Origin of the sequence: Nonomuraea sp. NPDC049625, assembly GCF_040675285.1 — a bacterium.
GTDB lineage: Bacteria > Actinomycetota > Actinomycetes > Streptosporangiales > Streptosporangiaceae > Nonomuraea > Nonomuraea angiospora_A.
Genome location: NZ_JBFAOQ010000019.1, coordinates 56425 through 113693, shown reverse-complemented (window position 1 = coordinate 113693; position 57269 = coordinate 56425). Strand labels below are relative to the sequence as shown.

The window sequence follows — 57269 nt, the reverse complement described above, 5'->3', positions numbered from 1 at the left end:
TGAGCCGGGCGGTCGAGCACGGGATGGACATCCTCGCGCTGACCGACCGCGACGGGCTCTACGGCGCGATCAAGCACGCCCACGCGTGCGCGGAGGCCCGGATCTCCGCGGTCTTCGGCGTCAACCTGGCGCTCGACGCCCTGCCCCCGCTGCCGGGGTTCGGGGTGCCCGGACTGGACCTGCCCGGCCGCCGCCGCGCGCCCGGGCCGAAGACCGGGCCGGACGCCGAGGACCGCGTCACGGTGCTGGCCCGCGCCAAGGGCTGGTCACGCCTGTGCCGCCTGGTCACGTCCGCGCATTACGCGGGCGAGCGCGGCACGCCCAAGGTGACCCGCGAGCTGATCGGGGAGTGGGCCGGCGGGCGCGATGACGGACACGGCGGCGACCACGGGTTCGGCGCCGAGGACGGTCTCGTGGTGCTGCTCGGCCCCAGGTCCGACGTGGGCCGCGCGGTGGCCGAGCGGCGCGACGAGCACGCCAGGATGCTGCTGGGCCTCTGGCGGGCCGCGGTGCCGGGCGTGGTGATCGAACTGGTCGACCAGTACGGCTACCGCGACGCCACCACGGCCGTGCGCATGCTCGGGCTGGCCGAGTCCATGGGCGTGCCGGCCGTGCTGACCAACGCGGTGCGCTACCTCGACCCGGTCGACCACCAGGTCGGCGACGTGCTCGACGCGGCCCGCCAGCTCGTCCCGCTGCACCCCCGCCACCTCGACCGCACCACCTCCCACGCCTACCTCAAGGGCACCAAGGAGATGCGGCAGGTGGCCAACAAGGTCTGCGGGGCGGACCAGGAACGGGTGTCGCGGCTGCTGTCCACGACCAGGCGGCTGGCCGAGGCGTGCTCGATGGATCCGGAGGAGCTGCTCGCGCTGCGCAGCAACCCGCCCAACCTGCACCTGCCCGAGATCGGCCGCGACCCGGTGCCGCTGCTGCGCCACCGGGTGGAGGACGGGCTGATCTCGCGCGGCCTCGACCGCTCGGGTGACGCCAGGCGGCGCCTCCGGGACGAGATGGCCATCATCGAGCGCAAGCGCCTGTCCGGATATTTCATCGCCGTGGCCGGCATCACGGACATGATCCGCGGCATGGGCATCCGCTGCGCCATCCGCGGCTCGGGCGCGGGCAGCCTGGTCAACTACCTCATCGGCATCGGCGAGGTGAACCCCCTCGACCACGCCCTGCTCATGGAGCGCTTCCTGTCGGAGGGCCGCGTCGGGTTGCCCGACATCGACGTGGACGTGGAGTCGGCCCGCCGCCTCGACTGCTACAAGGCCATCTTCGAGCGGTACGGCGAGGCCCGCGTGGCCTGCGTGTCCATGATGGAGACCTACCGGGCGCGCAGCGCCATCCGCGACGTCGCCGGGGCGATGGGCCTGCCGCCGCACGAGATCGACGCCATCGCCAAGGCGTTCCCGCACATCAGGGCCAAGCAGATCACCGCGTCCCTGCACGACCTGCCCGAGCTGCGCGACAGCCGGCTCGGCGAGGCGGGGCTCGACCGGGTGTTCCGGCTGGCGGAGCGGCTCGACGGCCTGCCCAGGCACATCGCGATGCACCCGTGCGGCGTGCTGATCGGCAACGCGGGCCTGCACGACAGGACGCCGGTGGAGCGCAGCCTGCTGGACTTCCCGATGTCGCAGTTCGACAAGGACGACGTGGAGGAGGCCGGGCTGCTCAAGCTCGACGTGCTGGGCGTGCGGATGCAGTCCGCGATGGCGTACGCGCTGAGCGAGATCAAGCGGGTGGACGACGTCGTGGTCGCGCTGGACACCCAGCGCGGCGAGGACACCGGCATCCAGTACGTGCCGCACGACGACCAGGACACCTACGACATGATCTGCGCCAGCCGCACCCTCGGCTGCTTCCAGATCGAGTCGCCGGGGCAGCGCGAGCTGGTCGCCAAGCTGGAGCCGCGCACCCTCCACGACCTGATCGTGGACATCTCGCTGTTCAGGCCGGGCCCGGTCAACTCCGACATGGTCACCCCCTACCTGGAGGCCAGGCACGGGTGGCGGCGGCCGTACTACCCGCACGAGAGGCTGCGGGAGGCGCTGAAGGAGACGCACGGCGTCGTGGTGTTCCACGAGCAGGTGCTCAGGATCATCGAAGTGATGACGGGGCGGGACCTGTCGTTCGCCGAGAAGCTGCGGCGCACGCTGGACACGTCCGAAGGGCGGGAGCGGGTGCGCAAGACGTTCGTGCCCATGGCCAGGGCCAACGGGTTCGACGACACGGCCGTCGAGCGGGCCTGGCAGGTGCTGGACGCGTTCGGGGCCTTCGGGTTCTGCAAGGCGCACGCGGCGGCGTTCGCGCTGCCCACGTACCAGTCGGCCTGGCTCAAGCGGCACCACGCGGCGGCGTTCTTCGCCGGGGTGCTCACGCACGAGCCGGGCATGTACCCGCCGCGCGTCATCATCGACGAGGCCCGGCAGTGCGGGGTCAAGATCCTGCCGCTCGACATCAACAAGTCGGGCAAGGACTGGCGGGTGGAGCGGCTGGGGCTTCGGGTGCGGCCCGCCGCGCTGGAGGGCGCTTCTTCCCCGGTGCGCAGGGAGTTCAAGGCCGGGGAAATCGGCAAGGGGTACGCGTTGCGGGTGCCGTTCTCGGCGGTCAAGGGGGTGAGCGAGGCCGAGGTCGAACGTATGGTCGCCGGGCAGCCGTACACGTCGCTGGCCGACTTCTGGGACCGCGCCCGGCCCTCGCGGCCGACCATCGAGCGGATCGTCCAGGTCGGCGGGCTGGACGCGCTCCACGACCTGCACCCGGGCGGGCCCCGCTGGCGTCCGGGCGTGCTGACCCGGCGCGACCTGATCGCCCAGGTGGGGGCCCTCGAACGGGCCTCGTCGATCGGCGTGCGGTCGGGCCCGCGCGCCTCCCGGCGTTACACCGCGCGACCCGCCCGCGTGGAGGAACCGCCGTCGGTGCAGCTCCCGCTGGGCTTCACCGAGCACCTGCCGCCGGGGGAGCTGCCGGAGATGACGGAGACGGAGATGGTCGAGGCCGAGCTGGAGATCCTGGGCATCGACATCAGCCGCCACGTCATCAGCTTCCACGACGAGCTGCTCGACGCGCTCGGAGTGGTACGTTCCAGAGATCTCCTGAAGCAGCGCAACGGGGCGGAGGTGCTGGTCGCGGGGGTCAAAGTGGCGACCCAGACGCCGGCGGTGCGCTCGGGGCAGCGGGTCATCTTCACCACGCTCGACGACTCGACGGGGCCGATCGACCTGACGTTCTTCGAGTCGGTGCAGGGGCGGTGCGCGGCCACGGTGTTCGGCTCGTGGCTCATGCTGGCCAGGGGGGTGGTCAGGCGCACGGGGACGCGGGCGGTGTCGATGCGCGCGGTGGACTGCTGGAACCTCGTGGACCTCGAACGGCTCTGGCGCGCGGAGGGCATCGAGGCGGTCCGCGCCCTCCTCTCCCAGGCGCCGGAGCAGGTCGCGGGGGTCGGCGGTCGCAAGATTGAGTACGCCAACGGCTTCCGCCTCTCGCCCTACTCCGACCTCGGCCCGGCCGTCGCCAACCCGCCCCGGCAGCTCTGGCACGCCAGCCCGGGCAGCTCCGGCCCCACAGCGGCCTGACCCCCCCACTCACCGGCCGCGCCACCGGGGTACGGCGGCGCGGGTGGGTCAGTCCGGGCGGGGGGCCGGGTCGGCGGTGACCGAGCGGAGCAGGGGGCGGCTCAGGGCGCCCGCGGCGATCACGCCGCCGAAGCCGACGGCGACGCAGCCCGCCAGCGTGACCACGCCCACCACGTTCATCGCACCGATCATGAACGGCACCGCGCAGAACGCCCCCACCAGGATCGCCCCGCCGCCCATCACCGTCAGCGGGATGAGCGTCTCCGCGCGCCGCGCCCGGTCGAGGACCTCCAGCGGCGTCCCCGCCAGCCGCATCAGCCCGTACGTCTGCCGCCGGTCCAGCACCGACGACGCCGCCGTGATGCCCGAGCTGGCGATGGCGACCAGGAACGACACCGACAGCACCACGATCGTGCCCACCCGGACGTCGGCCAGGAGCTGCAGGCCGAACCGCCGGTCGTCGTCCCCCGTCGTGGGGGTGCGCCCGGGGACGAGCCCGGCGAGCGCGGTGCGGGCGCGGTCGATCGTGGCCGGGTCGGCGGAGCTGCCCAGGGCGGCGGCCACGACCCGATCGGAGGAGCGCCCCGTGACCTTCACCGTCGCGGTGATCCCGGCCGCCCGCAGCCGGTCGCGGGCCTGGCCGGCGACGGCCGTCGCCTGGGCGGCGGGCGCGGAGACCCGCAGCTGCGGGGGCTCCTGGTCGCCGGCGAACGCGCCCGGGCTGAGCAGCCCGAGGAAGCCCGCCACGAAGCCGGTCAGGGCGACGCCGCTCACCGTACGCCAGGCGGAGCGCGGATCGTCGACCAGCCGACGGCCCGCCAGCAGCCGGGCGGGCGCCCGGGCGCTCTTGGCGGTGACGCGGCCGATGACGCCGACCACCCACGGGCCGGCCAGGTTGATGCACAGGAACGCCAGCCCCAGCGCCACCGCCACGACCGCGACGCTGGTCCCCCTGGTCAGCAGCGGGAACACGGCCAGCACGGCCAGCAGGGCGACGACCCGCACGAACTTCATGCCGGGCGGCGTCTCGCGCTTGGCCACCCCGAGCGGGCTCACCACGACCCGCCGCAGCCCCGCGACCGCGGACAGGCCCACCAGCAGCGGCACCGCGACCAGCATCGCGGCCAGGATCAGCGGGGAGGGGAACAGATCGGAGACGAACCACGCACCGCCCCCGATCGGGATGCGGGCCAGCAGCGGTGCGGCGACCGCGTAGCCGACGGCGCCGAGCAGCGCGCCCGCCAGCGCGACGATCACGGCCTCGGCCACGGTCATCCGGATCACCTGGCCCGGCGTCGCGCCCACCAGCCTCAGCGCGGCCAGCCGCTGGTCGCGCCGGGCGACCGTGAGCCTGGCCGCCGCGCCGCCGAACACCAGCAGCGGCACCACCATGAGCACGCTCGCGACGAGCGTGAGCGCGCGGTAGGCCTCGGAGTCCTCCGACGGCGTGCCCGCGAGGTCGGCCACCCGGGCCGGGCCCTTGCCGATGATCCAGTCGTCGCTGCGCGCGGCCGTCATCGCGGGCGCGTCCGGCTCGTGGCCGACGACCGCGACCAGCTCGCCGGGGTGGACCAGCGCCTCGTCGCCCAGTACGCCCTTCGGATCGGGGTAACGCTTGGCGAGCTGATCGGCTGGCAGCGTCCTGGCCAACTCGGCCAGCGCCGGGGACAGCCACACCTCGCCCGGCGCGGGGAAGCGCGGCATTCCGGGCGGCGCGGGCGCCCCGGCCTTGAGCGCGGCCAGGTCGATGACGGTGATCGCCTGGTCGCCGACGAAGTCGAAGCGGGCCGCCTCGACGGCGACCGCGTTCTCCTTGGCGGGGACCGGGTTGCGCCAGGCGCCGCGGTCACTTCTGGCCTCGAAGGCGAAGTTCGCGGCCACGGCGAACAGCAGCAGCGCCGTGGACACGGCGACGGCGCCCAGCGTGAGCCAGGTGCCCAGCATCCCCTTGCGGCCACCGCCCTTGAGCAGCCGCCAGGTCAGGTCGAGGTTCACGCGCGTGCCCCGCTCGTCGTGAGGAGCTGCCCGTCGCGGACCTCGACCGTGCGGTCGCACCAGCCGGCCACGTTCGGGTCGTGGGTGACGACGATCAGCGAGGCGCCGTTGTGCCTGGTCGCCTCGACGAGCAGCCGCATCGTGTCCTGCCCGGTCTGCTGGTCGAGCGCCCCCGTGGGCTCGTCCGCGAACACCACGGCCGGCTTGGTGACCAGCGCCCTGGCGATGGCCACCCGCTGGGCCTGCCCGCCGGACAGCTCACCGGGCCGCCGGGCCTCCAGGGAGTGCAGGCCGAGGGGCGCGAACCACTCGCGCGCCTGGTGTACCGCCTGGGCCCTCGGCACCCCGCCCAGCATGAGCGGGAGGGCCACGTTCTCCTCGGCGGGCAGCTCGGGCAGGAGCTGGCCGAACTGGAAGACGAAGCCGAAGCGGGTGCGGCGCAGCGCGCTGCGCTCCCGCTCGCCCATCGCGTCGATGCGCTGTCCGAGCAGGTGCACCTCCCCGGCGTCCGGCTTCATGATGCCGGCCAGGCAGTGCAGCAGCGTCGACTTGCCGGAACCGCTCGGCCCCATGATCGCCACGGCTTCGCCCGCCCGTACCGTGATGTCCACGCCGCCCAGGGCGACCGTCTGCCCGAACCTCTTGGTCAGGGTTCGTCCAACAAGTACGTCGTTCATGCCGTAAAGAATCTCGGCGGGCGGGGGTGCGGCGGATCGGCCGTGCGACCATTTCCGCCTCGGCCGAACGGCCGATCCTTAGAGTTGGGGCCGTGACTATTCGGGTTCTCATCGCCGACGACCAACAACTGGTACGAACCGGCTTCCAGATGATTTTGGACGCTCAACCGGACATGGAGGTCGTCGCCGCCGTGGCCGACGGCGCGGAGGCGGTGTCGGAGGCCAGGCGGCTCAGGCCGGACGTGTGCCTGCTCGACATCCGGATGCCGAAGCTCGACGGGATCGAGGTGACCCGGGCGCTGGCCGGGCCGGGCGTGGAGAGCCCGCTGCGGGTGGTCATCGTCACCACGTTCGACCTGGACGAGTACGTGTACGGAGCCCTCCGCTCCGGCGCGACCGGCTTCCTGCTCAAGGACAGCGGGCCCACCCTGCTGATCGAGGCGGTCAGGGCGGCCGCGGCGGGCGACGCGCTGGTGTCGCCGTCGGTGACGGTACGGCTGCTGCAGCACCTGGCCCAGCCCAGGCGGACCGTGCCCCCCATGAACGACCCGCTGACCGATCGGGAGCTGGACGTCGTGCGCCTGATAGCCCGGGGCCGGACCAACCAGGAGGTGGCCGCGGAGCTGTTCGTGTCGCTCTCGACGGTCAAGACGCACCTGGGCAGCATCTTCGCCAAGCTCGGTGTCAGAAATCGAGTCGAAATCGCAGCTTGGGCGTGGGAATCCGGCGTGGTGAGCTGATTAACAGCGGGGCTCCCGGGATACAAGTGAATCAGAACCTCAGCGCATGGCCCGGGGGGAGAACAACGTGCGCTATGACCAGACAACACCGACGAGAGCCGCCTCTGCCGTATATGTGACGCTTGCCGCCCAGGTTCTCTCCCTCGGCGCCCTTGTGATCTTCGAACACTCCCGCGGGCGCCACCTCGCCGCCCAGCTCGCCGCGTTCGGCGGCCGCCCGCAGGGAGCCGACGCCGAGGCCGTGGTGGGTGCGGTGACGGCGTTCGCGGTGCTGATGATGCTGGTGGCGGGCACCTCGATCGCGGCGGCGGCCGCTTACGTGACGTGGTTGGTACGTGCCAGGCAGGCCAACGACCGCTCGGCCGTCTCCGGCCCCGTGGCGGCCGCCTGGCTGATCCCCGGCTACAACCTGGTGGCGCCCGTCGTGCTGGTGGACGAGGTGTGGCGTGGCACCAGGCCGCCCGCGGGCCACCGGGTGAGGTGGCTGGCGCTGCTGACCGGGTGGTGGCTGAGCTGGCTGGCCATGCTCGCGCTGGTCACGATCCGGCTTCCCCTCGACTCCTCCGCCGGCGACCTGACGGGCGTGGGCCTGCCGGAGCTGGCCTGCTCGGCGCTGGCGGCCCTGCTGTGCGCGGGGACCGTACGCGAGCTGACGCGCCTCCAGCGGGCCGCCCGCGTGCCCCGTGCCGCCGAGCCCGGCATGGTTCACGCGTTCTCGTCCCAGCCGCCCCAACCGGCGCCGGGTTCGACTCCGATCGGCCGTACGGGTTAGCCCGGGCGCGGGCTCAGCCGAGCACCAGGTCGCGGATGAGCTTCAGCGAGGGCTCGTCGCGCGGGCCCATGACCAGGAGGCTCGTGACCGGGCTCTTGTGCCAGAGCTCCAGGCGTTCCTTGATCCGTCCGGGTGGCCCGACGAGCGAGATGCCGTCGGCCAGCTCGTCCGGGATCGCCCGGAACGCCTCGTCCTTGCGGCCCGCCAGGTAGAGCGCCTGGATGTGCTCGGCGGCCTCGGCGTACCCCATGCGGCCGATGATGTCGGCGTGGAAGTTGCGCTGCCGGGCGCCCATGCCGCCGATGTACAGCGTGAGCATCATCTTCACGCCGTCCAGCGCGGCCCGCACGTCGTCCGAGATGACCACCATCACCATCGCGGCCACGTCGAAGCCCGGGGGAGCGCCGGCGAGCGACTCGCCGTACATCTCCTCGATCTTGGAGGGGAACGCGAACAGCGGCAGCCAGCCCTGGGCCACCTCGGCGGCCAGGGCGACGTTCTTGGGGCCCTCCGCACCGAGATAGACGGGGATGTCCGCGCGGAGCGGATGCGTGATGAGCTTGAGGGGTTTGCCCAGTCCGTCCGCCAGGGGGAGCGGGTAGTGCGGGCCGTCGCTGGTGACCGGCTCCTCGCGGCGCCACACCTTGCGCATGATCTCGACGTACTCGCGCGTCCTGGCCAGGGGCCTGGCGAACGGCTGGCCGTACCAGCCCTCGACGACCTGCGGGCCCGAGGCGCCCACGCCGAGCAGCAGCCGGCCGCCGGTGAGGTGGTCGAGGGTCATGGCGGTCATGGCCGTCGTGACGGGCGGTCTGGCGGAGATCTGGGCGATCGAGGTGCCCAGCTTGATGCGGCTCGTACGCGCTCCGTACCAGGCCAGGGGCGTGAAGACGTCGCTGCCGTACGCCTCGGCGGTCCACACCGAGTCGTAGCCGAGCCGCTCGGCCGCCAGCACGGATTCGGTCGCGTCGTCGGCGTTGCGCTGCCAGTAGCCCAGGTTCAGGCCGAGCTTCATATGACACCTCCGGAATTAAGTTCTATTACGGCTGTGACAGCCGTGAGTGTCAATGGCGGATATTCCGGGGTATTCAGACCCTGTGGTCAACGCTCTGTGTCGACTCGTGTGCTTGCTGCTACTACTGCTGGCGGCAGGGCCCGCGATGGCCGAGGTCGAGTCCCGGCCGAACATCGTGTTCGTGATGGCCGACGACCTCGAATCCGGGACGTTGCCGTACTTTCCCAATATCACCCGGCAACTCGTGCAGCAGGGCACCTCGTTCGACCGGTACTTCGTGACGAACTCCTGGTGCTGCCCGTCGAGATCGTCGATCTTGCGCTCCCAGTACGTCCACAGTCATGGTGTGTGGACGAACACGCCGCCGGAGGGCGGGTTCGACCGCTTTCATACCAGTGATCTGGAACGTTCCACGGTAGGAACCTGGATGAAGCAGGCCGGATACCGTACGGCGCTGATGGGCAAATACCTCAACCACTACCCGGGCGGGTCGGCCGAGGAGACGTTCGTGCCGCCCGGCTGGGACGAGTGGGACGTGCCGACCCGGCGCCTCTACGAGGAGTACGACTACCGGCTCAACGAGAACGGCTCCCTGAACGACTACGGCCTCTCCGAGCAGGCCTACCTGTCGGACGTGCTGGCCGGCAAGGCCCGCGAGTTCATCGCCGGCTCCAAGGGCGAGCCGTTTTTCCTGTACCTGACGCCGATCGGCCCGCACAACCCGGCCAACCCCGCCGTCCGGCACGCGAACGCGTTCCCGGGCGCGATCGCGCCGCGTACGCCGTCGTTCAACCAGGAGGACGTGAGCGCGGAGCCGGAGTGGCTGCGTGAGCGGCCCGGCCTCGACCAGGCGACCATCGACCAGGTGGACGAGCGCTACCGCGCCAGGATGCGGTCCATGCTCGGTGTGGACGACCTCGTCGGGGCCGTGGTGGACGAGCTCCGGCGGACCGGTCAGCTGGACAACACCTACATCTTCTTCACGTCGGACAACGGCTTCCACCTGGGCACGCACCGGCTCAAGCAGGGCAAGACCACTCCGTTCGAGGAGGCCATCAAGGTCCCGCTCGTCGTGCGCGGCCCCGGCATCAAGGCGGGCGCCACGGTCAGCCAGATGAGCTCGTCGGTCGACCTGGCGCCGACGTTCGCCGAACTGGGCGGGGCCGCGGTGCCGCCGTTCGCGGAGGGGCGGTCGCTGGTGCCGCTGCTGAAGGGCAAGCCGCCGGCGGTGTGGCGGCGGAACGTGCTGGTCGAGTTCGCCAGGCCGCTGGACCCGTCGTCGGCCGCGCAGACGCCGGTGCCCCCGTATCGCGCGTTGCGTACGGATCAGTACAAGTACGTCCGGTACGCGACGGGGGAGAGCCAGCTCTACGACCTGCGCGCGGACCCGTACGAGCTGCGCAACCTGGCCGCGACCGCCGATCCCGCGCTGCTCGAAGGATTGCGGCAACGGCTGGACGCGATGGCGGTCTGCTCGGGCGCCACGTGCCGGCAGGCCGACCTCCGTCAGTGATCGAACAGCGAGGGGTAGGCGTGCGCGAGGTGATCGGAGACGGCCAGGGTGGCCTCGTCCGCGTCGCCCCGGTCGATGGCGTCGAGGATGCGTACGTGGTCGGCGCGCAGGATCGAGGTGTCGCCCAGGCGCTGCACCGCTTCGACCGAGTATCTCCGCATCGAGTCGCGTAGCGAGCGCATGATGGCGGCGATGAGCCGGTTGCCCGACGCGTCCGCGATCGCCCAGTGGAAGGCGGTGTCGTGCTCCACGAACTCCTCGGCGCTCTTCGCCCGGTCCATCCCGGAAAGGGCGGCGGCGAGCGCGGAGGTGTCGGCCCGCGCGGCGGCGGCGTGGGCGGCGGCCCACTGCTCGATCATGTGCCGGGTGTCGATGACCTCGCGCATCTCCAGGCTGGCCAGGCCGAGGTGCAGCCTGAGCAGGTCGGTCAGCGCGGTGTCGGGACGTGAGGTGAGCACGGCCCCCGCGTCCGGCCCCCGGCCCGCCTGCGAGGAGACCACGCCGAGGGTCTCCAGCACGCGCATGGCCTCCCGTACCGACGAGCGGCTGACGCCGAGCTGCTCGGCCAGGTGGCGCTCGGCGGGCAGCCGGTCGCCCACGGTGAGGCCGTCCTCGGCGATGCGCCGCTCGATCTGTGCGAGAACGTCCTCGAACGTCCGCGTTCGCTTGACGGGACGCCAGCCGCTGTCGTCCACGGGACCCCCTCATGGTGGCCGGAAAGGATGTGGTTAGGTATGGTCTGACCATACTGTGGTCTGACCATACCTGGAAGGAGAGCCGTGCGAGTCGCCCTGTTCATCACGTGCGTGAACGACACGCTCTTCCCCGGCACCGGCAAGGCCGTCGTGTCGCTCCTGCGCAGGCTCGGGTGCGACGTGGACTTCCCCGCCGCCCAGACGTGCTGCGGCCAGATGCACGTCAACACCGGCTACCGCGAGGAGGGCGTGCGGCTGGCCCGCCACTTCACCGAGGTGTTCGCCGGGTACGACGCCGTGGTGGCGCCGTCGGGGTCGTGCGCGGCCATGGTGCGCGAGCAGTACCCGAAGCTGGCCAGGCCGGGCAGCAAGGGGGCGGCGGCCATCGCGGAGGTGGCGCCGAAGGTGTACGAGCTGTCCGAGTTCCTGCTGGACGTCCTGAAGGTCGACGACGTAGGCGCATATTTCCCGCACCGGGTGACATATCACCCGACATGCCACTCGCTCCGCGGCCTCCACCTGGGCGACCGGCCCACCAGGCTGCTGCGGAACGTCCGCGGCCTGGAGCTGGTCCCGCTGCCGGGAGCCGAGGAGTGCTGCGGCTTCGGCGGCACGTTCGCGGTCAAGAACCCGGCCGTCTCCGCGGCCATGGGCGCCGACAAGACCCGCAGCATCCTGGACACGGGCGCCGAGGTGCTCTGCGCGGCGGACAACTCGTGCCTGATGCACATCGGCGGCACGCTGAGCCGCCAGAAGACCGGCGTCAGGACGATGCACCTGGCCGAGATCCTCGCATCGACGGAGGAGCACCAGTGAGCGCGACTTTCCTCGGAATGCCCGGCAATTTCCCGAAAAATGCGGCTAAAGCCGTACAGGACTCGCAGCTCCGCTACAACCTTCGCAAAGCCACGCACACGATCCGCGGCAAGCGTGCGAACGTCGTCGGCGAGCTCCCGGACTGGCAGGAGCTCCGCGCGGCCGGCAAGGCGATCAAGGACCACACCCTGCGCAACCTCGACCGCTACCTGGTCCAGCTGGAGGCGGCCGTGACCCGGGCGGGCGGCACCGTCCACTGGGCCAGGGACGCCGCCGAGGCCAACGCCATCGTCGCGGGCCTGGTCAAGGCCACCGGCGAGACCGAGGTGGTCAAGGTCAAGTCGATGGCCACCCAGGAGATCGAGCTCAACCAGGCACTGGCCGCGCAGGGCATCACCGCGTACGAGACGGACCTGGCCGAGCTGATCGTCCAGCTCGGCGACGACTTCCCCAGCCACATCCTGGTCCCGGCCATCCACCGCAACCGGTCGGAGATCCGCGAGATCTTCCTGGAGAAGATGCCCAAGGTCCCGCCGAACCTGACCGACGACCCGCCCGCGCTGGCCGAGGCGGCCCGGCTCCACCTGCGCGAACGCTTCCTCAAGAGCAAGGTCGCGATCTCCGGCGCCAACTTCATGATCGCCGAGACCGGCACGCTCGTGGTGCTGGAGTCGGAGGGCAACGGCCGGATGTGCCTGACGCTCCCGGAGACGCTCATCAGCGTCGTCGGGATCGAGAAGCTCCTGCCCTCCTGGCGGGATCTGGAGGTGTTCCTCCAGCTCCTGCCGAGAAGCTCCACAGGCGAGCGGATGAATCCCTACACGAGCATGTGGACGGGCGCCGTCGAGGGCCAGGACTTCCACCTGGTGCTGCTGGACAACGGCCGCACGGACGTGCTCGCCGACGAGGTGGGCCGCCAGGCGCTGCGCTGCATCCGCTGCTCGGCCTGCCTGAACGTGTGCCCGGTGTACGAGCGCGCGGGCGGCCACGCGTACGGCTCGGTCTACCCGGGCCCGATCGGCGCGATCCTCACTCCGCAACTGCGCGGCATGTCCTCGGACCTGGACGCCTCCCTGCCGTACGCCTCCAGCCTGTGCGGCGCCTGCTACGAGGTCTGCCCGGTCGCCATCGACATCCCCGAGGTCCTGGTCGACCTGCGCGCCAAGGCTCCGCACGCGGCGGCCGAGCGGGCCGGGATGAAGGTCGCGGGCTGGATCCTCAACGACCACGAACGCCTGGCCAAGGCGCAAAGGGCGGCGTCCCGCCTGCGCGGGCTCGTACCGAAGCGCCTGCCGGGGCCGATGGCGGCCTGGACGGACACCAGGGACATCCCCGAAATTCCGGAAGAATCCTTCAGAGACTGGTGGGAGCGGAATGAGCGCGCGTGAGGAGATCCTCGCCAGGATCGGCAAGGCCGTGGCCGGGGCGGCGGACGTCGAGATCCCCCGCCACTACCGCACGGCTCAGCAGGTCGAGGACCCGCAGGTCGAGGACATCGTGGGGCTGTTCGCCGAGCGGGTGGACGACTACCGGGCCATCGTGCACGTGCTCCCCGCCGCAGAGGTGCCCGCCAAGATCGACGAAGCCGTCGCGGGACGCCGCATGATCGTCCCCGACGGCTTCGACCGGGAAGGCGGCTGGGCCGACCTCGACACGGCCGACGGCGTGATCACGTCCTGCGCCGTGGCCATCGCCGAGACCGGCACGATCGTGCTCGACCACGGCCCCGGCCAGGGCACGCGCGCCCAGACGCTGGTCCCCGACTACCACCTGTGCGTGGTGCGGGCCGACCAGATCGTGGCCGGGGTGCCCGAGGCGATCGCCAGGCTCGACCCGGCGCGCCCGCTGACCTGGATCAGCGGCCCCTCGGCCACCAGCGACATCGAGCTCAACCGGGTCGAGGGCGTGCACGGACCCAGGACCCTCGAGGTGATCATCAGTACCTGAGCACGGCCGCCACGTCGGAGACGCCGTCGCAGAACCACAGCTCCGCGTCCGTCATCGCGGCGGCCCTGGCCAGGGCGGAGTCCGCGCGCTCCTTGACGGGCTCGGCGACGCCCCAGTGCCGCAGCTCCTGCGGATCGGTGGCCAGCTGGGTGCCGCCCTCGCCGATCCAGATCTCCCGCGGCAGCTCGCCGGGCAGGAGGATCGCCTGTACACGGCCCTCACGCAGCGCGTGCGCCACGCGGGCCACGCCGGTGGGCCCGGACGTCTCCTGGTGCCGCTCCAGCAGCTCGGCGCGCTTGCGGTCGAGCCACTGGTCGAGCGCCCGCTCCACGTCCTCCTCGAACTGCCCGTGGTCGGCGCGGCTGCCGTGCTCGACCATCATCACCCGGTCCGCGGACTTGGTGTTGAGGTGGTGCAGCAGGTACGAGCGCGACTTCGGCTCGCCGGCGACCAGGATGAGCTCCGGGCCGATGCGGCGTACCTGCTCGTCGATCTCGTGCGCGACGGCCACGGCGTTCTTCTCCCAGGTTTCGTCGACCGCCCGCTCGTACCGTTTCTGCGACCAGCCGCCCTGCGCGGTCTTCTGCAGCGGCCAGTCCTCCGCCTCCACGACGGCCCTGCGGGGCGACCCGCCGCCGAACACCGTCAGCTCGGCCCCCGCGTGGTCCACGATGACCCGGATGTGCGGGACGTTCTCGCCGCGGTACATGAGCATGGGCGTGACGTGCGGCAGCGGGGACCACCGGCCCAGTTCTCCCGGTGGCTTCGGGAGCGAGTCGGCCAGCACCACCTCGCCGCGGGCGGCGAACATCGCCCGCCCGGCCACCGGCCGCTGGGCCTCCTCGTCGAGGGCCTCCAGGGTGGCCTTGTCGGCCCCGTCCTTCTCGAGCGAGTCCCGCACGCCGCGCCAGCGGGCCTCACGTTCCTGCCCGGTGTACGCGCCCAGGTAGACGGACGCGTACGGGCCCTGCCGCTCGTACAGCGGGCGGATGAAGTCGAGCCGCACCGTTCACCACCTCCGCTTCTCCACGCCGAGTCCGAGCGCCTTGGCCACGTCGGCCACGTTGCGATATCGGCGGTCGGGGAGGGATCGCACCATGTCCACCACCGGGTCCGGCGCGCCCGCGCTGTCGGCGTGTCGCACCAGATCGTCGGGGTTCGCGGGCCAGTGCGCGTCGCTCAACCATTTCGCGAGGTCGCTGCGGATGTCGGCGCCCCGCTGCGTGATGCCGGACGGGGTTCCGGGCTCGTGTCCCGGCGGGTACGGCTTCGCCGACTCCTCGCCGGGCGCCGGCATGGGCTCGGGCTCCTTCCACTCCTCGGCGTGCGTCGATCCGCCGCCGCGTACCATGCCCTCGGTCTCGTGCTTCTGCTGGTCGTCCAGCCGAGGACCGTGCTTGTCGCTCCCACGTTGCTCCATAGCCACCGCACTCCTCTCAATTGCGCCCCTACCCCCGCTTTCAGGGGCAAACATCGCGAGTGTGTACCCTGCCGACGTGTTCGACGCTGACGTGAGCATCGCCACGGAACGGCTGACACTGCGGCCGTTCAGCCTCAAGGACTCCGCCAGGATCCGCTCCATCGTGCGGTCCGGCGCCCGGTTCCTTCCGCCCGGAGCCCCCGAGAAGACCTCCGGCATCCCCCGGTGGCTGTCGATCGGGGTCCACGAGCTGCGCCGCTCGGGGCAGGGCCTGCATCTGGCCATGGTCGACGCCGAGGGCGTCATCGTGGGCGCGATCAGCCTGTTCAAGACCTCGTGGACGGCGGGGACGACCGAGGTCGGGTACGGCGTCCACCCCCTCTACCGGGGCCGCGGCTTCGCCACCGAGGCCGTGCGCGGGCTGGTGACCTGGGCGTTCGGGACCGTCGGGCTGCGCCGGGTCGACCTGACCGCCAAGCTGGACAACCTCGCCTCGCTCCGCGTGGCACTGAAATCCGGCTTCACCTGGGAGGGTCTGCTGCGCGACGCGGTGCTGGACGAGGACGGGCCGCACGACCTGGTCATCTTCGGCCTGCTGGCCTACGACCGCCGCCGGCAGGCCGACGCCCTGCCCAGGACGGAGCTGCGTACTCAGCGGCTGCTGCTGCGCCAGCCGGCCGCCGAGGACGCCCCCGACCTGGCGGCCACCGTCGCCGACCCGGTCACCCAGGCCATGACGGGCTATCCGCGCGACTACACGCAGGAGCACGCGCGGGCGTCCGTCGGCACGGCCGAACGAATACGGATGAGGGGCGCGGGCATCACCTGGACGGTCGTGGAGCGGGACACCGAGCGGTTCGCCGTGAACGTGGACCTGAGGGACGTCGACTGGGCCCACAGGTCGGCCGAGATCGGCTACATGACCGCGCCGTGGGCCCGCGGCAACGGGTACGCGGGCGAGGCCGTGGTGGCGATCGCGCGCTGGCTGTTCGAGCGCCAGGGCTTCAGAAGGCTGCAGCTGCGCGCCCTCGTGACGAACACGGCCTCCCAGCGGGTGGCGGAGAAGGCGGGCTTCGTCCGCGAGGGTGTCGCCAGGTCCTCGCTGGGCGGCCAGGACGTGATCGTCTACAGCCTCATCCCGTCCGACCTGGCCTGAGGGCACACCGGACTGACCTTCGTACCCTTTGTGAAACCCGATCGCAGCCGTCACCCTTGAGGTGAGGACGGTGAGGCGTGATGATCACGGTGGTCGGGTGGGACGGGCACGAGTTCTCGGCCAAGGCGGTGGACAAGCTGCGCGAGGCGAAGCTCGTCGTGGGCCCCGACGCCGTGCTCGGGCAGCTCAGGCTCTCCGCGCCGACCGCGGCCGACGACGCGCTGCTCGACGTTCTGGACGATCACCTCGAACACGGAGAAGGTCCCGCGGTCGTGGTCGCCGAGGGCGATCCCGGATTCTTCGGTGTCGTCCGCACGTTGCGGGCCCATGGCCTCAAACCGGAGGTGGTGCCGGCGATCTCGCTGGTCACCCGCGCCTTCGCCCGTGCCGGGCTCAACTGGGAGGACGCGCTGGTCGTGGCCCCGTCCGGCCCGGGCCAGATCGACCGGGTCGTGAACGCCTGCCGGGCCCATCCCAAGGTGGCGCTGCTGGTCGCGCCCGGCGTCGGCCCCGGCGAGATCGCCAGGGAGCTGGCGCCGACCACGCCCCGCGCGCTGATCGTCTGCGAGGATCTCGGCGGTCCGGACGAGCGGGTCACGCACAGCCGCATGGGCGAGGCCACCACCAGGCCGTGGAAGGACCCCGACGTGGTCCTCGTCATCGACCCGCTGCACCAGCCCAAGGAGCCGGGCTGGCTGGCGGGCGCGCAGCCGGGCCCGGCCGAGTGGGCGCTGCCGTTCGAGGGGGCGCTGCCGCCGGAGGTGCGGGCGTTCATCCTGGCCAAGCTGGGCCCGCGGCTCGGCGACCTGGTCTGGGACGTGGGCGCGGGCGAGGGCGAGATCGCCGTCGAGTGCGCGCGGATGGGCGCCGCCGTCGTCGCCGTGGAGCGCGCGGAGGAGTCCTGCGCCCGGCTGCGCGCCAACGTGCTCAAGCACGGCGTCAAAGTGGCTCTGACCAGGGGCCAGGCGCCGCCGGCGCTGGAGCCGCTGCCTGACCCCGACGCCGTCTACGTGGGCGGCGGCGGCCCCGACGTCGTGGTGGCCTGCGCCGCCCGCGGCCCGCGGACGCTGGTGTGCTCGCTCAGGAAGGTCGAGCAGGTCACGGCCGTGCTCCAACGGCTGCGCGAGCACGGCTACCGTGGCGAGGGCACCCAGATCCTGGCATCTAGACTGACGCTCGACCCCGACGGCTCCCACCGTCTGACCGCCTCCGACCCCGTGTTCGTCGTGCATGCGACCCCCGCGCACACAGCGTGACCTGTTCCCTACCGGGGCGCATCGGTTATCCTCGCCTGTCTTTGTCTAACGCACCGGAGATTCCCTCATAATGAAGCCGCCGCTCCTGCTGATAGGGCAGGGCTCACAAGATGACGCCTACGCCGCGGAGTTCGGCAGGTTCGTACACCGGCTGCGTTGCCGGCTGGACCAGACGGGCGCCGACGTGTCCGGTGGCTACCTGGAACGTGCCTCTCCGCGGCTGAGCGACTCCGTCGCCTCCCTCGTCGCCAAGGGCCACCACCGGCTCGTGGCGCTGCCGATGAGCCTCAGCAGGATGAGCGAGGAGTTCCCGGCCGCGATGGAGCTGGAGCAGAAGCGGCATCCGACGCTCATGTACGACTACGGCCGTCCCCTCGGCCCCGACCCGCGCGTGCTGGGGCTGCTGGCCGAGCGGCTGAACGAGGCCGCCGCCGAGATCTCCAAGCCGCGTGCCCTGGAGCTCGTGGGAGCCAGGCCCCGGCTCCGCGCGGTCGACTCCCTGCCCGTCGAGGACCACCCCGTGCACATCGAGCCCGGCGAGACGGCGGTCGTGCTGGTCGGCGAGGGCTCGACGGACGCGACCGCCAACGCCGAGATCCACCGGGTCTCCCGGCTGTTCTGGGAGACGTACGCCTACGACTTCATGACCGTCGAGACCGCGTTCGTGTCGGTCACCCCGCCCGGGGTGCCCGGCGGGCTCGAGCGCTGCCGCCGTCTCGGGGCCAAGCGCGTGATCGTGGTGCCGTACCTGCTGTTCGCGGGCGGCATGCTGGAGCGCGTGTGGGCCCAGGCGCTGGCGTACGGCGCGGGACACCCCGATCTCGACATCCGGTGCGCCGAGGTGATCGGCGACTGTGAGACCCTGGCCGACGTCGTGATCGACCGATATGAGGAAGCGCTCCAACTCGTCCCGTAAGTGGAGGTTTGCCGTGCTCGCTGAGACGCTCGCCGCGATCCGTCCCGCGGATCCTCGAGCCATCGCCGAGGCCCGCGCGTACCAGGACCGCCTCACCAAGCCCCGCGGCTCGCTGGGCGCGCTCGAGGAGATCGCGGTACGCCTCGCGGGCGCCGCGGGCGCCACCCCGCCGCCCATGCCCGAGCCCGCGGCGCTGGCCATCTTCGCCGCCGACCACGGCGTGCACGCGCGTGGCGTCACCCCGTGGCCGCAGGAGGTCACGGTGCAGATGGTGGCCAACTTCCTGTCCGGCGGCGCGGTCGCCAACGCCTTCGCCGCCCAGGCAGGCGTGTCCGTGACGGTCGTGGACGTGGGCGTCGCCGCCGACCTGCCCGGCGCGCCCAACCTGGTCAACCACAAGATCGCGTACGGCACCGCCGACCTGTCCGAGGGCCCCGCGATGAGCGTCGACCAGGCGGTGAGGGCGCTGGAGGCGGGGATCGGCGTGGCCCGCGACCTGGTGGCGTCGGGAGCCCGGTGCCTGATCACCGGCGACATGGGCATCGCGAACACCACCGCCTCCGCCGCCCTGATCGCCGTCTTCGCCGGCCGTGACCCGGCCGAGGTGACCGGCAGGGGCACCGGGATCGACGACGAGACGTTCGACCGCAAGGTGGGCATCGTCCGCGAGGCCCTGCGCACGAACGGCCTGTCGGGGGCCCTGGCCACGCCCAGCGACGCCCTGCGTGCCCTGGCGGCGGTCGGCGGGTTCGAGCACGCGGCCATCGTGGGCTTCATCCTGGGCGGCGCCGCCGCCCGCGTGCCGGTGATCCTCGACGGCGTGATCGCCGGTGCCGCCGCCCTCGTGGCCGCCGTGCTGGACCCGGCCGCGCTCGACCACTGCATCGCCGGCCACCGCTCGGCCGAGCCCGGCCACGCCGCCGCGCTCGCCCACCTCGGGCTCCGCCCGCTGGTGGACTTGGAGCTGCGGCTGGGGGAGGGCACGGGCGGCCTGCTGGCGTATCCGGTGGTCTGCGCGGCCGTACGGGTGATGCACGACGTGGCGACGTTCGATTCGGCGGGAGTGACCGAAAAGACCGTGTGATGATGGAGGGACTGGAGGTGAGCGGTGTCCCGTTACGGCCCCATGTACGGCCCTGACATCACGTTCCTGGGCGTGGACCGGTGCGACGTCAACGATCCGGCCTCCTACGAGGACGCCGACGTGGTGATCGTCGGCGCCCCCTTCGACGGGGGCACCAGCAACCGCCCCGGCGCCAGGTTCGGCCCGATGGCGCTGCGCCAGGCCTGCTACCTGCCGCACGACGGCTCCAGGCCCAGCCTGGCGCTGCGCGTGGACGCCCTGCGCGACCTGCGGGTGCTGGACGCCGGTGACGTCGAGTGCTACTCGGGCGACGTCGAGGGCTCGCTGGCCGCGATCGAGGAGGCGGTGCACCGCGTGGCCGCCTCCGGGGCGATCCCGCTGGTGCTCGGAGGCGACCACACGGTGGCGCTGCCGGACGCCCGCGGCACCGCGAGGGCGTACGCGCCCGGCCGTACGTCGATGATCCACTTCGACGCGCACGCCGACACCGGGAACATCGAGTTCGGCCACCTCTACGGGCACGGCCAGCCGATGCGGCGGCTCATCGAGTCTGAGGCCATCCGGGGTGACAGGTTCCTGCAGATCGGGCTGCGCGGCTACTGGCCCGAGCCGGAGACGCTGAGCTGGATGGCCGCTCAGAACATGCGTTCGTACGAGATGACGGAGATCGTGGCCCGTGGGCTGGAAGAGTGCCTGACGGAGTCGTTCGCGATCGCGCTCGACGAATGCGACCAGATCTTCCTGTCCGTCGACATCGACGTCTGCGACCCCGGCCACGCTCCCGGCACCGGCACGCCCGAGCCCGGGGGACTGACCGCCAGGCAGTTGCTCGATGCCGTTCGCCGCATCTGTTACGAACTGCCCGTGGCCGGAATGGAGGTGGTCGAGGTGGCGCCGCCGTACGACCACGCGGACATCACCGCCTACCTGGGAAACCGGGTTATCCTTGAAGCGCTTTCAGCGATGGCCAGACGCCGGAAGGACGCTCAGGGCGGGCCTCGCTGGGACCCGCGGCAGCCCCTTCTCGACGGTCGTTGACCAGTGCGCAGCAAATGACGCTTCCGGAGCCGGTAGGTTTACGTCCTAACACAGAACCATCGCGAACGGGAGATTCCCCCCATGGGCCCCTACCTCCTCGGCCTGCGGCTTTCCGGCCGCCGGGTCCTCGTCGTGGGCGGCGGGCGCGTCGCACAGCGGCGGGTTCCCGCGCTGCTAGAGGCCGGTGCGGAGGTCACGATCGTGTCGCCGAGTGTGACGCCGGCGCTCGACGACCTGATCGCCGCCGGCAGGGTCACCTGGCACGACCGGCCGTACGAGGTCGGCGACTGCGACGGTGCCTGGCTCGTACAGGCCTGCACCGACGACAGATCCGTCAACACGGCGATCGCCGCCGAGGCGGAGGCCAAACGCGTGTGGTGCGTGCGGGCCGACGACAAGGACGCCTCGGCCGCCTGGACGCCCGCCACCGGGCGCGTCGACGAGATCAACGTCGCCGTCACCGCGGGCGGTGACCCGCGCAGGGCCGCCGGTATCAGAGACGCGGTCGTGGAAGCTCTGCGCGACGGCACGGTCGACGCCCGGCGCAACCGCACCAAACCGGTCGGCGTGGCGCTCGTCGGCGGCGGACCCGGCGATCCCGGCCTCATCACCGTGCGGGGGCGGCAGCTCCTCGCGCAGGCCGACGTGGTGGTCGCCGACCGGCTCGCGCCCCGGGCCCTGCTCGACGAGCTGGCCCCCGACGTCGAGCTGATCGACGCCGCCAAGGTCCCCTACGGCCGCTCGCTCTCCCAGGAGACCATCAACGAGCTGCTCGTGGATCGAGCCAGACAGGGCAAGTTCGTGGTCCGGCTCAAGGGCGGCGACCCGTTCGTGTTCGGGCGCGGCGGCGAGGAGATGATCGCCTGCGCCCGGTCCGGCATTCCCGTGCTGGTGGTCCCGGGCATCACCAGCGCCGTGGCGGTGCCCGGCTCGGCCGGGGTGCCGGTGACGCATCGGGGCGTCAGCCAGGAGTTCCACGTGATCTCCGTGCACGTCGCGCCCGACGACCCCAAGTCCACCGTCGACTGGCCCGCCCTGGCCCGTTCCCAGGGCACGCTGGTGCTGATGATGGCCGTCGAGCGGCTGGCGAAGGTGGCAGAAGCGCTCATCCGAGACGGACGTCCCCCGGAGACTCCCGCAATGGTGGTACAGGACGGTACCCTTCCGACCCAGCGGGCGGTCACCGCTTCCCTTTCCACCGTGGCCGACCGCGTGTCCGCGGCTGGGATCCGGCCGCCGGCGATCGTCATCGTCGGCGACGTCGTGAGGGTCGGCCAGGAGGTCGAGATGGTTCGAGCGGAGCGCTTGCCGTGAACACGGCCATGGATGATGGGCGGCAGGAGTCACCGGGAGAGCAGACGTTGAGCTTTCGCCCGGTGGGTGACGAGGACCTGACAGAGGTCCAGGGCGACGACGCCTTCGATGCCTTCGGCACGAAGAAGAAGGCGCGGAAGAAGCCCGCGGCTCCCGAGCCATCGGCTCCGGGGGAGCGGGAGGCCGCCGCGGCTTCCACGGGGCCACCGGCGCCGGAGGAGCCCGCCGAGGCGGTTACGGCTGACGACGACGTGCCTGAGGAGGCCGGCGATCCCGTGGAGCGGCCTTCCCTCTTCGTGAAGCCCGCCGCGCTCGGCGGTCCAGGGCCTCGCAAGGCGCCGCCCGTACCCCCGTCTGACGGGGAGCCCTCCTTCGCGGCCTTCGCCACGGAGGACCCGTCCGACGAGGAGCCCGAGCCGTCGTCGCTGGACGGGCCGGCGTCACTCGAGGAGCAGACTCAGGACGACGTGGCGACGGAGGACGACGAGCCTCAGGACGCCGAGCCGGGCGATGAGCAGCCTCACGGCGTGGAGTCGGCCTCCGGGGAGCCTCAGGACGTGGAGTCGGCCTCCGGGGAGCCTCAGGGCGCGCAGGCGGCCGGTGAGGAGTCGCAGGCCGAGCCGGCGATCGACGAGCATTCTCAGGCCGGCGAGCATTCTCAGGCCGACGGGGCTGATGGCGACGAGCTACCGCAGCCCGAGCCGGCGGATGGCGACGAGCCGGAGGCCGAGCGGCAGCCCCGCGATGGCGATGAGCTTCGTGATCGCGAAGAGCCGCAGGACGGCGACGAGCCCCGTGACGGCGCGGAGTCGCAAGATGGCCAGGCGCCGCAGGATGGCCAGGAGTCACAGGGGAGCCAGGAGCCGGCGAAGGGCGAGAAGCCCGGAGGCGGCGCGGCGACCGGGGAGAAGTCGGGCCGCGGCGAGGCGCTGCCCGCCGAGGCCGCCAAGGCGCTCACGGCGGCGCTCGGCACGCTCCGGGAGAGCGTCGCGGACCTGCGCTTCGGCCTCGACCTGCCCGGTGCGGACGAGGCCAGGCAGACGCAGGCCGAGCTGCTGGCCCAGCTGGAGGGCTACGTGCTCCCCCGGGTCAGGACCAGCGCCGCCCCGGCCCTGATCGTGGTCGCGGGCTCCACCGGCGCGGGCAAGTCCACCCTGGTCAACACGCTGGCCGAGAAGAACGTCTCGCGCACCGGCGTACGCCGCCCGACCACCGGCACCCCCGTGCTGGTCTGCCACCCGGAGGACCGGAAGTGGTTCGCGGAGGGGGAGCTGCTCGCCAGCCTCCAGCGGCTCGACAAGCCCGCCCCGGAAGCCGGGGCGCGGAGCATGGTCGTCGTCGCGACGGAGAAGCTCCCGCAGGGCGTCGCGCTGCTCGACACCCCCGACATCGACTCGGTCGTCGAGGAGCACCACGAGGTCGCCCACCGCATGCTCGACGCCGCCGACCTGTGGATCTTCGTGACCACAGCGGCCCGCTACGCCGACGCCCCCGCCTGGAACCTGCTGAAGCTGGCCAAGGAGCGCGGCGCCCGGCTCGCGATCGTGCTGTCGCGGGTGCAGCCCCGGTCGACTGAGGTGGTTCTGAAGCATTTCGTACGGATGCTCACCGAATACGGCCTGGGCGAGATCGACAGGTTCGTCATCAACGAGGCGAAGGTCACCGACGGCCGGCTGCCCGACAGCGAGGTCACCGACCTGCGGCTCTGGCTGGCTGAGCTGTCGGTCGACGAGGAGCGCAGGGCCCAGGCCGTGCGCGAGACGCTCAACGGCGTGCTCAACAGCTTCCGCACCCGCGTACCCGCGCTGGCCAGGCACCTGGAGGGGCAGGTCGCGTTCAGGACGGAGCTTCGCAGCGACGTGGAGGCGGCCTTCCGGGGCGCGCTCGGCGAGGTCGACAAGGCGTCGAAGAACGGCTCGCTGCTGCACGGTGAGGTGCTGGCCCGCTGGCAGGACTTCGCGGGCTCCGGCGACCTCGTGCGCTCGCTCCAGGTGCGCAAACGCGGCCGGTCGGACAAGCACGCGCCGGAACGGGTGCTGGCGTTCAAGGCGGCGATCCGGGCCGGGCTCGAGGCCGTGATCGTCGCCGCCGCCAACCGCGCCACCGAGGAGGTGGTCGCGCGCTGGCGGCACCGTTCCGAGCTGGGCGCCAAGCTCGGTGAGGGCCTCGACAGGCCCTCCGACAATCTCGTACGTCACGCCGGTCGCGCCATCGCGTCGTGGCAGGAGCACCTGAGCGAGCTCGTACGCACCGACGGCGTGGCCAAGCGGTCGGTGTCGAAGCTGGTGTCGTTCGATCCCGACTCGCTCTCGTTGATCTTCACGGTCGCGATGTTCAGCGGGACCAACGGCGAAGGGGTGCCGCACCGGCTGGTCAACGCGCTGCTCGGCGCGGAGTCCCTGCGTGGCATCGGGGCCAAGGCGCTCAGCGATTTGCGGGCCAGGATCGGCATGCTGTTCGACGAGGAATCCATGCGTTACGTGCAAGCCCTCGACACCGCGGGCATTCCGGACGAGTCCGTGGCGACTCGCCTCTACCAGGCGACGTACAACCTCGAGGTCGCCCGATGACCACCATGGCGACCAGGCCCGGGCTGGCTCCGCGGTTGTCCGCGCTCACCAAGGTGGTGGAGCACGGCCCCGGGCGGCTGGACAAGAAGCTGCTCACCGAGGCCAACACGCTGCTGACGCAGGCCGGAGACCGGCTCAAGCTGTCCTCCGAGCACACCGTCGTCGCTCTGGCCGGCGGCACGGGCAGCGGCAAGTCGTCGCTGTTCAACGCCATCTCGGGGCTGGAGCTGTCGCCCACCGGCGTGCGCCGGCCGACCACCGCCCGTACGCACGCGTGCGTGTGGGGGCTGGAGGGCGCGGGCCCGCTGCTCGACTGGCTGCAGATCCAGTGGCGGCACCGCTTCTCCCGGGCCAGCGCGCTCGACAAGGGCGACAGCCAGCTCCACGGGCTGATCCTGCTCGACCTGCCCGACCACGACTCGATCAGGGCCCTCACCGACACCGAGGCCGACCGGCTCATCGGCCTGGCCGACCTGGTGGTGTGGGTGCTCGACCCGCAGAAGTACGCTGACGCGTCCACGCACCGCCGCTACGTGACGGAGCTGGCCGGGCATGAAGCGGTGACCGTGTTCGCGCTCAACCAGGCCGACAGACTCACCAAGGAAGAGCTGGCCGAGCTGGTCATCGACCTCAACGACCTGCTGCGCCGCGAGGGCGTCGAGCATCCCAGCGTCGTACCCACCTCCGCGGTCACGGGCCGCGGCATAGAGAGCCTCAGGAGCGTCATCGCGACCGCGGTGGCCCGCAGGCGCGCCGCCATCCAGAAGCTGGAGGCCGACCTGCACCGGCTGGAGCAGCGCCTCAGCAAGGCCATGCCGCTGGGCGAGGCCCTGTCGGCGCCGTCCTCGGTCGACGAGGCCCGCCGGATGGGGCTCACGGACGCGCTGTGCGACGCGGTGGGCGTACCGGCCGTGGGTGAGGCCATGGAGAACGTCTACGCCGAGCGGTCGAGCCACTGGGTGGGCTGGCCGTACCCGCGGTGGTTCTCGAAGTTCCGCTCGGACCCGCTCAGGAGCCTGCGCCTGCAGGACCTGGGGGAGGAGATCCGCGGCATCACGACCGGCTCGGTGAGCGCGCAGTCGGCCGAGGTCGCCAACGCCGTACAGGCACTCGCCGACGGGTTGTCCGGGGGGATGCACCCGGTGTGGCGCACCGGGGTCCACCAGGCGGCCCGCTCCCGCTCCAGCCAGCTCCCGCAGGCCCTCACCGAGGACCTGACGGAGATCGCGCCGCAGCTCGACCGCGTACCCGGGTGGTGGCGCGCGCTCAAGGTGTGGCAGTACGTCCTGGTGGTCGCCTTCGTCGCCGGCCTGGCCTGGCTGGCCGCGGGCCTGCTGATGCCGGGACAGCTTCCTCCGGCCCTGGAACTGCTGGGCGACAGCGCGACGCTGCCGTGGGTGGGGCTGATGATGGCGTCGGTGCTGGGCCTGGGAGCACTGTCGGGCATCGCCTCCCGCAACTTCGTGGAACTAGGGGCTTCGCGGGAGCGGGAGCGCTTGGAGCGCGAGATGCGCCGTCGCGTGGCCGCCGTGTCGACCACGATGGTCGTGGAGCCGGTCGAACGCGAACTGACCCGCCACCACGCCTTCTACACAGCCCTACGCGATCTGTCCCCCTGACCCTCCGCCCGGGCCCTCAACCACACCTTCCACACCTCCACCAGCCAGGGCCCGCCCCGCTCCCGTCCTATGACCATCCGGACCCGCGTCCCACGGCCATCCGGACGCGCTCTACGGCCATTCGGAGCCGCGTGTTACGGCCGTTCGAGACCGGGTGTCACAGTCATTCGGGGGCGCGTCCCACGGTCGTTCAAGCCTGCGTGCTACGCCCGTTGAGGCCCGAGTCCCATGGCCATTCGGGCCCGTGCCCTACGGCTGTTCTGGGTCGCGTGCGGCGGCCGTTCGGGTCCGCGTGCTACGCCCGTTCGGGGCCGTGTCCCACGGTCGTTCGGGCTTGCGTGCTATGCCCGTTCGGGTCTGCGTTACACCCGTTCGGCTGCGTCCCATGGCTGTCCAGGCTCCGTGCTACGCCCGTTCGGGGCCGAGTTCCACGGCCGTTCGGGTCCGCGTGCGGCAGCCGTTCGGGTCCCCGTGCTATGCCCGCTTAAAGCCCCGTCCCACAGCCGCCTTCGGGCTTGCGTGCTGCGGCCGGATGCGTCGGCGAATCATGGCCCTCGACGCGCTTGCGCACTGTGGCCGGATGCGTTCGCCAGCCACAGCCCTGATCTTCGACACTCGCCTGCCACGGCTGGCCGTGCCTGCGCCCGTCCTACGGCCTTTTGCGCCCGCTCGCTGTGGTCAGATGCAGCTGCGAGCACCGCCAGCCGGCACCTTCGCGCACCGCCAACCGGCACCTTCGTGCACCGTTAACCGGCACCTTCGAGCTTCGGTCAGATGGCCCGCGTCCTACGGTCATTTGTGCTGGCACCAACGGCTCGATACGCCGACAGCCCTTTAGCATCCCGTAGGTCGGGCGGGCTGACACCTTCACCGTAAGCAGCTTCCCCACGGCAGATAACCACCAACAGCCTCCCCTCACGCAAAAGCCCCATTGCCTCTACAGACGCCTCACCGCTAACAGCCCTCTCATCCACAGCCTCAACTCATACAGCCCCGCTCATCCACAGAACCCCGTTCCAGAGCTCGTGCCCAAGCCCATCCCCGGCACCCTGATCCCAGATCGCGGGCAGCCGGCCCGCCGCATGGGAGGCACGGGATGAACGACATTTACATCACACTCACCGGCAACGTCGCAGCAGAGCCGAGGCAGTACAGCTTCGATGACGGCAGCAGGGTCACCTCGCTGAAGGTGTTCTCCTCACACCGCTACTTCGACAAGAAGGCAGGGCAATGGGTGGACGGCGACAGGGTGTGTTTCACGGTCCGCTGCTGGCGTACCTTGGGCGACAACGTCGCCTCCTCCATCCGGGCAGGACACCCTGTGGTGGTCTCCGGCAAGCTGCGCATCCGCGAGTTCGGCCCGGAAGGTGACCGCCGCTTCGTGCCCGAGATAGAGGCCAGCGCGGTCGGGCACGACCTGCGCTGGGGCACCGGCGTCTTCGCCAAGCCGGACCGTTCCGGAATCACCTCGATGAGCAAGGAGATGCGCGACCGCCTGGACGAGGAGACCCGCGACTGGGCCATGGGCACCCGCAGCTTCCGAAACCTCCCCCGCTCCGGCTCCACCCCCGAACCCAACCCCTTCCACACCCTGAGCATCGACCGCGACTTCCCCAGCCCTTCGGGATCGGACGACGCGGCACACACCCAGGAGCCCGAGGCCGACACCCTGCGATCAGGAGAAGGCACCAGCCCCGCAGACTCCTCAGAGGGTGAGGACAACATCATGCGCTCCGCAGGGGAGGCGAGCGGCAAGAGGCGCACCCCGAGCACGGGAGACCACACGGTCCGCTTCCTGGGCCCCGAGACCGACGAGGCGACGAGCAAGGTGGGCGTCGACGAGGAAGACGGCGACGCCGAAGAGCCCGTGCTGGAGGAACGAGCCGCGGCGTAGGAGCACACGAAGGGGCACCGCGCGGCCAACTGGTGTCCCACACGCCCAAAGGGGCGGACCCAACTGAGAAGTCGACCGTTTGCGGTGTCACCGGTGTCCCTCACGCCCGGGGGGACGGACCCGGCGGTGAGGTCGACGGTTTGCGGTGTCACCGGTGTCCCTCACGCCCAGGGGGGCGGACCCGGCGGTGAGGTCGACGGTTTGCGGCGCCCACCGGTGCCCTTCACGCCCGAGGGCGGACGCTGACCGGCCAACGCGGCGCTTCCCTTTGCACATGCGGACGCCACGGCCGGGACGGCAAGACGCCGCAGCACCAGCGCCATCGAGCGCAGGCGCGGAAGGGAAGAAGACCCCTCGAACGGACAGCATCGAGGCAGCCGGTCCTCAGAAAGGGGAGCGGAAGGCGAGGGCTTCTCGAAGGGATGGCGCGACTGGAGAATCCGAGGACGAGGGACTCCCGAAGAGCGAGCCACGAGGCAGCAACCGCAGAAGGCGAGGTCTGCGTGAGCGGAGCTGCGGCAGGAGACGTCCGCGCTAGTGGAGCTGCTGCGACAGAAGCCATAGGGGGCGGTACCTGGTGAGCGGAGTGGCGGCTGCAGCGACAGAGGGAAAGCCTTCGCGAGTGAGTTGCGACGGCAGTAACCGGAGAAGGACAGCGCCTTGGCATATGCCGAGGCCATGGCCGCGATAGGAGAAAACCGGGACGCGGTTATCGGAGCGAGAAATGCAACGGGGAAGGGCACTGGAGAGTCAGGCGAAGAGGGAGTAGGCGAAGTCTGAGGTGTGTAGGGGAAGGGCGTGGTGAAGGGGAAAGCTGAGGCGAAGGGGAGAACTGAGGCGAAGGGAAAGCTGAGGTCTAAGGGGAAGATGAGGTGTAGGGAAGGCTGTGGTGAAAGGGAAAACTGAGGCGAACAGGAAAGCTGAGGTATAGGGGGAAGCTGAGGTGGAGGGGAAGGAGGGGGGAGGGGCACCGGCCGTGGCCCGTTTGACTGGCACCCCCGAGGGCGGCCGATGGTGTGTTGTCCGCGGCAGATGGCTAGAGCATCTGTCAGGTCCAGGTCACGCCCCGCACCATGGCTGCTCCTTTCCGGCACGGCTGTCCAACACGACCCACTCGCGGCATGAGCAGGTGTGTGTAGTCAGTGCCAACGTATCCGTTCCCATCGCACATCGCACACTCCGCAATTATTGTGTTACACATCGTTAGTTAGAGAGGAGACGAGATGGCGGCGACCAGTCACGCCTCGATCGGGTCTCGCGACGGTGTGTCAACTTTGGCCGGCCGCTGGCCGTTGCTCGGGCAACGTCGCCCGCTCGTGATCTATTTGTGTGCGATCGTCGCTCTCGACCTTGCCGCGATCATGGTGTTCGCGGTGACCACCGTCTTCCAATGGTGGGACCTGGTCACGTTCAGTGCTCTCATGGCGTGCGGCGCGGTCTGCATCGAGGCCAGTCGGCGGCTGGGCATGCCCGCCGGCGTCTCGCGAGACCTGCTGTCGGCGTGGTGGCTGCCGGTTGCGCTGCTTCTGCCGCCGCTTTACGCCATTTTCGCGCCGATCGTCCTGCAGATTCTGCTCCAGGTACGCGTGCGCGCGACCGTTCTCTACCGGCGGGTGTTCAGCGCGGCCGCCATCGGTCTGGCCGGGTGCGCGGCGTCCGTCACGTTTCACTGGGTGATCGAGGACCCGTGGGTGCTGTCGCTCGGGAGCGGACCGCCGATCCTTTGCGCGGTCGGGGCGGCTGTGCTGTTCTCCCTGCTCAACATCGCTCTCATCGCCATCGCCGCCCACACCGCAGACCCTGACATGCCGTGGCGGGAGGTCCTGTGGGACAGGGAGAGCGTGCTGCTGGACATCGTCGAGCTCTGCCTGGGCGTGACGGTCTCGATCTGCTGCGGACTCAACCTGGCCCTGCTGATCCTGACGCTGCCGCCGGTGGTGCTGTTGCAGCGCAGCCTCCTCCACGCCCAGCTCCAGGCCGCAGCCCGTACAGACGCCAAGACAGGCCTGCTGAACGCCGCCGCCTGGCAGCGCGAGGCCGACACCGAAATCGTCCGGGCCCGCCGGACGGGCGAAACCCTGGCGCTCCTGATCATCGACATCGATCACTTCAAACGGGTCAACGACGCCTACGGACATCTGGTCGGCGATCAGGTGCTGGTGGGGGTGGCGTCCACGTTGCGCACCCAGCTGCGGGACTACGACGTTGTGGGGCGGTTCGGGGGCGAGGAGTTCGTGGTCCTCCTGCCTGGCGCCGACATCCACGAGGCCCGCCAGGTGGCCGAACGCCTCCGCACCCGCATCGGTCACATGGCCATCCCCGTCGACGACGCCCTGGTCAGGGTGACCATTTCGACGGGGGTCGCGTTGATGAGCGTGCACGGGGACGACCTGATCGACCTGCTGGCGGCCGCTGACCTGGCGCTTTACCGGGCGAAGGAGCTGGGGCGGGACCGTGTCTGCATTCCCGTCGTCCAATCACCCCCTCCTCCACGCTCCCTCCCCAGCGACGATCACAACTCCTGACCTACTGAGCTCCACCGGGTTGGCCGCCGGCTCCGCTTGGGATGCCGGTTCGGCGGCCCCATCCACCCCACTGGGATGGCTGCCGGCTGTGGCTGTGGTGCCGGTTCAGCGGCCTCATCCGCCGCTCGGCATTGGCGGCAGCGGCGAAAGCGCATGCTGCGTACCGCAGCGCGCCATGCCCAGCACAGGAACTTCGATATCGGCCCGCTCGAGCAGTTTCGCCGCGTACGCGAGGTGCTTCATTCCCCCTGCGCTGACGTGGGGCGGGACCCGTCCGGCATCCGGTTTTCCTGTCAGGTGCGCCACGGCTTCTCCTGTCAGGTGCGCCACGACGGCGACCCGGCCGCGACGGCCACCTGCACACCGCCTGGACCCCGGTGTTGGGCCCTCGCCCCTGATGCCTTCGGTGTGGCGGGCTCCTGGATCGAGGCCAAGCCGTTCCTGCTCAGCGGTCGCCGCGCGCGTTCGCCGAAGCCGGAGCAGACCTCGCGATCGTCTACCTGCGACCGCCCAGCCACCCATCGGTGCCGTCCCTGACGGCGGAAGCCCTGGAGGCGAGCTGGCACCACAGCTTTCTCGGCTATGGGTCTGCGCGTTCCGCCAGCATGACGAAACGCGGAAACCCGATTGCCTCGCTGCCCTGGCCGTCGCCAGTCAGTGATCACTGTGTTGCGACGACCTCACGAATGCGCCCGTGTACGCCAGGGGTGGGGGTTGGCCGCGTGGGTGGCCCGCATCGGCTTCGGAATGCGCCTTGCACGCTAGGGGTGGGCGTGTGGGGGACCGCCTGGTCTTTCGGGTCTTACCGGGAGGAGCGGCGGAAGCCTGGGTGGAGAGCCCCTAAGCTAGAGGGCATGCCGGAGTACATCTATACCCTGCAGCGCGTGCGCAAGGCGCACGGCGACAAGGTTGTCCTTGACGACGTCACGCTGTCGTTCCTGCCCGGAGCCAAGATCGGCGTTCTCGGCCCGAACGGCACCGGGAAGTCGACGCTGCTCCGGATGATGGCCGGCCTGGAGCAGCCGTCCAACGGTGATGCCAAGCTGATGCCGGGCTTCACGGTGGGCATGCTCCAGCAGGAGCCGCCGCTCAACGAGGAGAAGACCGTTCTCGGCAATGTGCAGGAGGGCGTCGCCGAGACGATGGCGATGCTCCAGCGCTACAACGAGATCGCCGAGCAGATGGCCACCGACTACAGCGACGAGCTGCTGGAGGAGATGGGCAAGCTCCAGGACCAGCTCGAGCACCGCAACGCGTGGGACCTCGACAGTCAGCTCGAGCAGGCCATGGACGCGCTGCGCTGCCCGCCGCCCGACGCCGAGGTGACGAAGCTGTCCGGTGGTGAGCGTCGCCGGGTCGCGCTGTGCAAGCTGCTCCTCGAGGCCCCCGACCTGCTGCTGCTCGACGAGCCCACCAACCACCTCGACGCCGAGAGCGTGCAGTGGCTGGAGCAGCACCTGGAGAAGTACGCCGGCACGGTGCTGGCCGTCACCCACGACCGCTACTTCCTCGACAACGTCGCAAACTGGATCCTGGAGCTCGACCGCGGCCGCGCGTACGCGTACGAGGGCAACTACTCCACCTACCTGGAGGCCAAGGCGCAGCGCCTCAAGGTCGAGGGGCAGAAGGACGTCAAGCGGAAGAAGCGCCTGGAGGACGAGCTCGAGTGGGTTCGGTCCAACCCGAAGGCCCGCCAGACCAAGAGCAAGGCCCGACTCCAGCGGTACGAGGAGATGGCGGCTGAGGCGGACAAGTTCCGCAAGCTGGACTTCGACGAGATCCAGATCCCGCCGGGCCCGCGTCTGGGCACCACGGTGATCAAGTCCGACGTGCTGACGAAGGGCTTCGGCGATCGGCTGCTGATGGAGGGGCTGACGTTCGACCTGCCGCGTAACGGCATCGTCGGCATCATCGGCCCCAACGGCGTCGGCAAGACCACGCTGTTCCGCATGATCACCGGTAGCGAGACGCCTGACACCGGCTCGATCACCGTCGGCGACACGGTCAAGATCTCGTACGCCGACCAGAGCCGCGGCGGCATCGACCCGAACAAGAACGTCTGGGAGGTCGTCTCCGACGGGCTCGACCACATCAAGGTCGGCAACGTGGAGATGCCGTCCAGGGCTTACATCGCGGCGTTCGGGTTCAAGGGGCCTGACCAGCAGAAGAAGGCGGGGGTGCTGTCGGGCGGCGAGCGCAACCGGCTCAACCTCGCGCTCACCCTCAAGCAGGGCGGCAACGTCCTGCTGCTCGACGAGCCCACCAACGACCTCGACACGGAGACGCTGTCGTCGCTGGAGAACGCGCTGCTCGACTTCCCGGGCTGCGCGGTGATCACCTCGCACGACCGGTGGTTCCTCGACCGCATCGCCACCCACATCCTCGCGTGGGAGGAAGGCTCGAACTGGTTCTGGTTCGAGGGCAACTTCGCCGACTACGAGAAGAACAAGATCGAGCGGCTGGGCGCCGACGCCGCCCGCCCGCACCGCGTCACCTACCGGAAGCTCCACCGCGACTGAGCTGATGCGCACGCGCCCCGCCGTTCCGGAGGGAACCCCCTTCGCGTACGGCGGGGCGCGAGTGACATTGCCTGACGCACATGGCCGGTCGCCGGGACCGTCGACCGGCCGGATGGTGGCCGGGTGCCGGGATCGTCGGGTGGCGTGCGGGTGCCGGGGCCGGCGATCAACTCTGTGACGTACGGATGCCAGGGCCGGCGATCAACTCGGTGGCGGACGGGTGTCGGGGCTGGTGATCAGCCCGCGGCCGACGGTCAGCTCGGTGGCGGATGGGGCCCGGTGACGTGATGGACTCGCCGGGCAGGAGGCCGCACCGATCGGCCGCAGCGTTCGTTCAGGGCTCGACGGGGACCTGGGACAGAGCGGCGAGAGATTCCACGAAGAAGTAGATGACCCGGAAGAACGCCAGCACATCCCCGCGTTCCAGGCGTAACCCCCGATACATCACCACCCGTCCGGGATCGGCCCCCTCCCGCAGCTCCCGCCACGTCGCCTCCCCGGCCGCCAGCACATAGTCGGCGGCCGCAGGGTCGGAGGTGATCGCCGCCTCGGCGCATTTGCCGTCTTTCCAGGTCAGGACCAGGTAAGCCCCCGTCTCGCGTACGCCCAGCGCCCACGTGGCGGTGTAGCCGGCGCGGGCACGGTCGATCCAGCTCCAGTACGACGGCAGTTTGCCCTCTTGAGGAGGCCCCGTGTCCACGGCGGCGCGGGCGGCTTCGGCCCATTCCGGGGTGAAGAAGCGCATGCGTCAGCCTCCGGCGAGCTCTGGTTCGATGCGGGCGACCATGTCCTGGATGTCCGGAGGGAGCGCGATGCCCACGTCCACCAGCTTCATGTGGAGCTGGCGGATCATGAGGCGCCTGACCTCCTCCGGCGACCAGCCCAGAGACTCGAGGGCGAGCCTGCGGCTGGTGGCGCTGTTCATAGCGAGGATCGTACGGAGCGTCTCGTGGATCTGGAGCAGCAGCCGCGGATCCTCCTGCACCGAGTCGCGCAGGAACCGCATCCCGAACTGCACGTGCCTGGCCTCGTCCCGGCACGTGGCCGTGAAGCCGGTGTAGTAGCCGGGCAGGAACCCCCGTTCCCGGCAGTACGTGAGCGTGATCTTCATGACGGAAAGAGCGAGCACGCCCTCGATCCACAGGAAGTATGTCGTGCCGTAGCGCACCCGGGCGGCGGGATCTTCGGGGTCCTTCCGCAGTTCGTCGGCCTGGTAGGCGAGCAGCCCGAACGGTCCCACGAACGTCTCCGACACGTGCTCGAACGACGCGTCCAGCACATCCTGCACCGAGTCGCCTGGCATGCCGACCACTTCGCGGTAGAAACGGTCGAAGAACACCGTGTGCCGGGCCTCGTCCTCGATCTGGCTGGACATGTAGATCCTGGACTCCTCGGAGCCGCCCAGCATGAACACCGGCAGCTCCACCTCCACCTGCCGCTCCCCATGGTGGAACCCGGCGGAGATCCCGACGAACGCGTCCCGTTCCTCCTGCGACATGCGCTCTCGCCAGTCGACGATGTCCTGCGAGAAGTCCAGCTCGTAGACGTCCCATCGCTGGCGCAGGTAACGCTTGTACAGCTCGGTGTAGTCGGGCAGCCGCTTGAGGTCGCGGTGCACGTACGCGAGCACGTCGTCGATGTCGAGGTGACGGATCCCGCGCAGGTCGGAGCCGGCGACGTCGGGCAGTTCGGTCATCCTTCGGCCTCCCCGAGGGCGACTGTGACAGGCGTGCGGGCGGGGCGGCGCCACGGCCCGTTGAACATGACGATCGCAGGGATGAACAGGACAAGACACCCCAGCGCCACGAACAGCCACGTCTGCCAGTCCGTCGCCGCGACGACTCGCGGGATGACCAGCAGCCCGACCACCGCGATACCCTTGGTCAGGAACCCGAACAGCCCCCACGCCGTGCCCTGCAGCCGAGGGTCGGCGTCCTCGGCGTCCTCCGAGTAGTTGGCCATCCAGGGCGCGTACGCCACTCCGAGCGAGCCGCCGAGCAGCGCGCCGACCACCATGAGCGTGCCGGTCGAGACGTCTTCCTGACCCAGGGAGACGGCGAGGTAGGCGGTGACGAGGACGGCCGCGATGGTTCCGCCGAGGGAGAACGGCTTACGCAGCTGGGTCCGGTCGGACAGGCGGCCTGTTACGATCAGCGTGAGCAGATTGAGACTCCAGAACGCCGCCATGATCGTCGAAGCCTGAGCACTGCTGATACCGAGCGCATCGACCAGCATCGTCTGCCCGAAGAGCGACAGCGTGATGTAGAGCACCAGCCACAGCGAGATGCCGATGACGTGCGCCCAGATGTTCCGCCTGACGAAGAGCGAGCGCACGCGCGCCGGCCTCCCGAGATCCACCACCTGAGCCGCCGCCTGCTCGGTGTGCTGGATCCGGGCCCGCAGCTCGGGCGACAGGTCTGCGATGTTGAATGCGATGACCGCCGAAATGACGAGCGAGAAGCACCCCATGATGACGAACTGCGAGCGCCACGAATCGTTGAAGATCGGCAGGGTCCAGCCGGCGATGGCCGCGGCCAGGAAGTTCGCGCCGACGGGTCCCCACGTCCAGAAGCCGAACGCCTGAGCCCGCCCCAGGCGCGGTGAGAAGTCCCTGATCAGCGGCGCGGTGCTGGCCATGGCCACGCCGTCCACGAATGCCAGCACGATCCGGGCGATCAGCAGGTCGCGCGGGTTGTGCACGAGCGTCATGGCGAAACAGCACACGGCCGTCAGGCCCATGAGCGGGATGAGCAGCCGCACCCGGCCGAGCCGATCGGTGAGTCTGCCGCCCAGGATGGAGGCGATCGCCCCGGCCACCGCCGCGGCGCCCGAGACTGCGCCGTACGTGGCCAGCGACATGTGTAGATCTTTGAGGAGGAGGGGTACGACGGGGGCGATCTGCCCTTCGTAGGAGCCGATGAGGATGGCCAGCACGGCCATCGTGAGGATCTTCATGCGGCGGGCGCCGGTCGGGTACTCGTCGAGCTCGCGGACGTAGGACAGCCTCATGGCTTGCCTTTCTGTGGGCTGGACCCCCGTCATGCGTTCTAGAAGCTTGCTCTAGAATTCATTTCTGTGATGTTGCTCCTCAGTGTGCCCGTCGTCAAGGGTGAGATGTTCATCCCTGGCTAGAATCCGATTCTAGGATCGCCCGGTGTAAGGAGTCGTGTGTTGGACCTTGAACTCGACGGCCTCGAAGTCACCTTCGACCACACGGCCGTGGCCGCTCCCCGGATCAGGGATCTGTTGCCGATCTACCGCGACCTGCTCGGCGGCCGGCACCTGGGCGGCGGTGGCGACAACCGGGTCGTCGGTTTCCGCACGTTACAGCTCACATATGCGAACGGCAGCAAGATCGAGCTCATGGAGCCCCTGGCCGGATCGACGTTCTTCGACAGCTTCTTCGAGCTCACCAGAGGGCGGGGCGGCGTCCACCACCTGAACTTCCACGTCGACGACCTGACGGCCGCGGTTGCCCTGCTGACCGCCCGCGGCTACCGCCTGCACGGCCTCAACCAGGCGGATCCCCGCTGGCGCGAGGTCTTCCTGCACCCCAAGGAGGCCCACGGCGTCCTGATCCAACTGGCCCAGCCGGGTCCGCACGAGCCGGGCGACGTCCGGCCGACGGTGGAGGAGGTGCTGGCCGGCCGGGGGTGGAACGGCAACGGCGTACCCAGCCCTTGATGCTGGGAGTTCGCGGGGAGCCGTTCGAGGCGGGAGAGGAGAAATCCAGTGGGGCTGCGCAGGCAGCCGGAGGGCTTTCCCGCGCGATCGCTCCCGGCTCGTGTCGGAGAAAGGTGCGGATCGGAGCGCCGACCGCCAGGTCCCGGTCACCCCTCTTCGAGGACCTGGAGGGGGTCGAGGCGCCGGATCAGGGTCATCGCCGCCTCGATGACCTCCTGCGCCTCCTCCTCCGTGTCCGAGGTGGCGACCTCCCGGGCAGCCTCACCGATGATGCTGGTCAGCACGGCCACGGTGAACCGATCGAGTGGATCATCCCCTGCCCTCAGCAGCACCGCGTTCTGGCGTACCCACTCCCGCCCCCGCGTACGGCGGATCAGCTCGAACCCCGGCGGCCCGTCCCCATCGATGAAGAGCCGCACAAGATCGCGCCGGTCCCAGGCCCCGGCGAGGTACGCGCGAGCCCCGGCGATCAGCAGCTCGACGGGATCATCCACGCCCGCCTTCTTGGCCTTGGCCACACTGGCGGCCGACGCCTCCTCATGCGCTGCCTGGTGGTCTTCATACAGGGCCAGGAACAACTCGGTCTTGCCCCCGAAGTGGTGGTAGAGGCTGCCGACACTGGAGCCGGCGCGGGCGACCACCTCGGAGACGCCGGCCTCGGCGAAGCCGTGCTCGCCGAAGACCTCGCGAGCCGCCTGCAGCATGTTTTTACGGGTCTGAGCCGTACGACTCCACTCCCACGAGGACTTACGCACCACGCGGCTGAGTATAGACCTGGCCGATTCTAGAATCAGGTTCTTGACACCGCGCAACAGTGATGGTCGGGGAGACGGCTGACGGACCTCTCGCTCACCTCAAGATCCGCAAGTCCATGGGGCAGACGATCTGGCCATCGAGTGCATGGTCGCCGACTCCCTGGTGAAGATCGAGGCGGCCAAGTGGCTGCCGTGGCACGCGGCCTGGCGGGTGCGGGAAGGCATGGATGCCCGGCACGCCTCCTCGATCGCCGAGCATGGGTGAACCCTTGGGCGATGTACGCGAGCGGCTCCATCCCTCGCGCCGACAGACGCGGCGGGCTCGCCTCGGAGGTCGGGGAATCGAGCTCGTTCTGCAGACAGGATGTCGGCCAGCCCGGCCGGAGAGGTAGAAGCCATCGGAAGCAACGGTACGCACGGCGTTCAGCGCGGGGGGCCTTGGTGACGTACCCGTTGGCGCCCGAGCGGATGGCGGCCAGCACGTCGGCGGGCCGACCCGAGGTCGAGATGGCCAGGACCCTGGTGGTCGCCGACCGCTCCCTGACCTCGGTCGCCGGTGGACAGGTACGGGTCGAGGATCAGCACGTCGTGGTCCAGGTCGGAGCCGCGCGAGTCACCGATCCTCGAGCCTTGGAGCACGACTTCGAGGTCATCGGAGCGGGGAAGGAGGTACTCCAGGCCATGGCGGATGAGCTCGTGGTCGTCGATCATCGCGATGCGAATCACGCCGTGTTCCCCTGAGGGCTGTGAACGTGGCGGCAGGCCGGCGAGGGTGAGCATGGGCATGCAGGGCCGGCCAGTCCCCTAAAAGCGCAACAGACTCAGCGCGAGATCATTTAGTAAGGATGGGCGACGGGCTGCCGCCCATCCTTACTGTTGTATCCGCCTATTCCACCTCGACCGGCAACTCGTAGATCTCCGTCGTGGGATGCCCGGCCTTCTCATGTACGCGCAGCACCGCCTCCTTGGACGGCCCCGACGACAGGCAGAACACCTTGCCCGACTCGGGGTCGAGCCAGGCGCGCTCGAAGTGCACGCCCTCGGACTCCTCTATCGCCAGGTCGCGCTCATGCGCCGCACGCAACTGCTCCTCCGTGACTCCCACGAACCCGCTGTGCACGTCCATGAACTTCGCCATCGCGTCCTCTCCTCCTGCACCATCCGGTACGTCGTGTGCCCTCTGAGGAAAAGGCGTTCCATCGTGTGCCATCCCCGTGCCACTGCCACCCAACCAAACCGGCATCACCCGAGCCCGCTCCAGGAGCGCTTACGGCCTCCGGCGCATCAGCATCGCCACCCCATGAACGCCCACCGCTCCCGGCACCACCAGCATCGCCACCCCATGAACGCCCGCGGTCCCCAGGCACCACCAGCACCGCTACCCCATGAACGCCCGCGGTCCCCCCGACACGGGTAATGGACGGTCAGGTGGCGGTGAAACCGGGTGCTGAGGGGGTCGGGCGCTGAGTGGGCCCGGTGGTGGCAGCCCCGGGCGATGGTTACGCTGAGTAATCAAGGGCTGTCAGGGTGGGTGGTGGCCCGTATATCCCCGTCACTCAGGGGCGTGGTTCGCGCGCCCCCGGCAGGAGGCGGCTCCCGGTGCGGGCACCCGCGCCTGATCCCCTTGTCCGATGGACTTGCGCCCGTGCCGGTGCCTGCGCCCGTGCCCGTGCCTGCGCCCGTGCCCGTGCCTGCGTCCGTGCCTGCGTCCGTGCCTGCGTCCGTGCCTGCGTCCGTGCCTGCGTCCGTGCCTGCGCTCGATCCCCCTGTCCGCCTCCGGGGCGATCATCGGGCGGCCTTTGACCAGCCCGCTCGTGCGACACCTCCGACCACGAGAAACAGACCTGACGCAAGGACACCAGGCCCGGGCGGGTACGGTGGCGGACGTGGTTGAACGCTCCCAAGCCCAGCGGCACGTATACCTCCGAACGGTGAGATTTGCCGACATCGACTCCCAGGATCACGTGAACAACGTGCGCTTCCTCGACTACCTCGAGGACGCCCGCTTCGGCATGTTCCACATCGATCCGTACAACGCGGGCGAGGAGCCGTTCAAAGGGCTGGTGGTGACCCGCCACGAGATCGACTACCGCCGCCCCCTCGGCTTCCGTGCCGAGCCGGTGCGGGTCGAGACGTGGGTGACCGAGATCAGGTCGGTGCGGTTCACGATTCAGTACGAGATCCTCGACGACAGCGACGTGTACGTCACCGCCACCTCGGTCCTCGCGGCCTACGACGTCGAGCGGGCGGCACCGCGCAGGCTCACCGAGAGCGAACTGGCCTATCTCAAACGCTTCTCGTGAAGCGGTGGTTGATGCTGGCGCTGGGCGTAAACGCGCACACCAGCGTCACCTTAGGCCTGGGCGGACTGCCCCTGATCCTGCCCGAAATACAGCGACATTTCGAAGTTTCGTTGCCAGTCGCGGGGATCATCGCGAACGCCCCGGCCATCGGCATCCTGTTCGCGCTGGTCGCCTGGGGCGCGCTGGCCGACCGGCACGGCGAACGCGTGGTCCTGGGCACCGGCGTGGGCCTGGCGGCCGTGCTGTTCGCCGCCGTCGCGTTCGTCGACCGGACCTGGGCGGTGATCGCGCTGCTGGCCCTGGCGGGCGCGGCGGGCTCGGCCGCGCTGGTCGGGGGCGGGCGGATCGTCCTGCGCTGGTTCGAACCGCCCGAACGCGGCGTCGCGATGGGCGTGCGCCAGGTCTCCTTCACCCTCGGCATGGCCATCGGCGCCTTCGTTCTTCCGCCGGTCGCCCGGGCGCACGGCCTGCCCGGCGTGCTCGCCGTCTGCGCCGCCGTCAGCCTGCTGGCCGCCGTGCTGGCCGCGATCTTCCTGGCCGAGCCGCCGCGTACGATCTCCGCGCCGGGCAGCGCGCCGGCGGGCACGCCGTACCGGCAGCCCGCGCTGTGGCGGGTGCACGCGACCAGCGCCCTGCACGTGGTGCCCCAGATGGTGGTCAGCACGTACGGCGTGACCTGCCTGGTGCACCTGTACGGCTGGGACAGCGTGGGGGCCGGGCAGTTGTTCGGGGTGGCGGCGATCGGCGGGGCGGCGGTGCGCATCGCGGTCGGGCGCTGGTCCGACAGGACCGGCCTGCGCATGCGGCCCCTGCTGCTCATCACCCTCGCCACCCTCGGCGTGCTGGTGCTGCTGGTCGTCGGCACGATCACCGGCGGCGAGTTCGGACCCGTCATGCTCGCCCTCGCCGCGGTGATGACCGTGGCCGGCAACGGGCTCGCCTATCTCGCCGCCGGAGAGCTGGCCGGACCCGCCTGGGCGGGCAGGGTGCTGGCCACCCACAACACCGTCCAGAACACCGTCTCCCTCGTCATCACGCCGCTCGCCGGCGTGCTGATCGAGCACGCCGGGTTCTGGGCGGGGTTCGCGGGGGGCCTGGCGTGCGCGCTGCTCTCGCTGCCCGTCATCCCCTTCCGCGGCGAGCTTTCGCGAAGGCATGACTGACGCCGGAGCCACACCCGCGGGATCGCTAAGGCTATGGCCAGCGCCGGAGCCACACGGCTATGACTCGTGCCGGAGCCACACCGCGGTGTCGGGCGGCAGCAGGTCCCCCTTGAGCGGACCGCTCGACAGGAGCACGGTGTCGTGCTCGGGCAGGTGTACCGGCCGGAGTCCGCAGTTGATGGCGCAGGTCAGCGGGCCGCGGGTGAAGAAAAGCACACCCTCGGGTGAGTCCAGCCACTCCAAGGTATAAGGAATTGATCCGACCAGGTCACGGCGGCAGGCCAGGGCCCGGCGGTAGAACTCCAGCGTCGAGCCGGCGTCCCCTTCCTGCTTCTCCACGCTCAGCTCCGCGAACGTGGCCGGCTGCGGCAGCCACGGTTCCACCCCGCCGGGAGAGAAGCCGTGGGAGGGCGGGTCCACCGTCCACGGGATCGGCACCCGGCACCCGTCGCGCCCGGGCAGTTCGCCCTTCGACTGGAAGAAGACGGGGTCCTGCCTGGCCTCGTCGGGCAGGTCGATCACCTCGGGCAGCCCGAGCTCCTCGCCCTGGTAGAGGTAGGCGGACCCGGGCAGGGCCAGCATCGTCAGCAGCGCCGCCCTGGCCCGCGCGAGCCCCGTGCCGGGGTCGGCGGTCCCGTAGCGGGTGCGGTGGCGTACGACGTCGTGGTTGGACAGCACCCACGTGGCGAACGGCACGGCGGCCAGGGTGTCGTCGATCACCTTCTTGAACGCCGTCGGCGACCACGGCGCCTGCAGCCAGGCGAAGTTGAAGCTCTGGTGCAGCTCGTCCGGGCGTACGTAGCGGGCGAGGTCCTCGGAGCTGTCCGTCCACACCTCGCCCACGGCCATCCGCTCGCCCGGATAACCGTTCAGCAGCCGACGCCAGTCGCGGTAGACGTCGTGCACCTCCGGCTGCCCCCACACCGGCGAGACCGACATGAACGACTGGTCGCCCACGTTGGGCAGCCCCTCGGCCTTGTAGAGCCCCATGGCCACGTCGATGCGGAACCCGTCGACGCCCCGGTCCAGCCAGAACCGCAGGATGTCCAGGAACTCGGCGTGCACCTCGGGATTGCGCCAGTCGAAGTCGGGCTGCTCGGGAGCGAACAGGTGCAGGTAGTACTGCCCGTCCGCCACCTTCGTCCAGGCGGGCCCGCCGAACGTGGACTGCCAGTTGTTGGTGGTGTCGCGGAAGATGTAACGGTCGCGCCGCTCGCCCCGCAGCGCCGCCTGGAACCAGGGATGCTCGGATGAGCTGTGGTTGGGCACGATGTCGACCAGCACCCGCAGCCCGTGCTCGTGTGCCTGCGCGACCAGCGACTCGAAGTCGGCCAGCGTGCCGAACAACGGATCGACACCCCGGTAGTCCGCCACGTCATAGCCGCCGTCGGCCATGGGGGAGGGGTAGAAAGGCGTCAGCCAGATGGCGTCGACTCCCAGCCGCCGAAGATACGGCAGGCGCTCGCGCACCCCGGCCAGATCGCCGACGCCGTCTCCCGAGGCGTCGGCGAAGCTGCGAACGTAGATCTCGTAGACGATGGCATCACGCCACCAGGGGATATCCATGTGGCGTGTCATGCCCGCTATGTCGGGGAGTTCACCAGGCTGTGGGCCGCGTAGACCAGATAGTCCCAGAGCCTGGTCCCCAGCTCTTCCGGCAGGTCGAGCGAGTCGACCGCGTCACGCATGTGCCGCAGCCAGGCGTCCCGTTCCGGCTCGCCGATCACGAACGGCATGTGCCGCATGCGCAGCCTCGGGTGGCCGCGCTGCTGGCTGTAGGTGTTGGGCCCGCCCCAGTACTGGATCAGGAAGCCCCGCAGCCGCTCTTCGGCGCCCTCGAAATCGGACTCCGGGTAGAGCGGCCGCAGCAACGGGTCTTCCGCGACGCCCTCGTAGAAACGGTGCACGAGGCGCCGGAAGGTCTCGTCGCCCCCGACGGCGTCGTAGAAGGAGGTCTCACTCACGTTCTCAGCCTATGCGGTGGCGACCATGGGGATGCCGGCGGAGTCGAGTGCGGACTTGACCCGGTACCTGAGCTCCCTGGACACCTCGGCCTGCGCCGAGGGCAGGGTCTTGGCGCTGATGCGGAACACCAGCGAGCTGTCGGACATCTGCTCGACGCCGTACACCTGCGGCTGCTCCACGATCTTGGTCTCGCGGAACTCGCCGTCGGCCCAGATCTCCTCGGCCACGTGCTCCAGGAGCACCCGGACGCTCATGATGTCCGCGTCGTAGGCCACCGGGACGTCCATGAAGGCCCGCGACCAGCCCTGCGACTCGTTGCCGACCCGGGTGATGGTGCCGTTGCGGACGTACCAGACGCGGCCGTCGACGTCGCGCAGCCTGGTGACGCGCAGGGTCACCGCTTCGACCGTGCCGACCGCCGCGCCCGCGTCGATCACGTCGCCCACGCCGTACTGGTCTTCGAGCAGCATGAACATGCCCGCGATGAAGTCCTTGACCAGCTCCTGGGCGCCGAAGCCGATGGCCACGCCGAGGATGCCGACGCTGGTGAGCAGGGGTGCGATCGGGATCGTCAGCCGATCGAGCACGGTCAGCACCGCGGTGCCGAGGATGACGATCGAGGCGACGTGCTTGAGCACCGAGCCCATGGTCTCGGCGCGCTGCTTGCGGCGCTCGTGCAGCAGCGCGTCGATGCTGTCGGGCACCGCGTTCTTGCGGAACCTGCTGGTTATCGAACCACCCGTGGCCGCGCGGTTGACCACTCTCGTGATGACCCGGTGCGCGACTTTGCGAAGCACGATCGCGAGCACGAGGATCAGGACGATTGTGATCAGACTAGCCACCAAGGGCGCCCAGGTCGCATTCTGGAACATCCCGACAAGGGTAGAGCAAATGCCCGCCGGGTCGTTCTCGCAGCTCCCAGCCATTTGCTGGGTCAACTTCTCGAAGTCCAACTGAGAAGCGGGTGGTTGCGACGCTGTCACCAGCAGTAACACTGGGTAGATCCCCCTCCGGAAGCGGTTCGGTCGGCTGCTTTGGACCGATTCGATCCAAAATACCGCCGACCGGACCGCCCGCCGTCACATCACGCCGGGGAAGACGGGGACGCCTGCTCTCTGGGCCGCGGAGGGAGAGAGCGGACGCTCCGATGACGGACGGCTCGGAGCGGGACGCGCACCCGGAAGCGTGTCCCGTGCCGGTTCCGGGAGGGATCCCCCGAACACCCGCCCGGGAGGACCGGGCGGGTGGCTGTGGACAGGCACGGCATGCGAGACCGTGCCTGGGCCGGAACCGGCGGGGCGACCAAGGGCTCCGGCATACGGGAGTCCCTCCGCACCGGCCACCCCGCCGGCTCCGTTGACGCCGCCGTGGGTGCGGTGAGCCGTGGTGGCTGCGCTCCACCCGGGTCACCGCTTTGTCACTCGCCCACGGCGGCCAGTACGCGTGCGACCTTCGTGGCCGCTCCAGCCGGGTCGTCGGCCTTGTGCATCCGTTCACCCCAGGACCAGCAGTACCACCAGTCCGGTACATCGGATGCGCTCGTCGACCGACAGGTGACGTTCTCCGACAGGCTGGTCGCGTTCGGGTTGATGACCCGTGCGAACATGCGCCCGCCCTGGGTCTGGACCACTCGCGCGAGCAACCCGTGAGCGTCGAGTTCGGATACGAGACGCTTCAGATGCTCGAAGTTGTCGTCCCCCACCTTTCGTCCCCTCCTTTTGGGAATCGGCTGGTGGGCCAAACATGGCTCATGTCAAGGGCGGGCGCAATGCCGCTTCCCCGGTCACGGGGAGTTGCTTCTCCCTCATGGGATGTAAGAAACAGTCCCTCGGAGGACGATCCTTATCCGTAGGCTTGATGCCGGGCGTTTTCAAGCTGGCGACATTGGTTCACACTCTTGGGTAGGCGCACAGCTACATGGACGCTACGCTGAGTCACCAGATATGGACCGGTCGAGACACGCGCGAGAGGGGCCGGGATGTCCGGCAGGCAGCACAGGGAAACGGAGATCGCCAGGCGGATCAGAGCCAAGGGCCTGGCCGCCGGGCGCACTTCGGCCCAGATAGCTGACGAGATCCATGAGCAGTGCACTCCGCAATTCGGCACCAGCCGCGTCAAATCCCACCGTCTTTCCTACGGCATCGCGCTGGCGGATGTCATCGAGCAGATCAGAGCCCTGTTCGAGCGTGACAACAAGGCGATGCCCGGCATCGGAGAGACCCTGCTGTCGGCCTACGAGAGCGGGCTCAAGCGCCCAGGACCCGAATACATGCACTACCTGTGCACGGTCTATCGGGTGGAGCCGCTGGAGCTCGGTTTCGACGGGCCGTGCATCTGCGGCCACGGGCACCGCACGCCGGGCGTGCTGCTGGGAGACAGTACCGAGCGGCCGTTAGCGCAGGCGGAGCGCGAGACCGGGTCGCCCCCGGAGCCCGAGACAGAGGCCGACGAGAACATCCTCCGGCGCACCATGCTCAACCTGCTCAACCCCGGGACCAGCGCCGCCACCGAGCTCGACGGGCCGGTGCTCGGCGCGTGCGAGGGCATCAGGCGCCGGATGGACGAGACGCTCGTCGCGGCCACGGTGTCGGCGGCGATGCTCGACCAGTGGGAAGAGGCCACGCAGAGCTTCGGCCGCCAGTACACGACGACGGCCCCGCTGCGCCTGCTGTGCGACGTGATGCTCGAGATGAGCGCCGTACGCGCGGCGCTGACCCACCGTCAGCCCATCGACCTGCACGACCGCCTTCTGCGGATGGCGGCCCAGCTGGCGGGGCTGAGCGGCATGATCATGATCAATCTCGGTGACCACCGGCTGGCCCGCTCCTTCTTCAGGACCGGACGCACCGCGGCCGACGAGACGGGCGACCGCGCACTGCGCGCGTGGATCACCGCCCGCGAGTCGCTCGTCCCGCTCTACTTCGGGGACGCCCGGGAGGCGCTCAACCTGGCGAAGAAGAGCCGAGACCTGGCCGGCACCATGCCCTGTCCCGCGCAGGCCATGGCACCGGTCGTCGAGGCGCGGGCGCTGGCCATGCTCTCGGGCGCCGAGAACAAGAAGGAGATCGTCGACCAGGCGAAACGCGCGCTGGCCAGGGCCAGGAACGCCTTCTCCCACATGCGGCCCGAGCACCAGGCGGACATGGCCTTCGGCTACACCGAGAAGCAGCTCTACTTCTACCAGGGCGACGTGCTCACCAAGCTCGGCCAGACCCTGGAGGCCGAGGTGGTGCTCGACCAGGCGCTGGAGAAGTACGAGGATCACATCCTCGACCAGACGCTGATCAGGCTCGACCAGGCCCAGTGCCGCATGATCGACGGGGAGTTCGACTCCGCGCTGGACATCGGCACCAGGGCGCTGCGGATGCTCGGCGACGAGTACATGACCGATTTCATCATGCGTCCCGCCCTGGCGCTCGAACAGGCGATCATGGCCCGTGACGCGAACAACTCGAAACTCGAGGAGTACAGGGCCGAACTGCGCCGGCCGAGGGTCCCGACGAAAGGCGGCGGTGCATGAACGTGGAGATCCGGCGCTATAGGTGGTCAGATCTCGACACCATCCTCGCACTCCACCGGATCTCCCTCGCCGAGGTGGGACTGGTGCCGGGCGACGGCGTCTACTACGACGACGACTTCCCGCGCATCCAGGAGATCTACCTGGGCTGTGGCGGTGACTTCCTGGTCGGCGAGGTGGACAAGCGGGTCGTCGCGATGGGCGGGCTGAAACCCGTCGACACGGCCACGGCCGAGATGTGCCGGCTGAGAGTGCACCCGGAGTTCCAGCGGCGCGGTTACGGTGCGGCCATGCTGCTCGCACTCGAACGGCGCGCGGTGGAGCTCGGCTTCGAACGCGTCAGAGGCGACACCACGCTCAACCAGGAGGCCGCCCTGGCGCTCTACGAGCGAGAGGGGTGGCGCGAGCTCTCCAGACAGCGGGTCGGCGACCACACTGTCGTCTACCTCGAAAAACGCCTGGCCCCTCCGGCGGTCATCGAGCTCTGAGGCTCCCGGCGTACGGCCCCACCCAACCCCTCCTGGGGCCGCTTCCTCCCCTCCCCGGTGATCTTCCCCGGGCTCCCGGCGTGACTTCACCGCCGACATTCCTTCCGTCACCCGCAGTACGCGACGACGCCGGTTCTGGCGTCCGCGGTATGGATGTACAAACCCGCGGGTGAGGCTCTTAACACCGAGGTGTAGAGGAACCTCACCGGCTGCTCCCTGTACATCAGTGGCTGCGAATAGTAGTGAGATGCTTTTGCCATGGCAGTCGTGCCCGCTCCCCGACCCCTCCTGGGAGCCGTGCTTCTGTTGTTCGTCAGCGCCGCTTGGGGGTCGGCGTTCCCGCTGATGAAAGATCTCATCCACCGGTTACCGGTGGAGGATCTGCTCGCCGAGCGCTACCTGATCGCCGCGCTCACCCTCCTCGTCATCAGGCCGAACTGCTTTCGGGGGCTGCCGCGCAGGACCTGGATCTACGGGGTCGTTCTCGGGGTCATGTTCGGGATCGGTCAGGCCGGTCAGGCCGTCGCGCTGCACGGCCTGCCGTCCTCGCTGTCGGGGTTCGCCGTCGGCTGCAGCGTGGTGATCACGCCGATCCTGGCGCTCGTCCTGTTCAAGGTGAAAGTGCCGCGCCGGATCTGGGCGGGGGTGGTGCTCGCTCTGGCCGGGATGACCGTGTTCACGCTGCTGAGGGGGATGGAGGACCACGAGGTCTCGGTGCTGGCGCTCGGGGTCACGCTGTCCGCCGCCGCCCTCTACTCCGGCCACACGCTGCTGCTGGCGCAGTTGTCCAAGCGGGGTGAGACCTTCCACGCGTACGCGCTGACGGTGATCCAGCTGTTCACCATCGGGCTGCTCACCGGGGTCGTCGCCGTCCGCGACGGGGTCGTGCTGCCGTCGGGAGGGTCCGACTGGCTGATCCTGGGGCACCTGGCCGTGGTGTCGTGCGCGCTGGGGTTCCTGGCCCGCTCGTACGGCCAGGCGCACGTCACGGCCGTGCCGAGCGCGATCCTCATGTCGTCGCAGCCGCTCTGGGTGGCCGCGATCTCGGTGATCTGGTTCCACGAGCCGATCGGCTGGGGCATGGTCGTCGGCGGGGGGTTGATGGCCGGCGCGATGCTGCTCGCGCTTCCCGCGAGAACCGCCGCGCTGGGAAAAGAGCGCACCCGCGCCAACCACGCCCTCCTCATCGTCGCCGCACGGGCGGCCAGGACGCTGGCCGACCTGAGGATCAAACGTGCGGATCCGCTGCCGCTCGGCGGCAGCCAGACGCCGTATCTCGACAGAGGAGCCTGTGTGAACGCTGAGACGTGCCCCTGGCACACGCGCTCGCTCAAGGGCGGCGGGGAGCCCAGCCTGGAGCGGCTGATCGAGCGGGCCACGGTCATCGTCCGGGCGAGGAATCTGCCGGGGCCGGGGTGCTGCCGGTCGGTCACCCTGCTCGGCCGGTGCCTGTGCGATCTGATGGAGGAAGCCGAGCAGGCCCGGACGAAAGCCCTCCCACGTTGGTTTCGGTCCCAATAGCTTACTGGTGTCAATCAAAAGGCAACCGCTTTTTTGCGGTGTAACCTTCCACTTATTCACCATAAATCTTGATATTCGGCGGGGTGCACTAATAATGGGAAAATAGCCCCAGTGGGAGAGGTATGTCATGAAGCGCATCATTGTCCGCAAGCCTGGAACCGCGAGGCTGGCAGGGACCTCCAGCGTCCTTCACAAGGGGTGACCGAGGCAAGGTCCCATCTCAGAGTTGAGGGCGAAGCACCCGCTCAATGGGGGGCCGTACGGCTGCTGACACCGTTGATCGACGGACATCGCCGGCCGCGCGGCCCCTACACTGTCGCCGCCGCCCTGCTGCGTCACCTGGTGCCGCAGGCTCTGGAACGGGACGGGGACCTGGTGGCGGCGCACGACATCGAGATCCGTGCCGCCGCGCCCGAACTGGCCCCCCTCGTGCCGCTCCGGCGGGCCACGATCGACGCCGGGCTGCCTGAGGACGAGCGCATCCTCGTGCCCGCGCCCCGCCGTACGCTGCGGCTGGCCAACGGGCTCGCGGAGTTCATCAGGGACGCCGTACGCCCCGGGCGGGCGATCGCCGTGTGCAACGGCGCCGAGGCCGACCCGACGGACACCGAACTGCTGGACGTCATGATGCGGCGGATCCCGCCGGACCTCCTCACGATCATGCTGTACTCCGGCGGCCCCGACCCGCCGCCCGACACCCGGAGCGCGGACGAGCTCTGGGCCCTGGTGGACCGGTGCATGCGCGACGGATTCCTGCACGCCGCCGTCGAGCTGGGGGAGCGCGGCATGGCGCGCACCGAGCCGGGCGGCGAGCACTGGTGGCGCTTCGCGCAGCGCACCGCGACCGCGCTGGGCGGCCTCGGCCGCACCGACGACGCCCAGGCGATCTGGGACGGGGTTCGCGCGGCCAGCCAGGATCCGGCGATGCACGCCGCCAGCGCGTACGGCACCGCCATGCTCGACGCCCGCCACCCCGACCCCGCACGCCGTGACCTGGGCCGGGCCCGGCGCTGGATCAACGAGGCCATCGCCATCTCCACCCTGCTGCCGGAGCCCTTGGACCGGGCGTTCAAGCTGGGCTTCGACCTCAACGGCCTGGCGCTGATCGAGCTGCGGCACGGCCGGCCGGGCGCGGCGCTGTCGCTGGTCGAGTCGGCCGTCGAGCTGGCGCGCGAGCTGCGGGAGCGGCATCCGCTGCACCGCATGGTGCTGCTGGCCAACCGGGCCCAGCTGCTGGCCGCGCTCGGTCACGTCAAGGAGGCGATGGAGGACTACGCCGCCGCGATCGCGCTGGACCCGGCCTTTCCCGACTACTACCTGGAGCGGGGGAACCTGCTGTTCAAGCTCGGGCGGCACGAGGAGGCGCTGGCCGACTTCGAACGGGCCATGCGGGCCGGGCCGCCGCTGCCCGAGGCGTACTACAACCGGGCGGAGCTGCACACCGTGCGGGGTGACACCGAGGAGGCGCTGGCCGACCTGGGACGGGTGATCGAGCTGGACCCGTCCTACCTGGACGCGTACATCAACCGGGCCGGGCTGCTGGCCGCGGCGGGCCGCGATGAGGAGGCCCTGGCCGACGTCGTGGCCGGGCTGGTCCTGGAGCCCGGCAACCCCCACCTGCTCACGGTGCTGGGGCAGCTGGAGACGGCGGCGGGGCGGCTGGCGGCGGCGGGGGAGGCGCTGGACCGCGCGGTGGAGCGCGCGCCCGGGCTCGCCGCCGCCTGGGGGAACCGGGGGGTGCTGCGGTACGCCGCCGGGGACCTGGAGGGGGCGGTCGAGGACCTGAGCCGGGCCATCGAGCTGCAGCCCGAGCCCGACCTGTACACCAACCGGGCCGTCGCCCTGCGCGCGCTCGGCCGCGCCGCCGAGGCCGACGCGGACGAGCGGCGGGCCGATCGCCTCACCTGACGACCGCCTGTCGCGATGGGACTATTGGGTTATGCGGGGGCGAATGGGGCGGGCGGCCGCGGTGTGCGCCGCTCTGGGGGTGCTGTGGTGGGCCAGCGTGCGCCTGGCCTGGGCGGGCATCGGCTGCGAGGACTGGGGATGCCTGGCACCCGCCGTCGGCGTCGTGGTGGTGATCACGCTGGCCCTGATCGCCGGGTTCGCGCTCGTGCTGGAGCGGGTGGACGTACGGCCGGGGCGGCGGGTGGCGCTGGTGGCGGGCGGGGTGCTGGTGGTGTTCAGGCTCGTCGGCGAGGCGCTGCCGTCGTGGACGTCCTCGCTCGCGCACGCGGTCACGGCCGGGGCGGTCTTCGCCGGGGCGGGGGCCGTGGCGGCGTTCGTGACGGAGCCGGGGGTGGCGCGGCGATGGAAGGTGGTGACCGCGCTGGGGGTGGTCGCGCTGGTGCCTGCCGCGCTCGTCGTGTCGTGGGCGCGGTTCGGCGCCTAAACGGGCTGGATCATGAGCAGGCTCTTGCCGGTCACCGCGCGGGCCTCGATGGCGGCGTGCGCCTCGGCGGCAGACTCCAGGGGGTAGGTGGCGCCGACGGTCGGGCGCAGGCGTCCGGCGGCGGCCAGCGTCAGGGCCTCCCTGGCCAGCTCGCGCAGGTCCGCCTGCGGCCAGGCGACCGCAGTGACGCGCGGATCCGGCGTGGTCATCGGACCGCCCGCCATGCCGTACACGCTCAACCTGCCGCCGTCCTTCAGCAGCCCCTGCGCCGCCGCGCCGACCTCGCCGCCGACCCCGTCGAAGACCAGGTCGAGGCCGCCCGTCGCGTCCCGTACCAGGTGGGTCCAGCCGGGGTCGGTGTAGTCGACCGTCAGCTCCGCACCCAGGCTCGCCGCCAGGTCGCGCTTGGCGGCGCTGCTCGCCGCGCCCACCACGCGCGCCCCCGCGGCCGTGGCGAGCTGCACCAGCAGGCTCCCCACACCGCCGCCGGCCGCCTCGACCAGCACCCACTCCCCGGGCTTGGGGACGGCCGCCCGCGCGAGGCCCACGGCGGTGCGCCCGTCCGCGAGCAGCGCCACCGCGAACTCGGGCGACAGGCCGCCGGGGATCGGGATCAGGTCGCCGGCGCTCGCCACCGCGAGCTCCGCGTATCCGCCGTGACCGCCGAGCGTGCTGACCACCGGCGTGCCGGTCAGCGCCGGGTCGACGCCTTCGCCGGTCGCGGCCACCGTCCCCGCGACGCCGTTGCCCAGGATCGCGGGCAGCTCGGCCTGCCGCGGCCCTCGGTTGGCGCGTACCTGCGTCTCCACGAACGTGATGCCCGCCACCGACACGTCCACGAGCACCTGCCCGGGACCGGCCACCGGGTCCGGCACCTCCTCCACGACCAGCGCCTCCGGTCCGCCGTACCGCCTCAAGACCACCGCACGCATGATGAGCCCTTCTCTATCGGAGCGATTCGCTCCGAAAATACTAATATCCTGTACGGCATGAGCACACGCGGGAGGCAGGCCGAGGCCGCGCGCAACGATCTGCGGCTGCTGCGGGCCGCGCACGAGGTGTTCACGACGCAGGGGTTCGACGCGCCGGTGTCGGCCATCGCCAAGGCGGCGGGCGTGGGCATGGGCAGCCTCTACCGCCGCTACCGCACCAAGGAGGAGCTGCTCCAGCGCCTGTGCGTGATCGCCATGGAGCGCGGGGTCGAGGCGGCCGAGGCCGGGCTGGCCGAGCCGGACCCGTGGGAGGGGCTGGCCTCCTACATCCGCGCGTGCGTGGGGTTCAGGTCGGGCGCGCTCGCACCGGTCGCCGGCACCATCGAGGTCACCGACGAGATGTGGCGCACGGCGCGCAAGGGCACCGAACTCGCCGACCGGCTGATCACCAGGGCGCGCGCGGCCGGCGTGCTCAGGGGCGACGTCACCACGCTGGACATCTCGCTGCTCATGGAGCAGTTCAGCCGCCCGGCGCCCGGCGCCGAGCATCCGCACGCCAAGGAGCGGCTGCTGACCATCGCGCTCGACGGCCTGCGCGCGCCGGGGACGACCGAGCTGCCCGGCGACCCGCCGAGCACGGAGTGGTACGAAGGCCGCTGGGGGAGCCCTTCGTAGGTCTACGGTGGGGGCGTGGGCTTCAACGACCTGCTCAAAGACCTCGACCACAGCGCCAGCGTCCAGGCCGCGGGCATCAGACGCGGCTACGGCGGGCCGCCCGCCCGCACGGTGGGCGTCACCGTGGGGCTGGCGCGGCTGCGCTGCGCCTCGCTGCTCAAGCCCCTGTACGCGTGGGTGAGCGCGGCCCACATCCCCGACGCCGAACGGTGGCGGCGGCACGCCGAGCCCGCCGTGGTCGTGTCCTCCAACGCCGACACGCTCAACCTCTGGCTGGCCGTCGGTCCCCGGGTCATCCTCGACGACCTCCGCAGCCGCACCGGCATCGCCTGGTCGCCGCCCAACGGCGACCCCTCGCGGTTCGGCTCCGTCGAGGTGGCGGCCGACGAGGTCGCCATCGCGTACGCGGTGCTCGCCCAGGCCGCCGTCGCCGGCGACCCGGTCGCGGAGACCATCCTGGGGTGGATGCGGCAGGTCAGCGCGTCGCAGGCGTTCGGGGCCCGGGAGGCGATCCGCTCGCCCGGGGCCGGGGTCAAGAGCGGCTGGTACGGCGCTCCTGACGAGACCTGCCTGCGTACGCACACCGTGGCCGTGCTGCCCCGGGGCGGCACCCGGGTCGCGGTGGCCGTGGGGATGACCGCGCTGCCGTACACCGACCCGCGGGAGCGCGAGGCGTACGTCGAGAAGGTGGGCAAGGGCGTGCCCGTGGAGCCCGATCACGAGAAGGTGGCGGGGCGGCTGCTACGCGGGCTCCTGGTGACGACGCTCGACGAACTCGGCCATTTCCGCGACGGCCCCCACGTGTGAGGGCCCGCGCGCTCCCGCTCGCCGCGTCCTGGATCTTTGCCGACTTTTCCTATTTCGTGTGGAGTTAGTGTGAAATTTACTGTTTTGGGCGGATGTGGGGCTTGGCCTGCGGCGGGGCAGGCGTGCAGCGGGTACGTGGTGGAGACCGAGGGGTTCCGCGTCCTCGTCGATCCCGGCTATGCCACGCTGCCGAGGCTCCTCGGGCGCATGCGGGCCGACGAGGTGGACGCGGTGCTGGTCACCCACGGCCACCCCGACCACTGCGCCGACCTCAACCCGCTGCTGCGCGCCCGCGCCCTCGCCGACGTCCCCGCTCCCGCCCTGCCGGTGTACGCGCCGCCGGGCGCGCTGGACGCCGTCCTGGCGCTGGACAAGCCGCGCATGCTGGCGGGCAGCCTCGTGACGCGCGATCTGGCGCCCGGCGTGCCGTACGAGATCGGTCCGTTCCGCCTGGACGTGTTCGACCTGCCGCACCACGTGCCCAACGCCGGCCTGCGGCTGAGCGCCGGAGATCGCGTGATCGCCTACACCGGGGACACGGGGCCGTCCCCCGAGCTGGCGGTGCTGGCGGAGGGAGCGGACCTGCTGGTGGCCGAAGCGACCTATCCGGAACGGATCCCCGAAGAGGACGCGCCTTACCTGTCCAGCGCCCTGGACGCGGGCCGCACCGCGGCCTCGGCGGGCGTGGGCCGCCTGCTCCTCACCCACCTGTGGCCCGACACGTCCCCGGCGCTCGCGCTGCTGGCCGCCGCGAAGTCCTATGACGGCACGCTGGAGGTCGCCTCCGAGGGCATCACGCTGGACCTGTGATGACGCCTCACCGCGCCGTGAGCCGCTCGATCACCTTCGCCAGCTCGGGCGGCTCCACGTTGCCGGGCAACTCCTCGGCCCAGGCGTAGCCCCGGTAGGCCACTCGCTCCTCCTCCGTGAGCTCCCCGGGATCCACCTCCGGCCGCGCCTCCTCGAAGATGGCCAGGAAGAACGGCTCGGTCTTCACGTACCGCACTCCCAGCCACGAGAAGTCGCGCTCGACCTCGACGAACCGCTCCCGCACCGCCGAGCCCGGCAGCCCGGTCTCCTCGCCCAGCTCGCGCCTGGCCGCCTCCAGCGCCGTCTCGCCGGGGTCGATCCCGCCGCCGGGCGGCTCCCAGATGTCCATGCGGCTGACGGGGTCGTACCAGTGCATGAGCAGCACCCTGCCGTCGCGATCCAGGCAGACGACCCGAGCCGCAGGCCGGTCGCTGATGCCCGCTTGCCCCTCTATGGCACCCACCAGCCCGACGTTACTCCTGCCGCTCCTCCTCCAGCACGAGCCCCAGCAAGCCGGGGAAGCGGTGATCGAACTCCTCCTGGCGCAGGCGGTTGAGCCGCCGGGCGCCTTCGTCGCGCTGCTCCAGCAGCCCCACGTTGCGTAACACCGAGAAGTGGTGGCTGAGCGTGGACTTGGCCACCGGGAGGTGGGAGAACGTGCCGCAGGCGCGCGTCCAGTCGGGGACGTCCGCCAGCTCCCGCACGATGCGGCGCCGGATCGGATCGCCCAGAGCGTCGAGGGCGGCCTGCAGCGAGACCTCGATCGGGGATGTGTGCGTCAGACCGCGCGTCCTGTTCGACTGCGATCGAACATTGTTGTAGTGTTCCATCTCGATCGAACATTCTATGCGAGGGGAGCGGCCGTGGACATCGGGCGCGTCGGAGTGTGGCATCCCATGATCGGCACGGCCCCCGCCGAGGAGGCGCGTCGTGCGGCGGCCACGATCGAGTCGCTGGGCTACGGCTCGCTCTGGGTCAACGAGGGCAAGAGCAGCAAGGAGCCGCTCGTCATGTCCGCCGTCCTGCTGGCGGCCACCCGGCGCATCGCGGTCGGCACCGGCATCGCCAATATCTGGGTGCGCGACGCCACGGCCATGGCCGCGGGCGCGGCCGCGCTGGGCGACGCCTTTCCCGACCGGTTCCTGCTCGGCATAGGGGTCAGCCATGCCCCGCTGGTCACCGGCCGCGGCCACGACTACGCCAAGCCCCTGGCCGCGATGCGCACCTACCTGGAGGCCATGGACCAGGCCGGCCGGACGCTGCCCGTACCCCCGGTCCCGGTTCCCAGGGTCCTCGCCGCGCTGAGGCCCAAGATGCTGGAGCTCTCCAGGGACCTGGCGGACGGCGCCCACAGCTACTTCGTGCCGCCGGAGCACACCGCGCAGGCCCGCCGGATCCTCGGCCAGGGCCCGCTCCTGATCCCCGAGCAGGCGGTCGTCCTGGAGTCCGACCCGGCCCGCGCCCGCGAGATCGCCCGCGCCCACATGTCCTACTACCTGACGCTGCCCAACTACCTCAACAACCTGCGCACGCTGGGCTTCAAGGACGACGACTTCGCCGACGGCGGCAGCAACCGCCTCGCGGACGCCATCGTGGCCTGGGGCAACGCCGACGCCATCACCAAGCGCGTGCACGCCCACCTGGACGCGGGGGCCGACCACGTCGTCATCCAGCCGCTCTCCCCGGACGTCCCGGACCTCGCCCATGCCCTGACCCAGCTGACCGACCTCGCCCAGCCCCTCGGCCTGTAACGCCCGTCGGAGCGTTTGACCTCGAGTGGGCTCCAACTCGTAGCGTGAGTCGCATGACAACGCCGCAACACAAGATCGGGTCGGGATTCGGGGCCAGGAGCACCGCGGACGACGTGCTCCACGGGATCGATCTCTCAGGAAAGCTGGCGATCGTCACCGGCGGCTACTCGGGCATCGGCCTGGAGACCACACGGGCGCTCGCCCGAGCCGGAGCGCACGTCGTGGTGCCCGCGCGCCGTCGCGAGGCCGCCGAGGAAGCGGTCGGGGGCATCGGCGGGGTCGAGGTGGACGAGCTCGACCTCGCCGATCTGGAGAGCGTACGGCAGTTCGCCGAGCGCTTCCTGGCCACCGGCCGCAGCGTCGAGATCGTCATCGACAGCGCCGGGATCATGGCCTGCCCGGAGACGAGGGTGGGCCCCGGGTGGGAGGCGCAGTTCGCCACGAACCACCTGGGCCACTACGCGCTCGTCAACCGCCTCTGGCCGGCCGTCGCCCAGGGCCGGGGACGGGTCGTGTCCGTTTCGTCCGCTGGGCACCGGCATGCGGGCATCCGGTGGGACGACGTCCAGTTCGAGCGGGGCTACGACAAGTGGCAGGCCTACGGGCAGGCGAAGACCGCCAACGTCCTGTTCGCCGTCCAGCTCGACGCGCTCGGCCGGGACGCGGGGGTGCGGGCGTTCGCGCTGCACCCGGGCGCCATCCTCACGCCGCTGCAGCGCCACCTCCGCAAGGAGGAGATGGTCGCCGCGGGGTGGATCGACGAGGAGGGCAACGCCCTGGACCCCACGTTCAAGACCCCCGAGCAGGGCGCGGCCACCCAGGTGTGGGCGGCCACCTCGCCGCAGCTGGCGGGCATGGGCGGCGTCTACTGCGAGGACTGCGACCTCGCCGAGCCGACCACGGAGGCCGTCGGGCCCGGGGTGCGCGACTATGCGATCGACCCGGAGCAGGCCGCCCGGCTGTGGGCGCTCTCCGCCGAGCTGACCGGGGTCAACGCCTTCGGCTAGCGCTTCATGGCGCCGTCGGCGATGGCGTCCGCGGCATCGCCGATGGCGACTCCGACGATCTCGAGGCGGCGTACCAGCTCCCGCCTCTTCAGCGCCTCCGCGGTCACCTCGCCCGAGAAGATGCGCGAGATCTCGTACTGGTACATCCGCCGGATCGACCCGCCCACCTTCTTCGCCTCCAGCGCGTCCTGGACCACGGCGGAGGGGCGGGAGGCGAGGTCGCGGACCGCGTTCTCCAGCGCTTCGATGCCGACGATGACCTGGTCGAGCAGGGGAGTGAAGCGGATCTGGTCGGGGACCCGGTAGAGGTGGGACTCGCGGACGAAGTCCCGCAAGGAGTCCAGCACGTCGTCGATGGCGCGTGACAGCCGGAACAGGTCCTCCGGGTCGATCGGGGTGACCAGGGCCGTTTTGAGCTCCTCGACGAGGCAGGCGCG

52 protein-coding genes (2 of these 52 only partly in view) are annotated in these 57269 nt (G+C 70.5%); 32 read left to right on the top strand and 20 right to left on the bottom strand.

Going from position 1 to position 57269, the window contains the following annotated elements; genetic code table 11:
* Nucleotides 1-3581 carry the 3' portion of a DNA polymerase III subunit alpha gene (gene dnaE, locus AB0J87_RS52605; RefSeq protein ID WP_363980852.1) on the top strand. Its footprint begins 79 nt before the window's first position, so only the last 3581 of its 3660 coding nucleotides appear in the window; the start codon falls outside the window, past its left edge; its stop codon occupies nucleotides 3579-3581.
* A gap of 48 nt (nucleotides 3582-3629) precedes the next feature.
* On the opposite strand, the gene AB0J87_RS52600 is transcribed toward dnaE, so the two are convergent.
* Together AB0J87_RS52600 and AB0J87_RS52595 are read right to left on the bottom strand one after the other, a co-directional pair.
* Complete coding sequence (locus AB0J87_RS52600) at nucleotides 3630-5576, bottom strand: ABC transporter permease (RefSeq protein ID WP_363980849.1); 1947 nt, start codon at nucleotides 5574-5576, stop codon at nucleotides 3630-3632.
* Complete coding sequence (locus AB0J87_RS52595; RefSeq protein ID WP_363980846.1) at nucleotides 5573-6253, bottom strand: ABC transporter ATP-binding protein; 681 nt, start codon at nucleotides 6251-6253, stop codon at nucleotides 5573-5575. The genes AB0J87_RS52600 and AB0J87_RS52595 overlap by 4 nt, the downstream gene beginning before the upstream one ends.
* Before the next feature lie 92 nt (nucleotides 6254-6345).
* Between AB0J87_RS52595 and AB0J87_RS52590 the strand changes: the two genes are divergently transcribed.
* Entirely contained in the window at nucleotides 6346-6993 is a 648-nt protein-coding gene (locus tag AB0J87_RS52590; protein WP_363980843.1) for a response regulator transcription factor, read from the top strand.
* 154 nt (nucleotides 6994-7147) lie between these two features.
* Entirely contained in the window at nucleotides 7148-7765 is a 618-nt protein-coding gene (locus AB0J87_RS52585; RefSeq protein ID WP_363980840.1) for a DUF4328 domain-containing protein, read from the top strand.
* Between the two features lie 13 nt (nucleotides 7766-7778).
* Here AB0J87_RS52585 and AB0J87_RS52580 read toward each other — a convergent pair whose 3' ends face one another.
* The gene (locus tag AB0J87_RS52580) at nucleotides 7779-8780 is read right to left on the bottom strand and encodes an LLM class F420-dependent oxidoreductase (RefSeq protein ID WP_350731637.1); all 1002 of its coding nucleotides are present in this window, start codon (nucleotides 8778-8780) and stop codon (nucleotides 7779-7781) included.
* A 106-nt stretch (nucleotides 8781-8886) separates the two neighbouring features.
* Here AB0J87_RS52580 and AB0J87_RS52575 point away from each other — a divergent pair, with 106 nt between their 5' ends.
* Nucleotides 8887-10293: a sulfatase gene (locus AB0J87_RS52575; RefSeq protein WP_363980837.1), complete on the top strand. Its 1407-nt coding sequence runs from the start codon at nucleotides 8887-8889 to the stop codon at nucleotides 10291-10293.
* Here AB0J87_RS52575 and AB0J87_RS52570 read toward each other — a convergent pair.
* A complete protein-coding gene (locus AB0J87_RS52570) occupies nucleotides 10287-10988 on the bottom strand; it encodes an FCD domain-containing protein (protein ID WP_363980835.1) in 702 nt (233 codons plus the stop codon). The two genes, AB0J87_RS52575 and AB0J87_RS52570, sit on opposite strands and share 7 nt — an antisense overlap.
* Before the next feature lie 84 nt (nucleotides 10989-11072).
* On the opposite strand from AB0J87_RS52570, the gene AB0J87_RS52565 reads away from it, so the two are divergent.
* The 3 genes from AB0J87_RS52565 to AB0J87_RS52555 are packed head-to-tail and all read left to right on the top strand — an operon-like array spanning nucleotide 11073 to nucleotide 13751.
* Nucleotides 11073-11804 carry a (Fe-S)-binding protein gene (locus AB0J87_RS52565; protein WP_363980832.1) on the top strand — a complete coding sequence of 244 codons (732 nt, stop codon included), beginning with the start codon at nucleotides 11073-11075 and terminating at the stop codon, nucleotides 11802-11804.
* Nucleotides 11801-13192 (top strand): lactate utilization protein B, encoded by a 1392-nt coding sequence (locus AB0J87_RS52560; RefSeq protein WP_363980829.1) that lies wholly within the window; start codon nucleotides 11801-11803, stop codon nucleotides 13190-13192. Before AB0J87_RS52565 ends, AB0J87_RS52560 begins: the two co-directional genes overlap by 4 nt.
* Nucleotides 13179-13751, top strand: coding sequence for an LUD domain-containing protein (locus AB0J87_RS52555; protein WP_363980826.1), 573 nt, complete (start codon nucleotides 13179-13181; stop codon nucleotides 13749-13751). The genes AB0J87_RS52560 and AB0J87_RS52555 overlap by 14 nt, the downstream gene beginning before the upstream one ends.
* On the opposite strand, the gene AB0J87_RS52550 is transcribed toward AB0J87_RS52555, so the two are convergent.
* Nucleotides 13741-14757 (bottom strand): Vms1/Ankzf1 family peptidyl-tRNA hydrolase, encoded by a 1017-nt coding sequence (locus tag AB0J87_RS52550; RefSeq protein ID WP_363980823.1) that lies wholly within the window; start codon nucleotides 14755-14757, stop codon nucleotides 13741-13743. The genes AB0J87_RS52555 and AB0J87_RS52550 overlap by 11 nt on opposite strands.
* Nucleotides 14758-14760: 3 nt before the next feature.
* Nucleotides 14761-15171, bottom strand: a complete 411-nt coding sequence (locus tag AB0J87_RS52545; protein WP_363980820.1) for a DUF2795 domain-containing protein — start codon at nucleotides 15169-15171, stop codon at nucleotides 14761-14763.
* Nucleotides 15172-15247: 76 nt separating this feature from the next.
* Here AB0J87_RS52545 and AB0J87_RS52540 point away from each other — a divergent pair, with 76 nt between their 5' ends.
* The 10 genes from AB0J87_RS52540 (at nucleotide 15248) to AB0J87_RS52495 (ending at nucleotide 30543) form a co-directional block, all read left to right on the top strand.
* The gene (locus AB0J87_RS52540; RefSeq protein WP_363980817.1) at nucleotides 15248-16327 is read left to right on the top strand and encodes a GNAT family N-acetyltransferase; all 1080 of its coding nucleotides are present in this window, start codon (nucleotides 15248-15250) and stop codon (nucleotides 16325-16327) included.
* Between the two features lie 80 nt (nucleotides 16328-16407).
* Nucleotides 16408-17583 (top strand): precorrin-6y C5,15-methyltransferase (decarboxylating) subunit CbiE, encoded by a 1176-nt coding sequence (gene cbiE, locus AB0J87_RS52535; RefSeq protein WP_363980814.1) that lies wholly within the window; start codon nucleotides 16408-16410, stop codon nucleotides 17581-17583.
* A 70-nt stretch (nucleotides 17584-17653) separates the two neighbouring features.
* Nucleotides 17654-18499: a sirohydrochlorin chelatase gene (locus AB0J87_RS52530; protein ID WP_355200155.1), complete on the top strand. Its 846-nt coding sequence runs from the start codon at nucleotides 17654-17656 to the stop codon at nucleotides 18497-18499.
* A 13-nt stretch (nucleotides 18500-18512) separates the two neighbouring features.
* Nucleotides 18513-19583 (top strand): nicotinate-nucleotide--dimethylbenzimidazole phosphoribosyltransferase, encoded by a 1071-nt coding sequence (gene cobT, locus AB0J87_RS52525; RefSeq protein ID WP_363980810.1) that lies wholly within the window; start codon nucleotides 18513-18515, stop codon nucleotides 19581-19583.
* A gap of 24 nt (nucleotides 19584-19607) precedes the next feature.
* A complete protein-coding gene (gene speB, locus AB0J87_RS52520; protein ID WP_363980807.1) occupies nucleotides 19608-20621 on the top strand; it encodes an agmatinase in 1014 nt (337 codons plus the stop codon).
* Between the two features lie 81 nt (nucleotides 20622-20702).
* Complete coding sequence (gene cobA / locus AB0J87_RS52515; RefSeq protein WP_350731616.1) at nucleotides 20703-21935, top strand: uroporphyrinogen-III C-methyltransferase; 1233 nt, start codon at nucleotides 20703-20705, stop codon at nucleotides 21933-21935.
* A gap of 47 nt (nucleotides 21936-21982) precedes the next feature.
* Nucleotides 21983-24505, top strand: coding sequence for a dynamin family protein (locus tag AB0J87_RS52510; RefSeq protein ID WP_363980803.1), 2523 nt, complete (start codon nucleotides 21983-21985; stop codon nucleotides 24503-24505).
* A complete protein-coding gene (locus AB0J87_RS52505; protein WP_363980800.1) occupies nucleotides 24502-26124 on the top strand; it encodes a GTP-binding protein in 1623 nt (540 codons plus the stop codon). The genes AB0J87_RS52510 and AB0J87_RS52505 overlap by 4 nt, the downstream gene beginning before the upstream one ends.
* A 1096-nt stretch (nucleotides 26125-27220) precedes the next feature.
* A complete protein-coding gene (locus tag AB0J87_RS52500; protein WP_363980797.1) occupies nucleotides 27221-28018 on the top strand; it encodes a single-stranded DNA-binding protein in 798 nt (265 codons plus the stop codon).
* Between the two features lie 1316 nt (nucleotides 28019-29334).
* Nucleotides 29335-30543 (top strand): GGDEF domain-containing protein, encoded by a 1209-nt coding sequence (locus tag AB0J87_RS52495; RefSeq protein ID WP_363980794.1) that lies wholly within the window; start codon nucleotides 29335-29337, stop codon nucleotides 30541-30543.
* Between the two features lie 114 nt (nucleotides 30544-30657).
* On the opposite strand, the gene AB0J87_RS52490 is transcribed toward AB0J87_RS52495, so the two are convergent.
* Entirely contained in the window at nucleotides 30658-30849 is a 192-nt protein-coding gene (locus AB0J87_RS52490; RefSeq protein ID WP_363980791.1) for a hypothetical protein, read from the bottom strand.
* Between the two features lie 548 nt (nucleotides 30850-31397).
* On the opposite strand from AB0J87_RS52490, the gene ettA reads away from it, so the two are divergent.
* Entirely contained in the window at nucleotides 31398-33062 is a 1665-nt protein-coding gene (gene ettA, locus AB0J87_RS52485) for an energy-dependent translational throttle protein EttA (RefSeq protein ID WP_363980788.1), read from the top strand.
* Nucleotides 33063-33396: 334 nt separating this feature from the next.
* On the opposite strand, the gene AB0J87_RS52480 is transcribed toward ettA, so the two are convergent.
* Genes AB0J87_RS52480 through AB0J87_RS52470 form a run of 3 tightly spaced genes read right to left on the bottom strand, consistent with a single transcriptional unit; the run spans nucleotide 33397 to nucleotide 36071 of the window.
* On the bottom strand, nucleotides 33397-33807 hold the full coding sequence (locus tag AB0J87_RS52480; RefSeq protein ID WP_363980785.1) for a hypothetical protein: 411 nt from the start codon (nucleotides 33805-33807) through the stop codon (nucleotides 33397-33399).
* Nucleotides 33808-33810: 3 nt separating this feature from the next.
* Nucleotides 33811-34758 (bottom strand): ribonucleotide-diphosphate reductase subunit beta, encoded by a 948-nt coding sequence (locus tag AB0J87_RS52475; RefSeq protein ID WP_363980782.1) that lies wholly within the window; start codon nucleotides 34756-34758, stop codon nucleotides 33811-33813.
* Nucleotides 34755-36071 (bottom strand): MFS transporter, encoded by a 1317-nt coding sequence (locus tag AB0J87_RS52470; RefSeq protein WP_363980780.1) that lies wholly within the window; start codon nucleotides 36069-36071, stop codon nucleotides 34755-34757. Before AB0J87_RS52470 ends, AB0J87_RS52475 begins: the two co-directional genes overlap by 4 nt.
* 162 nt (nucleotides 36072-36233) lie before the next feature.
* Here AB0J87_RS52470 and AB0J87_RS52465 point away from each other — a divergent pair, with 162 nt between their 5' ends.
* Nucleotides 36234-36746: a VOC family protein gene (locus tag AB0J87_RS52465; RefSeq protein WP_363980777.1), complete on the top strand. Its 513-nt coding sequence runs from the start codon at nucleotides 36234-36236 to the stop codon at nucleotides 36744-36746.
* A gap of 146 nt (nucleotides 36747-36892) precedes the next feature.
* Here the strand turns inward: AB0J87_RS52465 and AB0J87_RS52460 are convergent, their stop codons facing one another.
* Nucleotides 36893-37504 carry a TetR/AcrR family transcriptional regulator gene (locus AB0J87_RS52460; protein ID WP_363980774.1) on the bottom strand — a complete coding sequence of 204 codons (612 nt, stop codon included), beginning with the start codon at nucleotides 37502-37504 and terminating at the stop codon, nucleotides 36893-36895.
* A gap of 438 nt (nucleotides 37505-37942) precedes the next feature.
* On the opposite strand from AB0J87_RS52460, the gene AB0J87_RS52455 reads away from it, so the two are divergent.
* Nucleotides 37943-38242 carry a hypothetical protein gene (locus tag AB0J87_RS52455; RefSeq protein ID WP_363980771.1) on the top strand — a complete coding sequence of 100 codons (300 nt, stop codon included), beginning with the start codon at nucleotides 37943-37945 and terminating at the stop codon, nucleotides 38240-38242.
* Between the two features lie 145 nt (nucleotides 38243-38387).
* On the opposite strand, the gene AB0J87_RS52450 is transcribed toward AB0J87_RS52455, so the two are convergent.
* Nucleotides 38388-38639 (bottom strand): SCO4226 family nickel-binding protein, encoded by a 252-nt coding sequence (locus tag AB0J87_RS52450; RefSeq protein WP_350731592.1) that lies wholly within the window; start codon nucleotides 38637-38639, stop codon nucleotides 38388-38390.
* A 793-nt stretch (nucleotides 38640-39432) separates the two neighbouring features.
* Between AB0J87_RS52450 and AB0J87_RS52445 the strand changes: the two genes are divergently transcribed.
* Nucleotides 39433-39804, top strand: coding sequence for a thioesterase family protein (locus AB0J87_RS52445; protein WP_350731589.1), 372 nt, complete (start codon nucleotides 39433-39435; stop codon nucleotides 39802-39804).
* Between the two features lie 11 nt (nucleotides 39805-39815).
* On the top strand, nucleotides 39816-40967 hold the full coding sequence (locus tag AB0J87_RS52440) for an MFS transporter (RefSeq protein WP_363981074.1): 1152 nt from the start codon (nucleotides 39816-39818) through the stop codon (nucleotides 40965-40967).
* A 57-nt stretch (nucleotides 40968-41024) separates the two neighbouring features.
* On the opposite strand, the gene AB0J87_RS52435 is transcribed toward AB0J87_RS52440, so the two are convergent.
* The 4 genes from AB0J87_RS52435 to AB0J87_RS52420 form a co-directional block, all read right to left on the bottom strand.
* Nucleotides 41025-42533: a glycoside hydrolase family 13 protein gene (locus tag AB0J87_RS52435; RefSeq protein ID WP_363980767.1), complete on the bottom strand. Its 1509-nt coding sequence runs from the start codon at nucleotides 42531-42533 to the stop codon at nucleotides 41025-41027.
* 17 nt (nucleotides 42534-42550) lie between these two features.
* Complete coding sequence (locus AB0J87_RS52430) at nucleotides 42551-42931, bottom strand: globin (protein ID WP_355200170.1); 381 nt, start codon at nucleotides 42929-42931, stop codon at nucleotides 42551-42553.
* Between the two features lie 9 nt (nucleotides 42932-42940).
* Nucleotides 42941-43774, bottom strand: coding sequence for a mechanosensitive ion channel family protein (locus AB0J87_RS52425; protein ID WP_363980764.1), 834 nt, complete (start codon nucleotides 43772-43774; stop codon nucleotides 42941-42943).
* Between the two features lie 575 nt (nucleotides 43775-44349).
* Entirely contained in the window at nucleotides 44350-44634 is a 285-nt protein-coding gene (locus tag AB0J87_RS52420; protein WP_355200171.1) for a hypothetical protein, read from the bottom strand.
* A 276-nt stretch (nucleotides 44635-44910) separates the two neighbouring features.
* Here AB0J87_RS52420 and AB0J87_RS52415 point away from each other — a divergent pair, with 276 nt between their 5' ends.
* From AB0J87_RS52415 to AB0J87_RS52395, 5 genes are all read left to right on the top strand, one after another.
* On the top strand, nucleotides 44911-46452 hold the full coding sequence (locus tag AB0J87_RS52415; RefSeq protein ID WP_363980760.1) for an XRE family transcriptional regulator: 1542 nt from the start codon (nucleotides 44911-44913) through the stop codon (nucleotides 46450-46452).
* Complete coding sequence (locus AB0J87_RS52410; RefSeq protein WP_363980757.1) at nucleotides 46449-46937, top strand: GNAT family N-acetyltransferase; 489 nt, start codon at nucleotides 46449-46451, stop codon at nucleotides 46935-46937. Before AB0J87_RS52415 ends, AB0J87_RS52410 begins: the two co-directional genes overlap by 4 nt.
* A 297-nt stretch (nucleotides 46938-47234) precedes the next feature.
* Entirely contained in the window at nucleotides 47235-48458 is a 1224-nt protein-coding gene (locus AB0J87_RS52405) for a DMT family transporter (RefSeq protein WP_363980754.1), read from the top strand.
* 276 nt (nucleotides 48459-48734) lie between these two features.
* Nucleotides 48735-50366, top strand: a complete 1632-nt coding sequence (locus AB0J87_RS52400) for a tetratricopeptide repeat protein (RefSeq protein ID WP_363980751.1) — start codon at nucleotides 48735-48737, stop codon at nucleotides 50364-50366.
* Nucleotides 50367-50397: 31 nt separating this feature from the next.
* The gene (locus AB0J87_RS52395) at nucleotides 50398-50850 is read left to right on the top strand and encodes a hypothetical protein (RefSeq protein ID WP_363980748.1); all 453 of its coding nucleotides are present in this window, start codon (nucleotides 50398-50400) and stop codon (nucleotides 50848-50850) included.
* Here the strand turns inward: AB0J87_RS52395 and AB0J87_RS52390 are convergent.
* Nucleotides 50847-51782, bottom strand: coding sequence for a zinc-binding dehydrogenase (locus AB0J87_RS52390; protein ID WP_363980746.1), 936 nt, complete (start codon nucleotides 51780-51782; stop codon nucleotides 50847-50849). The genes AB0J87_RS52395 and AB0J87_RS52390 overlap by 4 nt on opposite strands.
* A gap of 57 nt (nucleotides 51783-51839) precedes the next feature.
* Between AB0J87_RS52390 and AB0J87_RS52385 the strand changes: the two genes are divergently transcribed.
* From AB0J87_RS52385 to AB0J87_RS52375, 3 genes are all read left to right on the top strand, one after another.
* A complete protein-coding gene (locus AB0J87_RS52385) occupies nucleotides 51840-52457 on the top strand; it encodes a helix-turn-helix domain-containing protein (protein ID WP_363980743.1) in 618 nt (205 codons plus the stop codon).
* Between the two features lie 15 nt (nucleotides 52458-52472).
* Nucleotides 52473-53264: a hypothetical protein gene (locus AB0J87_RS52380; protein WP_363980740.1), complete on the top strand. Its 792-nt coding sequence runs from the start codon at nucleotides 52473-52475 to the stop codon at nucleotides 53262-53264.
* 69 nt (nucleotides 53265-53333) lie between these two features.
* Nucleotides 53334-54074 carry an MBL fold metallo-hydrolase gene (locus tag AB0J87_RS52375; protein WP_363980737.1) on the top strand — a complete coding sequence of 247 codons (741 nt, stop codon included), beginning with the start codon at nucleotides 53334-53336 and terminating at the stop codon, nucleotides 54072-54074.
* Nucleotides 54075-54081: 7 nt separating this feature from the next.
* On the opposite strand, the gene AB0J87_RS52370 is transcribed toward AB0J87_RS52375, so the two are convergent.
* Entirely contained in the window at nucleotides 54082-54537 is a 456-nt protein-coding gene (locus AB0J87_RS52370; protein WP_363980734.1) for an NUDIX domain-containing protein, read from the bottom strand.
* A 10-nt stretch (nucleotides 54538-54547) separates the two neighbouring features.
* The gene (locus AB0J87_RS52365; RefSeq protein WP_350731560.1) at nucleotides 54548-54904 is read right to left on the bottom strand and encodes an ArsR family transcriptional regulator; all 357 of its coding nucleotides are present in this window, start codon (nucleotides 54902-54904) and stop codon (nucleotides 54548-54550) included.
* Nucleotides 54905-54937: 33 nt separating this feature from the next.
* On the opposite strand from AB0J87_RS52365, the gene AB0J87_RS52360 reads away from it, so the two are divergent.
* On the top strand, nucleotides 54938-55825 hold the full coding sequence (locus AB0J87_RS52360) for a TIGR03620 family F420-dependent LLM class oxidoreductase (RefSeq protein WP_363980731.1): 888 nt from the start codon (nucleotides 54938-54940) through the stop codon (nucleotides 55823-55825).
* A 53-nt stretch (nucleotides 55826-55878) separates the two neighbouring features.
* Nucleotides 55879-56832 carry an SDR family NAD(P)-dependent oxidoreductase gene (locus AB0J87_RS52355; protein ID WP_363980728.1) on the top strand — a complete coding sequence of 318 codons (954 nt, stop codon included), beginning with the start codon at nucleotides 55879-55881 and terminating at the stop codon, nucleotides 56830-56832.
* On the opposite strand, the gene AB0J87_RS52350 is transcribed toward AB0J87_RS52355, so the two are convergent.
* Nucleotides 56829-57269: the 3' portion of a DUF47 family protein gene (locus tag AB0J87_RS52350; protein ID WP_363980725.1), read on the bottom strand. 192 nt of this gene lie beyond the right edge of the window; the window shows 441 of its 633 coding nt (coding positions 193-633); its start codon lies beyond the right edge, outside the window; it ends in the stop codon at nucleotides 56829-56831. The two genes, AB0J87_RS52355 and AB0J87_RS52350, sit on opposite strands and share 4 nt — an antisense overlap.

Excerpts from the sequence above, each read along its gene's own strand:
- AB0J87_RS52595 (WP_363980846.1), bottom strand. The coding sequence starts at position 6,253 with ATGAACGACGTACTTGTTGGACGAACCCTGACCAAGAGGTTCGGGCAG.
- AB0J87_RS52580 (WP_350731637.1), bottom strand. The coding sequence starts at position 8,780 with ATGAAGCTCGGCCTGAACCTGGGCTACTGGCAGCGCAACGCCGACGAC.
- AB0J87_RS52385 (WP_363980743.1), top strand. The coding sequence starts at position 51,840 with ATGAGCACACGCGGGAGGCAGGCCGAGGCCGCGCGCAACGATCTGCGG.
- cbiE (WP_363980814.1), top strand. The coding sequence starts at position 16,408 with ATGATCACGGTGGTCGGGTGGGACGGGCACGAGTTCTCGGCCAAGGCG.
- AB0J87_RS52410 (WP_363980757.1), top strand. The coding sequence starts at position 46,449 with ATGAACGTGGAGATCCGGCGCTATAGGTGGTCAGATCTCGACACCATC.
- AB0J87_RS52395 (WP_363980748.1), top strand. The coding sequence starts at position 50,398 with ATGCGGGGGCGAATGGGGCGGGCGGCCGCGGTGTGCGCCGCTCTGGGG.
- AB0J87_RS52475 (WP_363980782.1), bottom strand. The coding sequence starts at position 34,758 with ATGACCGAACTGCCCGACGTCGCCGGCTCCGACCTGCGCGGGATCCGT.
- ettA (WP_363980788.1), top strand. The coding sequence starts at position 31,398 with ATGCCGGAGTACATCTATACCCTGCAGCGCGTGCGCAAGGCGCACGGC.
- AB0J87_RS52505 (WP_363980800.1), top strand. The coding sequence starts at position 24,502 with ATGACCACCATGGCGACCAGGCCCGGGCTGGCTCCGCGGTTGTCCGCG.
- AB0J87_RS52415 (WP_363980760.1), top strand. The coding sequence starts at position 44,911 with ATGTCCGGCAGGCAGCACAGGGAAACGGAGATCGCCAGGCGGATCAGA.
- AB0J87_RS52500 (WP_363980797.1), top strand. The coding sequence starts at position 27,221 with ATGAACGACATTTACATCACACTCACCGGCAACGTCGCAGCAGAGCCG.
- AB0J87_RS52470 (WP_363980780.1), bottom strand. The coding sequence starts at position 36,071 with ATGAGGCTGTCCTACGTCCGCGAGCTCGACGAGTACCCGACCGGCGCC.
- AB0J87_RS52450 (WP_350731592.1), bottom strand. The coding sequence starts at position 38,639 with ATGGCGAAGTTCATGGACGTGCACAGCGGGTTCGTGGGAGTCACGGAG.
- AB0J87_RS52355 (WP_363980728.1), top strand. The coding sequence starts at position 55,879 with ATGACAACGCCGCAACACAAGATCGGGTCGGGATTCGGGGCCAGGAGC.
- cobA (WP_350731616.1), top strand. The coding sequence starts at position 20,703 with ATGGGCCCCTACCTCCTCGGCCTGCGGCTTTCCGGCCGCCGGGTCCTC.
- AB0J87_RS52545 (WP_363980820.1), bottom strand. The coding sequence starts at position 15,171 with ATGGAGCAACGTGGGAGCGACAAGCACGGTCCTCGGCTGGACGACCAG.
- AB0J87_RS52440 (WP_363981074.1), top strand. The coding sequence starts at position 39,816 with ATGCTGGCGCTGGGCGTAAACGCGCACACCAGCGTCACCTTAGGCCTG.
- AB0J87_RS52365 (WP_350731560.1), bottom strand. The coding sequence starts at position 54,904 with ATGGAACACTACAACAATGTTCGATCGCAGTCGAACAGGACGCGCGGT.
- AB0J87_RS52555 (WP_363980826.1), top strand. The coding sequence starts at position 13,179 with ATGAGCGCGCGTGAGGAGATCCTCGCCAGGATCGGCAAGGCCGTGGCC.
- AB0J87_RS52435 (WP_363980767.1), bottom strand. The coding sequence starts at position 42,533 with ATGGATATCCCCTGGTGGCGTGATGCCATCGTCTACGAGATCTACGTT.
- AB0J87_RS52530 (WP_355200155.1), top strand. The coding sequence starts at position 17,654 with ATGAAGCCGCCGCTCCTGCTGATAGGGCAGGGCTCACAAGATGACGCC.
- AB0J87_RS52480 (WP_363980785.1), bottom strand. The coding sequence starts at position 33,807 with ATGCGCTTCTTCACCCCGGAATGGGCCGAAGCCGCCCGCGCCGCCGTG.
- AB0J87_RS52390 (WP_363980746.1), bottom strand. The coding sequence starts at position 51,782 with ATGCGTGCGGTGGTCTTGAGGCGGTACGGCGGACCGGAGGCGCTGGTC.